Source organism: Verrucomicrobiota bacterium, assembly GCA_027622555.1.
GTDB lineage: Bacteria > Verrucomicrobiota > Verrucomicrobiia > Opitutales > UBA2995 > UBA2995.
In genome coordinates this window covers 1-41,087 of sequence record JAQBYJ010000048.1, presented here as the reverse complement: position 1 = coordinate 41,087, position 41,087 = coordinate 1, and the positions used below count along the sequence as shown (strand labels likewise).

The following is a 41,087-nucleotide window of genomic DNA, read 5'->3' as shown; positions in this document are numbered from 1 at the left end:
TTCGATTCCTACTGGGACCAGAAAAACGCCGCATGAGGCATCTAAGGAAAAAATTTGTCCTGCACCCAGCGATATTGATGCATAGTTTAATATATCGACATCAGGATTATTCAGATAATTATCCGCGAAAACAGACAAACAGGCCAGTGTTTTCGAAATCGATAAAACTTAATTGAGCACATTCATTGTTTCTTAGTAAGAGGCTAAATCGATCACCGGTTTTTTATAAACGAAAGCTCCGCTATTCGTAAAACTTTGTTTCTCCGGAAAGGACCTCCGCCCACCGGATCGGTTTCGTTTTGACGAACGCTTTTCTTTCACTCGGGATATGCGGTTTCAATTCCTGTATGACTACGGCGTATTCAGATTCACCTGCCAGATTTTTCCATTCTTCAGGATCGTTCTTCAAGTCGTATAGTTCCTCTTCCTCCTCGCTGTATGCGATATAATGCCAATCGTCTTTCCTGACAGAAAAGTAGCTATCCGAGTGCATAGAAATAATGGGATGGTTCCATGCTTCGCTGTTCGGGTTTTCCAATAAGGGAATAAGACTTCGTCCCGTAACACCTTTTTTGGCTGGAAGATTACAGAGTTCCGTTAGTGTGGGAAAAATATCGACCAACGAAACATTTTGGTAGGAGTTGGAGCCCTTTTGCTTTTTGCCTGATTCACCCAGCAATCGATCAGGAACTTTAACCATCAAGACGCTTTTAATCAGGTTCTCCCATAGCGCAAACTTTTGCCAATGTTCCTTTTCACCTAACTGCCATCCGTGGTCGGAGAATACGATGACAATGGTATTATCCGCGTAGTCGCTGGTCGCCAAAGCATCCAGCACTCGACCCGTCAAATCATCGGCGTAGTTTACGGAAGCCAGGTAACCCTGAACCGCTTCCTTCCACTGTCCCGCCTCGAGTACGTTTTGGTGGTCATTTCTTGCGCCGGCGAGTTTCCTACCGGTTACAGGAACGTCATCCAGATCACCGGCGAGCGTTTTTGGCAATTGGATATCCTCGATGGGAAACTTGTCGAAATACTCCTGGGGCACGTAAAGCGGAAGGTGTGGTCGATAAATTCCACAACCGAGAAAAAAGGGCTTATCATGCTTCCTGTTCAACTGATCAATCACCCACTTCGCTGAAGCATAATCGCCTGTTTCTTCTGTTTCATAAGGAAGCGGTGCCCAATCAAACGCAATGTAAGAACCTTTCCAATAGGGCATGTTGAATCGAATACCCTTATGATCATCTTCCAGAATCTCATTGTCTTGCTTGCGGAATATTTTCCTGCCCGTTACAGGATCGATATCCGGCAGGAAATAGTAGGGAAAGTGCTGTATCAACGAGGGGTAGTACTCGTTCCAGGATCGAGGATCGGGCATGTTGTTGTGAAACAGTTTTCCAGCCCCACCCGCCCAATAACCGGCTTGCTTGAAATATTCGGGCAGCGTCGTTTCATCGGGCAAGATGTGTCTCCAGATCTGGGGATTGGTATACAGACCTGTCAGTTAGTAAAAAGAAATGTGAGTTTTTCATACAAAAAAGAGCTAATTATGAGAATTATGGGTTCGGATCGGAGACATCTGCTTTCATACATAATTGCAGATTTTCAAATCCCTAAAGCCTTTCCGGCCAAACAAACTTGGGAGCATTGGACGGGTCATAATCGGACATGTGACCGGTTAAGCGAGTAGTCGGTTTGGTATAAACCAGCTGAGTTGCTCCAAAGACTTCTTCACAGATGGACGCAAGGCCGGGATCATAATCCTGGAGCTCCTTTCGGGTATCCACATGGTTGTGGTCATGATCCGGCTGACGGTTGTTATTAAACCAGGATTGCACACCTTCAGCAAAATATTCCGCGTGATTTACCGACGCATACTTTCCCTCCCACAATCCGGCCTCGATGGCCTTTTCATAACAAGCCTGAAGCCGGGCGTCGAAAGTCGGATCCAATCGATCCATACCGCGATAGTGAATGTTGTGAGCGAATTCATGAATCAAAATATTCTCGCTGAAATAAGGGTCACCCTCAAAAGCCAAAAGGTTTTCCTCCGCACAGGAACAAACCGGATCTTCACGAGAACCACCGAGCCCTCGAGCCCGGACATCCCAGAAATCCTTCGGCTCCAGTTTCGAGTGTTCCGGAATATCAGTCGTGTATTCATCGTGCGCCATGACAATCATACGCGAGCCACTCTTTACCATGGTTTCTTTGATGTCGGCGCGATTGGCGAGCATCAGGTTTATTAAGTAAGCAGCCTCCTTGAGCGCATAGTCATCTACCTTCCCTGAGCTCACTACCGGATAACCATTGGCGTCGATAAATTTCTCATAAAATGCCGGTAAACCCAATTCACTGGGCGGCTCGGTAACCAGCCATTCATTGCCGGGCAAGGAAGTAAGCGAAGGGACGAGTAACAAGAGGAAGATAAATCTTGGCAGATGCATGATTACTACTCGGGGATCAATACACGTGCGCTTCGATCATCGACGATGACATGACCCAGTGGTTTGCCAGACACATCGAAAATACGCCATACTTCTCCCGGCCGCGTTTGTTGTCGTAAGCTTTTGCCAGCCTCAACTTTGCCAAAGGGTTTGGGTGATTCTTTGGAATCCATCCGAAACAAACTCACTTCGGATTCGCGTTCATTGAAAAACACCACATCGAATGTTCCGCCATCGGGCTTGGATAAGGGAACGTCACCCCCGGCCGGATGCCACGCAAGCACTGGCAGGGAAGTTGCATTTTGCGGAACCAGGGCCGCAAACCTTTTGGGTGACCGAGAGCGTAGCTCTGAGAGTTTCGAGGCGTAAGCCGGGTTCTCCGCCAAGTTGGTCCACTCATGCGGATCGGCAGTGGTGTTATAAAGTTCTTCATCTCCGTTAGCGTAATGAATGTAACGCCAGCCCTCCGCGCTTAGGCCAAACGTTTCGGGTGTTGCATCGTAGGTTACGGAGACATGGGGCCAAGCGGCTTGGGGATTGCGAAGAAGCGGGACTAAACTAGGGCCGTCATTGTCAGGTTTCCCAGCGAAACCACAGAGCTCAACCAGAGTGGGAAACAAGCTGAGCAGGTTAACTGGCCGCGAACATACACTGCCAGCCGACGTGCCTTGAGGCAGACCAAACACTCCAGGTGGAACCTTTACAATAAACGGAATACGGGTCACCGCCCGCCACATGGTGTACTTTTGCCAGTGCTGTTTTTCGCCCAAGTGCCAGCCATGATCACTCCACAGAACAACGATAGTATTATCCCTATTGGGGCTTTTATCCAAAGCATCCAAAACTCGACCGAGCATCGCATCGGCATAGGCAATCGAAGCCAAGTACGCCTGTAGTCCCTGTCGCCACTGACCTTGCTCTTGTATGTGAGCAAAGTAACGATTTGGTCCCCTCTGTTGACCAGACAAGGGCAGGTCATCCAGATCGTCTTCCTTGTAGCCCGGAGGAAGCTGCACGTCCTCGAGCGGAAACAGATCAAAGTATTTTTTGGGCACGAACCACGGCTCGTGCGGACGATAAATGCCACAGGCCAGAAAGAAGGGTTCATCATGTTCTTCCATGAGTTTGGAACTCACGTAGTCGGCCACTTTTGCATCACCACCAAACTCGTCGTCCGAAACATCGAAGGCATGCCAGTCGGTTTCCATATACTGCCAAGGTCCTCCTCGGGGCAAGGACTTGGGACGTTCACCCCAAGGCATGTGTTCTGGAAAGGGATTTTCCGTTTCCTTAGCCGGGTAGTATTCGTCCCAGGAATCGGCATCGATGAAGTAATGCAGCATCTTTCCCGAACCGCCCGACCAGTAACCGTGCCTTGAAAAATATTTGGGCATTATCTCCGCTTCGGGCAGGACTTCACGCATTTTCTGACGATTGGAATACATACCGGAAACATGTGGGGAAATTCCGGTGAAAATTGCCGTCCGCGATGGGTTGCATGCGGGTGCCGGACAATGAGCGTTGTTAAAAAGAACTCCGGATTCGGCCAACCGTGTAAGGTTAGGGGTAATCGCTTGGGGATGTCCTCCTAGCGGCTCAATCCAGTCGTTGAGATCGTCGAGCGCGATGAAGAGAATGTTCGGCCTGTCCGCAGCTGCAGTAGCAGAGGCAAGGCTCAGAAGAAAAAGCGAGATAAGGCGAAAAAGATTCATGAGATGATGTCGGATTTTATTTCAGGACTCCCTTCGTTGGCCACTCAGCTTTCAATTGTCTGGCTAAGCTCCCAATCAAATTCCGATTTTGAGCATTGTTCGCGATATTAACATTTTCGCCAGGATCCATTTCCTGGTCGTAGAGTTCAATTGCCGCAAGGTCACCGGAAACTCCGGCTACATCATCCCAGTAACGCCATTCCACATAGTGGTATCGCTCAGTCACCATGGAATAACCCATATACCGTTTCTCATCGGGACTGACCCGAGGGTTGCGATGAAACTGGCTGAAGGCAGCGGGCTTCCAATTCATATCAGGATCAGTCAGGAGCGGCTTCAGGCTTGTGCCTTCCATCTCATCTGGAATCGTTATTCCAGCCAGGTCACAGAGGGTTGGGTACAAATCAACCAGTTCAACCAAACGCTCACAACTTTCTCCAGCTGCGCTCATACCTGCGACACGAATCAGCAGAGGAACATGTACATCTATGTCATAGTTCGTTTGCTTACACCAGCTACCATGTTCCCCGAGTTTCCATCCATGGTCTCCCCACACCACAACAATGGTGTCATCGGCAAGGCCCAGCTCGTCGAGTCCGTTCATAAGTTTTTCAAAGCAGGCATCGACATAACTGACTGAAGCATAATACCCGTGTTTCAAGCGCCGTGCGGTATCCTCATCCAACTGCCCAACGGCCGGGTGAGGAGTATCCTCCAAATCATAGCACCCTTTCAACTCGTAAGCTGAGTTCATGGCCATCACCGGCGAGTTGTGTGGCAAAAAAGGATTGTCGGCCATCGAGAGTTTATCCTGATCGTAAAGATCCCAATACTTTGTGGGAGCGACAAAAGGCAGATGAGGTCGATAGTATCCGAGGGCCAGGAAAAAAGGTTCTTCTCTCTCCTTCAAGCGTTTGAGGGTTTCAATAGCCAACTCCGTTTGAGCACCATCGTAAAAGGCATTATCCGGCGCATCCGAATTTTCAGTGGATCGACCATAGGCCCAACCGTCCGCGTAGGCATTCGGATTTTTCGCCAAACGGCGTTCACGCACCTCCGCAAGCTCTTGGTTAAGTTCCTCGTCGTAGTAAAAGGACTCGGCATCCCGATCGATCATTTCCGGCGTCATGTATTCCAACGGCTTCAGATCCGGTTCATCAAAGGATTCCAGGTCCGGCATATGATTATGGAAAATCTTCCCCATCGAAACGGTGTGGTAGCCGTGCTTTTTGAAATGCTGAGGAATAGTCACCACGTCGGGCATATTGATGCGAAACTTCCCGCGCAAATCCCAGACGTGATTCGTGTCAGGCCGAAGACCTGTCATCACACTTGCACGCGATGGTGCGCACACCGCAGCCTGACAATAGGCGCGCTTGAAGGTAACCGCCTGCTCGGAGAACGCATCGAAACCGGGCGTCTTAATCTCAGAATTCCCATAACAACCCAGCTCCGGCCGAAGATCATCCACAATAACGAAGAGAACATTTGGATTCGACGCACTCACCACAGGTGGAGAATTCGTTGCATGCGACCAGGTTGTGCTTTTAATGAATAGGAGAAAGCCTGACAACAGAAACAAATAAAATCTGTTTTTCTGAAATATCGTCTGCGTAATTTTATCCTCTCCTTATGTAGATTAAGTGGGCGAATAAAGACAGTCCCAACATCCATATAAAGCCTTGTTTTTGCACACAATGGCAAACCTTTAATTGACGTATCTTATTTCTTTCGAAAACGTTGAGAAGGAGGCAAGATTTCGGTAACAAAAATAATCTGATTCCGTTGGCCCATAGATTGATTTTCCATCCATGATCGAATCCCTACCAGTCCCTGACAACCAGCAAGGATGCTCTGTTATGTTGCGATACATCGGATTGATTCTCGCTTTAACCTGCGGCCAATCGCAAGCTGCGCAGGCCGACAACACGTCAGGCAACCGACACACGGATAAGCCCAACATTGTCATCATTCTGGCTGACGACCTCGGCTATGCTGATGTGGGCTACAACGGTGGCGTAGCAGCCACACCCAATATCGACCGACTGGCCAGCGAAGGTGTAAAGCTGCAACGCTTTTACGTCTGTCCCCTCTGTTCGCCGACCCGGGCCGGCTTGATGACCGGTCGTTGGCCCATTCGATACGGCATGGCCGAATCCGTCATCACGCCCTGGCGAAAATGGGGCCTACCCACTACCGAACTGACTCTCGCCGACATGCTCGCAAGCGCCGGCTACGAAAGGCGTGGCGCGTTCGGTAAATGGCACCTTGGTCATTTTCAAAAACAACTACTTCCGCTCAATCGCGGCTTCACTCACTTCACCGGTTGTTACAACGGCTCCTTCGATTATTTCACTCACAAACGTGAGAATCAACTCGATTGGCACCGCAACTGGGAAACCAACCACGACGAAGGTTACGTAACCGACCTGATCGGCCGCGAGGCGGTTCGCTTCATCGAAGAAAGTCCAACCGACAAACCGTTTTTCTGTTATGTGCCATTCACTGTGCCTCACTTGCCCTTACAGGCCAAAGAACAGGATATCGCCAAGTATAAACACATAGATAATGAACGGCAGCGTGTTTACTCAGCCATGCTCGAATCGATGGACCAGGTGACCGGCCAAATACTCAAGGCTATCGATGACAAGGGTATTACCGACAACACCGTGGTATTGTTCATGAGTGATAACGGCGGTGTGAGTTTCGCAAACAATGGACCCTATCGCGGCAGCAAAAGCTCAACCTACGAAGGTGGCATTCGCGTGCCGGCGGTGATTCGTTGGCCGAACGGCATCCAAGGTGGAGGCCGGACGATGGATGCATTAATGGGTTATATCGATGTGTATCCGACGCTCAAAGCTATTGCTGGCGTCACCTCGGTCGATCCCAATCCACTGGACGGCATCGACCTCATCCCCATCATCCGTGGAGAGAAGTCGGCCCCGAAACGGAAATGGTTCACCTACGTCGCTCAAGGAACTCCGAGCAACAAGTTTGCCTTGACCGAAGGGCCATGGAAACTGGTCCTCGTTAACGGTCTGCCAGATCAAGCCAACCTGAAAACACCTGACGGACCACTCACCATCGAACTCTTCCATCTCGATCGCGACCCGACCGAAAAGACCAACCTCATAGCGAGTGAGCCTGAGCGAACAGCCGCCATGCTCAAGGACCTTCAGGAACACTATCGTCTCAAGATCCCGGGCATCCCGGACTACCTCGAAGGGGCCGATGGCTTCGTGGCTCCTAAAGATTGGGTTATTACGAATTAGTGGCTGAATACGCAGGCAGGAGCTTTAGGAAGAACCAAATCGGCAGCAAGCTACCTCCTACAGTTGAGGTTTCGGTACGCCTGCTGTAGGAGGTAGCTTGCTGCCGATTGAAAGTTGAAACAAAGACACCCAAATAGATGGAATTTACCAAGATGTGAGGATAGTAAAAAGCCCAGGTTTCGAATTAAACGGATATAATAGTTGATATTGCACACAATGGTAAATTATAGTTTCAACAGCATTTTGTAGCAACAGACTGTGCATACAACTGGGCAAACCCATTCGATTTTATCATTCACGTGAATATTTCCCAATACATCGAAAATGACCTGACCGAAAAGATCAGAAACGGAAGTCCGTTACCTACCAGACTGACACTTAGCGCGCTGGCGACTGAGTATGAGGTCAGCTTAACTCCGATTCGAGTGGCTCTCGAAAACCTGATTGAATCGAAATTTATTCTCAAAGGTCAGAATGGTCGATTAAGCATCAATCCCAAACGGCGCGCAAAAAAGATTACCAAAAAACCAAGCACCGGTCAGGCCATCCACTTGCGTAATTGGGATGAGCTGATCACAGAAGATGTAATCCACCTCAGCGTTCAAGGGGAACCCGTCTATCTCAGGGAGGAGCCAGCTGCTCAACGCTACGGCGTGGGGCGAACTGTTATTCGACAGGTGTTCAACCGCCTGGCCGGAGCTGGACTCATCGATCGCGTTCCAAGACGGGGGTGGCGCGTACATCCATTCCGCGAACAAGACATGCTCGACTATATCGATGTTCGCGAAACGCTGGAACTGAAGGCACTTGAACTTGCGCGAAAACGACTGGATCCCTTACGCCTAAAGGAGTTTTTGGCAGTAAATTCACCCGATACGAAAGGAAAACATCAACTGGACAATGGTCTACACGCCTATTGGATCGAACAGTCCGAGAACCGCTATATTCAGTCCTTTTTTGCGCAATTCGGCATGTATTACTCTTACCTTTTTTCTTACTCGACAGTAGCCACTTCGGTAATCGAGGAGAAAGCAGCGGAACATCGAAAAATTCTCAGAGCGCTGCTCAAGAAAGACTGGGATGCCGCATCCAACGCTCTTCAAGAACACATTCGAAGCCAGCGTCCGAATGTAACTCACCTGTTCGAACGTATTTCAAAAAGGACGAAACAAGGATAATTTATAGAGCCCTACTTTCCAAACACAGAGCGGCAGAGCAGGATGCTCTTGCCCTGCCAACCAACCAAATAGGTAGGGCCGCTGCGTCCACGCAGTGCCGTTTCAGCTCCTTAAACTTAAAAACATTCCTATTTCCAATCGAGACCCTCGGGGAGCGTATTCAGATTCTCGCAACCTTCCTCGCGAACCACAACCATGTCTTCCAAGCGTATGGCCCCGATCGCTTTGCAATATAATCCCGGTTCGATTGTTAGCGCGTCGCCGACCAGAAGCTCAGGTCCCTTAAAATCCAGCAACGGTGGTTCGTGCACCTCCAAGCCAATGCCATGGCCGGTTCCGCAGGTCATCGCACAATAGGTGTCTGGATCATCCTCCGCTGGCAGTCCTGAACTATATCCATGAGCAGCCAAGGTGCCTAATGTGACCTGATGGACACTTTGACCGGTCACACCCGCCTTGGTCGCTGCGATGGCATTTCTCTTCGCCTCTGCCACTGCTGCATGCATAAGTAACACTTCATCCGGTACGTCCCCATGGACTACAGTTCTGGTACAATCACCGCAGTATCTTGTGGATAGGTTGCTCGGAAAAATATCCACAATAACAGGCGTGCTCGTTTTTATATCGCCCCACCCCAAGTTATGGCAATCTGCGGCAGGAGGGCCTCCTGCAATAATCGCAGGTCGACCATGGTAACCCTTCTCCATCAAAAACCGATCAACCACTAACCTGAGATATTCAGAAGACAATCGTTGCCCGTTGTTAATCAACACGCCGTCAGCATCCGCATCTGCACGTGCAATCATTCGACAAACCAGTTCAACAGCTTCTTCAGTAACTCCTTGGGCTTCTCGCAGGAAGGCAACTTCTTCATCCGTCTTCTGCCTTCGATCCAACACACCTAAGTCGGGGTCGTATTCAATTTCGATACCAGCACGCCGAATCATCTCCACATACACGAGTGGTAGCATTCGATCGCCACGAACGACAGTTACGCCGTTTCGGCGAAGGCATTCAGCTGCGGCTTGCGCGGTGGCTGTTTGCCTATCGCCCGATAGCCCTTCGACAGGAGTAAAGTCTGCCGGGCAATGAACATCGTTTACTCGTGCCCTCGCTTTCGCACGCTCCATTTCGATATCTCGTAGAATAAGAATACGCTTTGCATCCTCCTCCAACTCAATAAGCACGACTGGATCGTGAACGGAAAATTGAATGCGTCGAAATAGCGACGCATGCTCTTCGGGTGGGCCCGCCATAATCATGGCTGTTTTATTTTTTTGAGGCATTGCTTAAGGCAAAAATATTTAATTTTTGATAGCAAACTCCGAAGGTAGTTCTTCTCCTTCGTGAAACCAAATCCTACCTTTGACTTTTACCGTTTCACCGACCTTACAGGGATTTAGAATGGGATCGAAATGCAGGCAGGGACAGTTATCATTACCCCAAGTCCTACGGAGTTGATCCCATTGAGTCAGGATCCATCTATTTTTATTTTCAGACTGAACAGCGGCTACCGTGTCGGTGAGAACCTTGTTATCCTTGGTTTGGAGATCAAATTCAGTCGCTCCTTTCAGCATGATGCAGACCTGACCGTTAATAAACTCCATATCCACGTCCGAACCGTTGTGAACGGTGAGTTCCATTTCAACTGAATCTCGCAACGGAGTTACCACTACTCCAATGTCCATACCGTTGGGAAGTTCCCAACTATTTTCGAAAGCTCCGGCTTCCGTCATCGACCAATCCGAATTGGAAATGGTCACTTGATCCCTGTCCCAGATTGTTGGCACATGGGTATGACCCAGGAATGTCACTCCCAACTGGCAAAACAAGGCCTCCGGAACATCAAGGATCACGTACTGGGATTTATCCCAAGGCAGAAAGATACTCAGTTTAGTACCACGCATGGGATCAATCATCCCTTCCAGAAAACCGATTCTTGGATGACGACCTCCGGGGTAAGGGAGAATAGTCAGGACATCCTCAGATGGCTGGATAACTTTATCATAGCCTTTGGACATTCCCTTTATTTCCTCCACGGAATAACCGGTTACCTGAGCAACTTCTTCCCAACTGAACCCGTGGAACCGCCGCATGTTATCCACCCAGTATTCGAGGTCCTCACGCGTCGCCTCTTGTTCCGAGGTCAGGAGGTTGATTTCTTTTTTTCCAGAAAAGTGATAGCCGATCAAAGGATCATCTGGAGGCACATAATCGGTTGGTAAATACCTAGCGAGATCTCCCAGTGAAATGACCTTCAAGTTCTGCTCTTTCAAATACTGCATAAACTCCTTAAAATTTTCCTGGTCGGTGTGTACCCAAGGGTGAGCGATATCGGGAACACCATGAAACTGCAGAATAACAAATTTCCCCGCTTCCGCTGTATCGACCACCTGTTTAAAATATTCCAAGTCCCAATCGGGGTAGGCATCGGCTGTGGTTGGCACAAGCAAGGGATGATGTTTTGCAGGATCGTATAACGGACCTATTTGTCGTTTCCCGTATTCAATTTCAGGCTGCATACCGCGACGTGCAAATTGATAGCCACCATCTAGGAGTATTTTAAACGCTTCCGGGCCAAACTTGTTTCCAGGATATGCGAAGGTCACAGGATCGGGCAGCCCTTGTTTTTGAAGCATAAAATTGATGAGGCCCAACTCACCGGCAAGCCTATGGGCGTTATCCGGATTCCCCATATCACGATGGGTCCAGGTGTGGTTCCCAATCTCGAAACCCATTTCGTGGATTTCTTTTATCTCCTCCCAGGACATGAAGTTCTCACTATCATCCATCCATTTGTAGGACACAAAGAAAGTAGCTCCAAAACCAAGCTCTTTGAGATAAGGTGCAACGAAGGTTCGGTGCGATTTCACAGCGTCATCAAATGTGAGCACAACCACCTTTTTATCGCTAGCCCCGAAGAGCAACCCAGGCCAGATAAACAAAAGGAAGTAAGGAAAAAATAAACGTTTCATTGAGAAGAATCGGATTCGTATCAATCCTCAGTCCTGGCAGCAAGTCATTCCCATAAAGATCTGGAAATACTCTATTCCTTAAGCCCAACGCAAACTACCTCTACCGATTATCGGCAACGTATAACATATACGCGGGACGTTTGGCACGGTCATGCACCTTTGCCGGTACAGGAGTAACTTTAAAACCTGCTTTATTTAAAAGAATCTCGAACTTGGGATCAGGACCCGCTGACCAAAACACCGCGCGACCATTTGGTTTCAAAGCATCCTTAATGAAACGAACGCCCATATAAGAAAAAAGTGAGCTGTTCTTTTTAGTGACCATAGCAATGGGGCCATTATCGACGTCCAATAATATCACATCGTAGATATTCTCTTTGGTTTTCTTGATGATCTTTGTAACATCACCGTGACGGATGACAACACGCGGATCATCTACCACTCCGCCATTCAGTTTACCAAGGAACTCACGGTTCCAATCGACAAGGTCAGGTATGAGCTCTGCCACCGTTACTTCGGCATCCGGTCCTGCGTCAGCCAAAACGCTTTTCAATGTAAGGCCGAGGCCCAAGCCCCCGATCAGAATTCGCGTTGGTTCGCCTTTTGGCAGTCGGACAACGCCAACCGTTCCCAACTGCTTTTCCGAGGTGGACGCTTTGGAATGCATCAAATCCTGCCCATTGAAACTGATGGCAAAATCGCCATCGTGCTCCAAAAGACTCATTACGGATCCATCCTTGGTCGTTGTCTCAGCTAATTTGATACGTGGTTTCATCAGAAATTAAACGTCTACAATTTCATGGCGTTTTGCGATCAAAGAATTTTCCACCTACCCGCGTCTACGATTACGGCGATTGCTTGGACGAGCAGGGGCTGGAGCCGCTGAAGTCCCCCCAGGCCGGTAACCACCTGACTTACTGCCACTCGACTGACTTGAATTGGGGTTCTTTCTCCCCTGTTGGTTACCACCAGGTTTTCGGCTCGAACGTTGGGAAGATTTGGGACCTGGGTTTTTGCGCGGTCCACGGGCTTGACGGTTGGCTTCTTTGCGAACCGCCGCAGCTTTCTGAACTTCGCTCGCGCTCGGTCCTCTTTCTGGCCAATTTTCAGGACCATATCCCGTCACATCCGTTAATTCAATTTGCTGACCGATCAATTTCTCAATGGCTTGGAAATACGGACGTTCATCGTTACAAACCAGGGAGATGGCTTCGCCTTCCAATCCGGCACGACCTGTGCGGCCGATTCGATGGACATAATCCTCCGCCAGATTGGGCAGTTCAAAGTTTACGACATGAGGTAATTGAATAATGTCGATTCCGCGTGCCGCAATATCGGTTGCTACGAGGACACGAATATTCTTCTTCTTAAACCCCTCAAGCGCACGAGTCCTTGAAGTCTGCGTTTTATCTCCGTGAATGGCACTTGAGTGAATTCCATCCTGGTTCAATTTCTGCGTTAAGCGATTCGCCCCATGTTTGGTCCTGGTAAATATGAGCACCTGCTCCCAAAAGCCCGTTTTGATCAAATGAGAAAGCAATTGGGTTTTGCGATGCTGATCGCAGCGGTAAGCTCGTTGGGCAATCGTCTGTGCGGCTGGCTTCTCAGGGGTGATAGCAACGGTGATGGGATTTCGGAGGAACTCGTGAGCTAAACCGCGAATATCTTTTGAAAAAGTAGCTGAGAATAGCAGTGTCTGCCGCTTTTTGGGTAACAGGTTAATCGTCCTGCGAATGTCGGGAATAAATCCCATATCGAGCATGCGATCTGCCTCATCCAGCACAAAGAACTTCACGTTATCGAGTCGGCAAACACCTTGGTTACACAGGTCGAGCAAACGACCGGGAGTCGCCACCAGAATGTCTACCCCTTTGCGAAGCTCTTTGATTTGCGGCGTGATATTTACTCCGCCAAATACAACCAAACTTCTCAATCCCAGGTATTTCCCATAAGTAACAATACTTTCTTCAACTTGAGCTGCCAGCTCCCGGGTTGGCGTCAACACCAAAGCTCGAATCGGATAACCCTCACCCCTTTTTTCCTGAGTGAGCAAATGCATCATGGGAAGGGTGAAACCGGCCGTCTTTCCGGTGCCTGTTTGCGCAGTTGCGATCACATCTTGCCCGGTTAAAACGGCTGGTATTGCCTGTTCTTGTACGGGCGATGGCGTATCGTAGCCCTTGTCGCTAACCGCGCGTAAGATATCTTTTGATAAGCCGAGTTCGGCGAAATTTTTCATAAATGGTTAAAAGGTAAAAATAAAACGTCAGGCTCTTTTGGATGAATTATTAAAAGAGCGGGATGGTGCCAGTTCAGGATCAGCTCCAAAAAGTTGGGTTTTGGTTAATGACCAGGACCACTACATCACCTTGATTCGTACCGCTTGTTCTTACACGTTTGAACGATGAGGAGACTAAGTAATCCTTAAAACAGCTGCATGGGTGGAGGCTATCGTCAGGAATTGCAAGCTATTGATACCAGCAAGCAGAGCGCTGCCAACTCGCTGATTCAGGGATTTTTCAAATAGCCGGGCGCTTCGTCCCGCTTTTCAGGTGAACCATAAATGGTTCCCAAAGGGTAATACTCTACATGGAACTGAATAGCTTCCGCCGTTAGTTCTCCGAACTCCTCTTTCACAAAGGCAAGAGAAAGGTCGATTCCTGCCGAGACTCCCGCTGAGCTCCAAAACTTTCCATCTTTTACAAAGCGCTTTTCGACGACCTCGATATTTCCCACCGCTCGCAGACGATCCAGAGAGCCCCAATGGGTCGAAGCTTTTCTACCTTTCAACAAACCGGCTTCTGCGAGCAAAAATGCGCCCGTGCATACCGACAAGACTGCGCGACATGTTTCAGCCCGTTGAGAAATGAATTGAATGAGGTTTGGGTTTTCCGCCTCCCTCCTGGTTCCCCAACCTCCAGGTATCAACAGGTAATCAAAATCCGGACAGTTCTTGAAGCTGTAATGAGGAATAATTTCCAGTCCGTGATTGCAACGAAACGGCTCACCATCTTCGTTCACAATAAACGCCTCTTCGATGAGTTTTTCACGCTTCAATCCACCGGCTAGAATCTCCCAAGGGCCCACCAGATCAAGTTCTTCAAGGTCATTAAATCCAAGGAATGCAAAGTTCATAAATTTGTTGTAGGAAATTATAAAGAACTAAGGCAACCAAGCGGCACAGAATCAACGCATTTTAATTTACAGAATCGTCTACAAAAAATAGAAACCCAACATGAAATGGAATCCCGAAAAATTAGGTGCAGCTTTATTTATCCCTTTCCTATTTAGTTTAATCAGTTGCACCCATTCGCCGGTGGATTCCGAAGCTGCTATCCGCTCCATCCTGGACAAACAAGTCGCCGAGTGGAACCGCGGAGATATTCCAGCGTTCATGGATACCTATGTAAAAACAGATGAACTTCGTTTTTCATCCGGCGACACCGTGCAACGCGGGTATGAGGCAACTCTCAATCGTTATCTTAGGCGCTATCCAAACCCGGAGGCGATGGGTCATCTGCAATTCGAAGAGCTTGAAGTTAAATTGCTATCCAAGAAATGGGCTCAGGTCCATGGTCGATATCGACTAAAACGCGGAGGTGAATACGAAGATGCAACGGGACTTTTTACCCTGCTCCTTATACACACCTCCGACGGCTGGAAGATCTTGCACGACCATACTTCGGCTGCGGAATAAATTACATTTTCTGTAATTCAGCCCGGAACCATTGGCGCGGCTTGGTTGGTGTAACATCAATAAATCATTCAACATGGCCAGTCTGAGAATTGGCTTCAAAATCGAATCAATCCGGTCACGGGAAAATTCAGGAACCGTTGGTAATACTTCTTTGACGAATTCTAATGAAAGTCGGCGGATTTCCACTTACTATTTTTCTTTCCGTAATCAACCAGGACGAATCTGCATCCGAAGGTTCACTCACCTGAACAGAATCAATAGAATTGTTTCTAATAACAGTTACACCGCTCAACTGATATACTGCGGCATCACTCCAATTCTCCAAGTCCGATGAGTATTGAAATACCAACTCAACTCCATCGCTCGATTTAAAAAACAAATACTCCGCAATAACTTCAACCAAGTTCTCATCAGAATTATTATTGAATCCTACTACAAAGGCATGAGGCTCGTTGATCGTCTCCACCTCTTCCTCCACTTCGGAGTAGTGAAAAAAGTTATGCAAGTTGCCGTCGTTTGAGGTGAAGATGGGGCCACTCAATGAATTGTCGGCAATGGAGATAACAAAGAGATTATTTCCTGAAGCCACGAGAATGAAACTTCCATCGGTACTTGGCTCCAACCCAATGGCACCGGAAGTCGATATAGTAGTCGAAGGGGGAGTTATTCCGTTGAGGGGAAAGCCTGCCGAAAGATCGTAGCGAACGACGCTGCCATCCACAGCCACAAAAATATCACCTGATCTGTCATCAACCGCTAAACCGAATGTAGACCCGCTGTTATTCGATGTGCTGAAAGCTCCGACCCATTCTCCTGTGGTTGCATGATAAGCAACCACGTTAGCCGAGTGCCGACCTGCCACATAAAAGAGTGCACCATCCGGCGACCAATCGAAACCACTTGGTCCATCCATCGTGCCGCCACTTATCCAGGGACCACTATCAATCGAAACTCCTGTTTCTCCCAGGAAGTTAAAACGGAAAATCCGATCATTCAATTGACTGGAAACGTAAAGGTATCCGTCCGGACCCACTTCCAGGTAAACCGGATTACCAAGACCCGCATCACTTTCAATAAAGTTTCCCAGAAATGCTCCTGTATCCCGATCGTAACGCTTTATCTCATGGGTCCAGCTGGCGACAATTATATCCGTGCCCCGATCAATGATCCCATGTGGATTCACCAATCCTGACTGCGCCGGAATAAACGCACCCTCTCCGATTCGCACACCCGTCACCTCATCGTATTTATAGATATCGTGACTACTGAATCGACTGCTATAAATCTGAGCATCCGCGTGGAATGCCAGAAATAGGCTAACAAGTATGTAGAGTGAGTGCTTCACAACTATTGAATCCGCCACATTGGAGGGATTAATGAAATAATCAAAACCCGCCCCGATTGGTAACGCTATCCTACATGCTTTTTACAAAACCAGAGCAACCGGGTTACTTGTAGCAAGGGATCAAATGAATACCGCTTGTGTTTCTCCCACCTGAGCGTTTCTTTCTATGATTACCTATGAATAAACGATTACCTATCCTTTTGCTCCTTGCCTCTTTCCTTTTTTCCGCGTGCTCGGATAATCAAGACTCCAACGCCTCCACTAAGCGCAAGCCGAACATCATTCTTATCATGGCGGATGACCTTGGTTATGAAACTCTCGGCACCTATGGCGGGGCTTCTTACGACACTCCGGTTCTAGACCGCCTGGCCGCAAACGGCGTACGTTTTGACAATGCTCATGCGCAACCACTTTGTACACCCACCCGCGTTTCGTTGATGACCGGTAAGTACAACTGGCGCAACTGGCACTCGTTTGGCATCCTTCGACCCGAATCGAAAACCTTCGGTCACTGGATGACAGCCGCAGGCTACAAGACCTGCATCTCTGGCAAGTGGCAGCTACATAGTTACAACCCACCCGACTTCCTTCCGGAATATCGTGGAAAGGGTCAACGCGTCGAAGACGCGGGATTCAATGAATACTTTCTGTGGCACGATGCTCACACCGAAGACAAAGGAAGCCGATATCCGGATCCAACTATTAACAGTAACGGGACCTATCTCACGAATACAGAAGGAAAATACGGACCAGATCTCTACGTCGATTACATCAACGACTTCATGGAAAGAAACAAGGACGAGCCGTTTTTCGTATACTACCCCATGGCGCTCACTCATGGGCCCTTTAACCCCACCCCCGACAGCCCGGAATGGCCTGACCAACGTCACCAGAATAATCCACGCTTCTTCCACGACATGGTCGAGTACATGGATAAAATGGTGGGCCGCATTGAGGCCAAAGTAGCCGAGCTCGGTTTAAGCGAGGATACCCTTATCATTTTCTATGGCGACAACGGTACGCCGAGGGAAGTGAGTTCAAAAATGAAAGATGGTAGCATCGTTCCCGGAGGCAAAGGCGAAAATAATCTGCGTGGTACTCATGTCCCACTGATTGTTTCCTGGCCTGGATCTGCCGCAAGAGGACACGTAGTGGATGACCTTGTAGATTGCAACGACCTCACTCGAACCCTCTTTGATGTTGGCAGCATTCCTTTACCCGAAGGAGAGATCTTCGACGGCGAATCCATCCTTCCTCAGATCCAAGGCAAAAAAGGCGAACACCGCGACTGGCTCTTTATTCACCACGACCCGCTTCCAGGTCAAGGCAAGGAAGGCCGCGAGCTGGCGAGCTGGGCCTTTGACAAGCGGTGGAAGCTTTCAAAACAAACAGGCAAGCTTTACGATCTTGTCGCCGATCCAGAAGAAACGACGCCAATCGATGTTTCCAAAGCAGGTTCCGAAGCGAAAGCCGCCAAGGTGAAACTGCAAAAAGTTATCGATAGCATGGGGATGGATTACCAGCCTTGGGTTTGGCCGAAGAGTTAGTTAGCAGCACAAGAGAACCGTCTACCACAGCATAGATATGAGCTCCACTAAATGGAGTATTTAACAAAATCTTTGCTCTTTAAAAGGTAGGGTGGTTTTGCCAAAACCGCCGAATCTAAGACGGCTCGCTCGGCGATCGAGCCCTACCCGAAACAGACTAAAGGCATGTTCTATCTTAAGTCTTTCCAACTATTAATCCTCGAGAGCACTGGCCTACCATCACTCTTCCGCAGTCACACGTTTGAAAAACTCAAGCGCCCGTGATGAGTATTTTTCAAATTCAGCTTTAACCTCTTCTTTGTCTCTTCCGCCGTGTGCCGTCCGCGGCCACCCGGCCTCAACTTCAAAACCGGCGTCGATTAAACTGAGAGCAAAGGCTTTTGAAATTTCAAATCGTTCATCCAACGAACCACACATAACCAGAAACGGTATTTTCGAGGCAGCCGGCTTCGGAGGATTTCCGGCCACGTTGGCCACGCGAAGAGAAAACATGTTTTTGAAACTTTCAGGAGCCAAAGAAGCATTTCCGGTATGGGAAAGGAATACTTTCGGGTCCTTCACTTCACCATAGGTATGAATAAGTAATCTGCCGTCGGGAGTTGTCCAGGTGCCAGCAGAGAAAGAAGCGACTGCCTCGACAAGGTCAGGCTCAGCAAATGCAAAGCGATGAGAAAACTGTCCTCCGCGTGAATACCCTGTCAGCAAGATTTTGGAGCGCAACAAATAGTCCTCACGCAAGTGCTTCAGAACCTTTTTCAAAAACAGATCTTCGCCCAAAACAGGAAACCGACTCGCCTCAAAATCGGAATTAGAAAAACTGGGAGAAACAACGATGGCATCAAGGCCCAGTCGATCCGCTTTTTCCCGAATAGCGATGGAGAGGAAATGATTGCGACCGTTACCTCCACCGCCATGAACTGAAACCAGGGGCCAGTAGGTTTTGCGCGGATCGAATGTTCGTGGCAAGCGCACGAAGTATTCCCGCTCTACTCCACCCAACTTGAATGTCCGTCGTATTGGGTTATCCGTGTTGGTCTTCGCTAACATCTCAATCATCAAATCCGGCATATCCAGATTTACCATATCCGCGGCCGAATCGATAATTGCCTGGTAATTTTTCTCCGCTCCGTCTTCAAGGGCATGCGCAATTAACTTCAAATTATTTTGTTGAGCAAAATCGACAAACTCAGGCGTCAGGTTTTCAAGCCGGTATTCTATAATCTGCGGATTGTAGGCAAGAACCCGCTTTAAGCCATCCACGTCCACCGCATTCATCTTAAGAGGAATGTCTGGATCAAGTTTCCTCAGCTCAAGAGCCTGTTGATCATTGGAGAACCAGAAAAAACAGTCTCGCTCAAACCCGGTTTCGCGAACCAGTTCAACCAGCTTTGCCAAGTCGGCATCCTTAACATCGAAGTAGATTTTAATCTTTCCTTTAAACGCTTCCAGGAACGGTTCCAGTCGCGGAACTTTTTCACCTTTGAACTCCGTACTAAACCAACTACCCGCATCGAGAGAATCAATATAAGAAGAGCTACGAGCACTCACTTCACCAGTTCCATTGGTCGTACGATCGAGCGTTTTATCATGAATAATATACATCACCCCATCCGAACTTGTGCGAACATCCACTTCCACATAGTCGACACCAAGCTGGACACATTTCTGGGCTGCCGCATAGGTATTTTCCGGCGCGAGGTGGTTGGCTCCTCGATGGGCAACAATCTCAAGATCGCGAGCCAGCGTCGACCAGGAACCTGCAAAGGCCCAAAGAGAATAAAGAACAAGTAGCGGGGGCATTAATCGAAATTTCTTCTGCATAGTTTGTTAGTCTATCGACACTATTTCAAAACCTACAAGATCTTCCCAAATTTTTGTCCACTCCGCGAATAACGATTTATCACCTGTTTCCATGAGCTGACCGCAAATGCACCGTTCTTTATTCACCCACGAATCAATATAGACCAGCCCATCCGGAAGCATGCAGCCCTTTTCAGCGAAACGTTCATATACAGAGTCGATACATCCCGCTTTAAACCGTTCGACTACCATAAATTTTTTCAAATTCGTTCTTCTTCTATCTTTCTCGAAATCTTGATTCTCAAATCGGGGATATCATTGATTACCGTATCCCGTACCAACGGATAATCTAGGCCAAAGTAATGATGAATAAGTTTATCTCTCATCCTGCGATAGGTTTCCAATCAATTTCCTTGTGTTGCGCCTTAAGTCCAGAGGGTAATTTCTTCGAGGCTTCGCCTATAATTTCAATACTACGGGTGAACGCTCTTTTGCTTTTTTCGTCACGCGAAAAGGACTGTTGATCGAGTGAGGCGGACTCTGAAATTAGAAATTCTACTTCCTCCAAAATATGAAGCAACAAATCAAGAGGCGAGTGGGACATAGACAACTTCTTCTAACACCTTTCCTCCGAAATATGGACTGAGACCTTCTTCAGTAACGAGGTCATATCGTTCTCCAAACGTATCATCCAGAAGGTCACAAAGTTGATTAAAATTTTGATATCTGTGGCATTCTGGAGTAAACTTTACCAAAATATCGATGTCGCTGTTTTTATTATCTTCTCCCTTAGCGACTGAACCAAATATCCCGATTTTTAACACGCCAATCTCGTGAAGCGTCTGTTCCTTGAGCTCCAAAGCTTTGATTGCAGAAACCATACGAGAATTCATAAATGTAACTGTTAGGAAAATCGAAAAGACCGCAACAAATTATATGATACGCTCAAACCTAGCGGTACCGGAAATAGCGAAAGGTGCATTTTTCAAAATCTGGGGCCCATGTTAACATCACTTTTCCTCGGCTTCGCTTCGATATCGATTTGAAGATGAAAGCGTATAATTACGAGCAGGCGCGTTAAAGGTCCGTTCTCCAACAACAGCCAAAGCGTCGGCCATAAGAAGTTTGGCCTTTCGGTCATCTGGCCTGAGGCGAATGACATGCTGCACCAATTGGGCAGCTCCGAGTGAATCATCGTTTTCCATCGCAGCTATTGCTTTAGACATAAGAGCATCCACTCCTCCAACTAGATCGGCCATACGTTGCGATTGTTTGAGAGGTGATTCACGATGCAGGCTCAATGCATCTCCATCAAACCAACCGAGGTCCTGGGCATAAATGTCCCGTATGGTGCCTTCAACACTGCCGTAATAGTCACCAAGGTAGTCGAGATTGGAGTACTTTTCCGGAATCGCGGCGTATTCAACCAACTCGTCGGGCGTCATGTAATTAGAAGCACCCTCAATGGTCTTGTCATAAACATACTGAATCGCATCACGGTAATTGGTGAGCACTTCAACCGCATCGTTCAAGATGGGGGGTGTATGTCCACCAACCACATGGAGCGGGTTTTCTTTTACCATACTATGAATACTTGCGATCCAGTCCCGCGTGGAGCGTCTCGCCGAGCCGCGCAAGGGATAAACATTTGGCCACGATTGATAAAAGTTATCACCCGCAAACAAGGTACGCTGTTCGGGATACCAGACATAGAGTTGATCATCCGTCTCACCTGGGGCTTTTACCAGTTGGAGTTTTATGCCCGCGATTTCCAAATCAACACGTTCTTCAGAAAAGGTATGAGTAGGCAAAACCTGGGCTCTTCCACCGCTAACACCACTACTCCGTTGACCACCTTGAGCGCTTGGTTGTGGTTCCGCTCTTTGACCTCCACCGAAGCTGCTACCACGCAACAGTGCATAGGGAGGAATAGCGATACCAACGCTGATTTGCTGCTCAGCTTGGAGGTCAAATCCTTGGGAGTTTGAGCGACGGATACCTCCAGAAAAGCCCACTTCCTCTTCTCTATCCTGCTCCGAACCAAGATTATCACGCGCCCAAACCTGCATACTGCTCCCCTCTTCATAAAAAGCAGGTGCTCCACCGGTGTGGTCAAAGTGACCATGCGTATAGATCATCGCCACTACCGGCTTGTCGGTAATCTTCTCGAATTCCACACGCACTTTGCGTGCCAGCGGAACTTGCTGACCTGGATCGATAATAATAACACCCGTTTCCCCAACGATCATTGAGTTGGTCGATGCTGAATAACCGATGGCTGTATAAACATTCTCTGCAACCTGAATGATACGCGGGCCGAGTTCCTTGTTCCGCTCAAGTAACCGTTTGGTTGCCGCACTTTCGGCGGCGAAAGACGCAGCAAAAGAAAATAGCAGGATAAGCAGGGAAATTGAAGGAAGTCGTTTTTTGAAGATCATGATCCGATTAATAATCAAACCGCTTTAGCCAAAGCAACGTCCGATTACGGAAGTCCAGGAAAATGGAAGATCGAGCGAATACCTCTGCTCTTAGAAATGCTGTCAGGCCTCAGATTTGTGAGAACGAAGCGCATCCCTCGAAGCTCGATCCACCAAGGTAAAGAGCTCATCGATTTCATCCTTATCCTTGGAAACTTTGTGGCCTTTTACTTTAATAAACTCACAGTTCAATTGATCGATTAGCTTATAGAACTCTTTGTACAATTCGGAGTTGTTGAGCGGCCTACCTGCGCTGGAAAGAAATGCATTCTTTTCAAGGCGATCCCGTCTTCGTAATAAACCCAGGATATTCTGAGAGTCGGTATGCACCAAAATCTTTTTCCCGAGCTCTCGCACTTCGGACAACGCCCACAACAAAGTCTGCAATTCCAGCTTTGTTGAAGAGGTTGGGTGAAATTGTTTCATTCTGACATTCCGCCGGTGGGAATCCAAAGAAAGCCCTCGATCCATCACGACCAGATAAGCGCCGAAACCGACCCCGGCTTGCACATTCACACTTCCATCCGTAAATAGTAACAACTCACTCATTCAGCATCATAATATTTAGCAGTTCCATACCGGATGGATCTGACTCAAAGTCTCAAACAAAGGAAACAGAAAGAGACTCTTCCGTGTTATTTGAGAAGGCGACAGGATAAATTCGCCAAAACGATTTTACGAGTTGAACCGCTGGCCTGACAGTGCCAGAGTCAGGAAAACACACCCTGAGTATTGAATCATTTACCCTGATAAAAACCACCATGTTCGCAACAAATCGTAGACAATTTTTAAAACAAACCGCTATTGGGTCCTCGCTTCTTATCTGTGGGACACGAGCATCCCAGGCCGTCCTGGGCGCAAATGACAGACTCCGCATTGCTGTGGTCGGTCTACATGGACGGGGGAAAAGCCATGTATCCGGCTGGTTGGAGCAAGACAATGTTGAGATTGCTTACCTGGTTGATCCGGATGCCGATGTGCTGGCCGAAAAAATGGCTGATCTGAAAAAGCGGGTAACCGGTACCTTCAATTGCAAAGGCCTATCGGATGTGCGGAAGGCATTGGAGGATCCCAACCTGGACGCAGTTTCGGTCGCTACTCCCAACCATTGGCATACACTTATCACCATTTGGGCGGCGCAAGCCGGCAAACATGTATACGTGGAAAAGCCTATGAGTCACGATGTTGCCGAGGGCCGAGTGGCCGTTGCAGCCCAGGAAAAATACGGTGTCGTAATCCAGCACGGAACTCAGCGTCGGAGTGAGGCATCCATCGCGGGCCTTCACGAAGCGATTCAAGCCGACAAGTTTGGGAAATTGAAAATTTCATACGGTTATTGCTGCAAACCACGCGATGGCATCGGATTCCAAACGACAGGTGCCGCTCCCAAGAACCTGGACTGGAACCTCTGGCGTGGTCCCGCACAGCTGGACGACTACCATGCCAACTATGTGCATTATAATTGGCACTGGTTTTGGCCAACGGGGAATGGTGACATGAACAACCAGGGAACCCACCAATTGGATGTGGCTCGTTGGGCACTGGATAAAGATCAAACGCATCCGGTTAGAGTGATGGCATTGGGTGGACGATTCCAATGGCAAGATCAGGGTGAAACACCGAATACGATGTTTGCCATTGCCGAATATCCCAATGGACAGCAGGTGTTTTTCAATGTGCGCAATGTGAACTACGAAGGCTACGAACGGCAGGTTGAAAATGAATATTACTTTGAAGACGGTGGCCGGATTATTCGCGACCTGTACTATGCCAAAGGAAGCACAGAAGGCGAGCCTTTGGACTTGCCCGACGGACATGTGACACCTGGCGGCAACTGGGGAGCTTTTATCGCGGCGTGCCGTGCCGGCAAACCCGAGATGGCCAATGGCAACGTGGTGGAAGCACACAACGCCTGCGTAATGGGTCACCTCATGAACAATTCTTACCGCCTCGGCAAAAGCGTACCCTTTAACAAAAAGGCCGGACGCTTTGGTGACAATTCCGACGCCTACGACCATTTTTCGACCCTCCACGCGGTCATGGAAACAGGTGTAGGATTGCCTCAGGATGGAACCGAATATATCGTGGGTCCATGGCTCACGTTCGATCCAAAGAAGGAACGTCACACCGGTGCGTTTGCAAGAAAAGCCAATGCATTGCTGCAAGACGAGAACCGGAAGGGCTTCGAAGTTCCTTCAGCGAAAAAGGTGTAGCCGATCACGCTAGACGGTAATTGTCATGAGAATCTCCTAAGGCTAGGAGAGCCACCGCAATTCATAAGCGCTTCAAATTCTCGATCGCAACGTTTGCTTGCTCATACGCCCGGTTACGCTCCCTCAGAAAATGTTTTTTATAGTCGCCGCTTCCATAAGCGGTCGCTTGACGAAAGTAGAAGACATGCTTTGTCCATGGATCATTATCGCTTGTGAATCCAACGATCGCGTTTTCGAGAACACCCGCATGTTCGAGCGTCTGAACGATTTGCACCACCGACCATTCCAGTTCTGGTTTCGAAGTCCAGGAATCCTGTAGATGACAAGCTTGCATGAAAAGAATGGCCAATAGGACTCAATTGACAGGAAGCCTATCAACCGGCTGGATTTAATCATGAGATCTTTTCGGATTATCAGCCTTACACTTGCAATGCTCTGGCCCGCTGGATCCGTTTTCGCTGAACAAAAACCAAACGTGGTCCTTATCATGACGGATGATCAGGGATACGGAGATCTGTCCTGTCATGGCAATCCCGTCCTGCGAACTCCGAATATTGATCAGCTCCATGGGGAGAGTGTCCGTTTCACCGATTTTCATGTCAATTCAGGCTGTGCTCCCACGCGAGCGGCCCTAATGACAGGCAGGACTGCCCAGCGAACAGGGCTCTGGCACGTAGTGATGGGACGTTGCCTACTGCATCCGGATGAGGTAACCCTCGGGGAAGTTTTTAAAGCCGGAGGGTATCGTACCGCACTGTTCGGGAAATGGCATGGCGGTGACAATTTTCCCTATCGTCCCCAGGATCAGGGATTCGATGAGGTTCTGACTCACGGGGGTGGCGTGGTCGGCCATGTTCCCGATTGGTGGTTAAACGATTACTTCGACGACCACTACCTGCATAACGGAACCTGGGAAAAACAGAATGGTTACTGCACCGATGTCTGGATAGACCACGCTATCGAATTTCTGGCTGAAAAACAGGATGAACCCAAGTTCGTCTATTTGCCATTGAACGCTCCACACAGTCCTTTCCAGGTGCCAGAAAAATATACAGAGCCATACCGCAATCGACCGACCGAAGTGCCGGAGGAAAATTTCTATGGCATGATTGCTGCAATAGACGAAGCGATTGGCCGACTCGACCAAGCACTGACCGACCTGGGTATTCGCGAGAACACCATCCTGATTTTCATGACGGACAACGGAACCTCCCGCGGCATCATGTACCCAGAAAGTGGGGTCGTTGGATTCAATGCAGGCATGCGCGGGAAAAAAGGTTCGCCCTACGAGGGTGGTCATCGGGTTCCCTGTTTCATACGATGGCCTGACGGAGGAATCGGAGGTGGACGCGATGTCGACACCCTAACCACTCATTACGACCTAATGCCAACTCTTACTGAACTTTGTAACATCGCTAATCCTGCCGGTGTGAAACTGGATGGTCGAAGCCTTGTCCCCTTGCTCAATCAATCAGGGAATGAATGGCCGGAGCGAACCATTGTTAGCGACCTACAACTTACAAACGAAACACCGACCAAATGGTCACGCACGGCGGTAATGACCGAACGCTGGCGACTCGTCAATGAAATGGAACTCTACGATATTATTTCCGATCCGGGACAGGAGAACAACCTCGCAGAAAATCAACCGGATATCGTTCGCACACTTACCCAGGACTACAATCGCTGGTGGGAAGATGCATCAGAGAATCACAGCCGTGATTGTGAATTGCTTCTTGGATCCAAAAGCGAAAATCCAACGCTCCTTACATCCTATTACTGGAACAACGAAAGCGGTGAGCAGCGAGACATGCCCTGGGCGCATACGCATGTGGTATCGGGACCTTTGCAGAACGGATGGTGGCGGGTAAGCGTGGAACAAGCAGGCCGTTATGCGTTTCGCTTGCGACGCTGGCCGGAGGAAAGCGGATTGGCCATCAACGAACATGCCGATTACCTGGAGCCTCCAGAAACATCCTGGCATCCGGTTGAGGCAGCAAAACTGTTGGCCACTCGGGCGAAGATCCAAGTCGGCAATATTGAAAAAGAAATCGTCATTCCACCCGATGCGAAAGTGGTGGAAATGGTTATCAAATTACCCAAAGGAAGCGCCCGCATGCAGACCTGGTTTTATGACGACAATGGGCGTTCGCGCGGAGCTTACTATGTCGAAGTGGAGCGATTGCCCTGAAGACGGATCACCCTCCTCAAAGATGTTTCTGGAAAAATCGGACCATTTCAGCCTTTGGTTTTTCACCCAAGTCTTTGTATCCATGGCCACCCGTTTCATAATATACAGTTGAAGATTCGATTCCGGCGGCCTTCATCTTTTCGTGCATTTCCTGAGATTGTAACCAAGGGACCGTCGAATCGTCCTTACAATGAAGAAAAAGCATAGCTGGATCATTTTTGTCGATGTGATTAATTGCAGAGGCTCTTTGCCAATGCCGATTCTTTGACTTAAACGAAGGACCAATCCATTCCCCGTTTTGGTATCTGCTATGGTATCCATATAATGGTGATCCGGACTCCCTCGGTAAGAAATCAAAGCCGCGGCATAACCGTGTTCAGCCAGGTAGATAGCAGACGGCTTAAACCTCTGTCCATTTTGTGGCCTGAATCCACCGCCCTGAATGACTATCACACAGGGAACCGGTTTCTCTGATCCTTGAGGTACCAACAGGTCCAACGTCAGCTCTCGATCTGTTTTCGAATAAACCAAATCTTTGTGGACGGAATATTCACCTCCGCTCTGCGCAGACACGCCAAGTCCGGAGCTTAGAAGACTCACGACCAGAATAAGAATTGGGCTAATTGTGAAAGAAGGAAGGAGATACTTCATATCGCACCAAGGCTGAATAAACTATTGAACAAGGTCAATAGGATGAGTGGAAATTTAAGGAGTAGCACTGAATCCATTTATTTCGCATAAATAACTTCGACTCTCCATAATCCTTAGGAAAACTTTAAGCACTTATGAAAAGCCTTACGCTGATTCTCACCTTTTCGTTCCTTTCGTTATCCCAGCTCCAGGCCGCACAATTCAAAGCACTCGTCTTTGCCGACGCACACGACACTTGGCACTACCCATGCGTGCCGGTTGCTAGGGAGTCGTTTGAAGCATTGGCGGATAAACACTTCTTCTCTCTCACCTTTGTAGATACCGAAAAACAATTCGCTCAGCAAACATTCGCGGACTTTGATGTCATCGTATTTATAAGTGCGAATGCCTGTGAACTGAATGAGAAAAAGCGCGAAGAATTTCAGGCGTATATTCACAACGGCGGTGCGATTGTCGGTGTTCATGGGGCATCCGCCACGCGCAATGAACCCAAACATTGGTTGTGGTGGAACGAGCTGATGGGTCGATTGTTCGTCAAACATCCGGTGAAGCAAACGGGAGTCATGTCTGTAGTAGACAAAGATTTCCCAGGCTGCATGCACCTGCCAGACAAGTGGCTCTGGACAGACGAATGGTATGAGTTCGAAGCACCACTGCCAGCTAGTTTGAACGTAGTCCTCACGGTGGATGAGAAAACCTACACACCCAGCAAAGAAAATGCGATGGGCGACTACCACCCGATCGCCTGGTATCATGAGTTTGAAGGGGCGCGCGTATTTTACACGGCGATCGGGCACATCGCCGAATCCTATAAGGATGAAGCTTTCCTCCAGCATATTTACGGCGGAATGGTCTGGGCGGTCGGGCAGCAGAAGTAGGAACTTTTCCGTTTCGATTTATCCGCCAGCAATGGCTCCAAGAATAATTAACGGTTGGGTTCCATTGATAACCGGCTTAGGTAAAATTGCATCCTCCGGCACATGAGTGAGATCCTGATCACAGGCAAAAAACCGCAGAAGAGGTCTGCGCTGTTTGCTAATAGAATCCCGAATGGTTCCTTTCAAAACAGGATACTGCGATTCCAGCTCATCTAGAACCGACGTTTGAGTAATCGGGTCTTCAACATCGAGCTCCACCTCCCATCCAACAGAAGCCAAAGCCTGAAGGTGAAATGGAATAATAACTCGGATCATGGGAGCGTTTGAACTTCCACCGAATACACGGCAGGCAAATCTCTAACGATGGGAATCCAGTTGTCCCCGGAATCAGATGAGCAGTAGACTTGTCCACCAGTAGTTCCGAAATAGATGCCGCAGGAATCGAAAGAATCGACGGCGGTCGCATCGCGAAGGACATTCACATAACAGCTATCCTGAGGAAGACCATTGATCAAAGGCTCCCATTCATTGCCACCCATACGACTTCGGTAGACGCGTAATTTTCCTTCGGGCGGGAAATGCTCCGAGTCGCTCTTGATAGGAATGACGTAAACCGTATCTGGCTCGTGAGCGTGGACCTCAATGGGAAACCCAAAATCACTCGGCAAGTTTCCACTGATCTCATGCCAGTTCTCTCCGGCATCATCACTGCGCATGACATCCCAATGTTTCTGCATAAAGATCACATCAGGACGAGCAGGATGTTGCGCGATCCGATGCACACAATGGCCTACTTCTGCTGTCGGGTTTGGAATGTATTCGGAATGCAAACCTTGATTGATCGGCTTCCAGCTCACCCCAGCGTCGTCGGACCTGAACGCTCCAGCTGCGGAGATGGCAATGAAAATGCGATCCGGGTTTAAAGGATCCTGAATGATGGTGTGAAGACACATACCACCCGCTCCCGGCTGCCAGAGAGGACCTGTCCCATGCTGGCGCAATCCCGGGAGTTCCAGCCAGCTGTTTCCTCCATCGGTGGTTTTAAAGATAGCTGCATCTTCGACACCGGCTAACACCGTATCCGGATCTGTCAGCGAGGGTTCGAGATGCCAGACCTTCTTGAACTGCCAAGTCTTAAGTGAGCCATCGTACCATTGATGAGTTCCCAGTTCTCCTACGTAGTCGAAGGCCTTGCCAACCGGTTCCCAGGTTTCGCCACCATCATTGGAGCGCTGAATCATTTGACCAAACCAATCGGAACACTGGGACGCGTAGATGCGGTTCGGGTCCACAGGCGATCCTTTGACGTGAAAGATTTCCCAACCACCGAAAAAGGGCCCAGCCACCTTCCAGTCCTTCCGTGCTTCATCAGAGCTTAAAACAAAGGCACCTTTTTTTGTACCGACTAAAACTCTGACTGAACTCATACTATTCTCCTATATAAGATTGATGGGGAGATTAATCCGATTTCGAAACGGAAAACAAAGCTTAGTACGACTCGCCAGGGAAGCAATTTATTTTTCCAGGCAACCTGAGTTTTGTGAACGCAATTCTTGATTCGCGGACCTTGAGTATTTGTCATTACGATTACTGCCTTCAATATCCATAAATGGTAGGGCAATCGCGTCCTCGCGATGCCGCCAAGATCCTGATTCGTGAATCAGAAAAGTTTCGTTATCGGGAGCAAGCTCCTCTCCAACATATTTGGTTTGTGCCACGCCCGTTTTCACGGCTCAAAAGAGTAGCGAGACCGTAAAGCGAACATCAGTCCGGCCACTCCTTCAAAGGGTTCTAAACAAATATGATTCTGTACCCATTATTCTGTTAAGAAAAAAGACAGAATTATGAAGAACAAAATCATAGTATTGCATTTATGGACCATGATAAAATCGTGTATAAGGCCAGGGGATAAACTCCCTTCTGCGAAAGGCGTTGTCGACGACATCGACCAAGCCGATTAATGCGGCGCGGAGATGGATTGGTGGAATTCGCCCAGTAGTTCGTGATACTCGCGATAACCGGGAAAGAAGGGCGGTATGTTTTTGGCATTCCAGTCTTCGTAGAGTTTTATCAGACGGCCAAGTACTTCGGGATTGGAGGAAGCGAGGTTGTTGGTTTCGCCGATATCTTGGGCAACATTGTAAAGTTGTATTCCGGCCTGGTCTCGCGCCTTGGTAAGTTTCCACGGGCCACTGCGAACCGCGTAATCGATTCCATTTTCCATACGCCAGAAAAGCGCTTCGTTGGGTGGTCCCGATTTCTTGCCCGTGACATAAGGAAGTAAATTTACACCTTCCAGTTTCTCTTCAATAGCTGCGCCACCCAGTACCAGAGCCGTTCGCATAAGATCGATGGACATAACGGAGTGATCGTTTGTCTGACCCGCCTCTATCTTGCCTGGCCAGGAAACCATGAAAGGGACTCGAATTCCGCCTTCATAGACTTCGCCTTTTCCCCCACGCAACGGACCATTGTCCGAGGAGTTGGCCTGCTCAGGGCCACCGTTGTCACTCATGAAACATACGATGGTGTTTTTTCGCAAATTTAAATCCTCGAGCGTCTTGATCACTCGACCCACTTCATCGTCCAGTGCATGAACCATGGCAGCGTAGGTGCGGCGTTTGGTGTCTTTGATGTGTGAGTACTTTTGTTTGTAAACCTCCGGGGCTTGCAAAGGACCGTGTGGCGCATTGTAAGCCAGATAGAGAAAAAATGGTTTATCCTTGTTTTCTTTTATAAAACCAATCGCTCCATCGGTGAGTGTCGTGGTTAAATAACCATCCAGACCTTTCGGCTGACCATTGAGCTCAAGTGGAGCGAAATAATTTTCGTGAAGTTTGATATTCAAATCCACGGCAAAGTATTGATGACCACCACCTCGGAATCCGAACCAGAAATCAAAGCCCCGGTTATTCGGCTGAAATGGCTCCGCGGCCCCTAGATGCCATTTCCCAACGGCACCCGTTGCATAACCCGCATCCTGCATTCTGGCAGCAACCGTCTTCTCGGTTATCGGTAAACCCATAACCATATTGTGCTGATCATAGGCGATGTTCCGTTCGTAACCAAACCGATGTTGATAACGTCCTGCCATCAAGGCGGCCCGCATCGGGCTACAATAAGGATGGGATGAATATCCACTGGTGAAACGAACACCGGATGCGGCTAATCGATCGAGGTTGGCCGTTTCAATATCTCTGCAACCGTAGGCAGCGACATCGCCATAGCCCATATCGTCTGCGAGAATGAATACGACGTTTGGCTTGTCCTGAGCATTTAACAAGTAAGCGACGATGAAGAACAGAGGTGAAAGAAGGAAATTTTTCATAGAGTATTTTTTCTTATTAGATCCGAAGAAAAAGCAGTCTCGCAAGCGCAACTGCAGGAGTAGCATTACGCCGCGATCCGAGTCTTTAAATGCAAGCTGGGGATTGGCGTTCCCAGGAAAATAGCAGTTTCCGTCCGGCGCTGTCGGCGACATCGCCCTACCCAAATGAGGCATTGCGAGGACGCAATGTTATTCGGCGCTTTGCTGGTAGATGTGTCACGTTGTTTGGGAGCCCTACCTTTTCCTCAAGCAATAATCTCCTGGATCACCTTGCCCGCCACATCGGTGAGCCGGAACCGACGGCCGTTGTATTTGTAGGTCAGCTTCTCGTGATCCATTCCAAGTAGGTGGAGAATAGTGGCGTGAAGATCGTTAATATGGACCGGATCCTTGGCTACTTTGTGACCGAGTTCGTCGGACTCGCCGTAGGAGACACCTCCTTTAATTCCTCCACCAGCCATCCAAACGGTCATGGCATGTGGATTGTGATCGCGGCCCGGTTTTAGGGTGCCGATTTGCGCAACTGGCAAACGACCAAACTCACCGCCCCAGATTACCAAGGTATCGTCCAACAAACCTCGCTGCTCAAGATCGGTTAATAGGCCTGCAATGGGTTTATCCGTCTCTCCTGCGAATTGGCTGTGATTGCCCTGGATATCAATGTGCCCGTCCCAGGCCCGCTGGTTTGCCGTGCCGCCGGAGTAGATTTGCACAAAACGCGTGCCTCGTTCAAGCAAGCGACGGCCCATCAAACACTGGCGACCGAAATGCGAGCACTGAGCATCATCGAGACCATACAACTCTTTGGTATGCGAAGCTTCCTGGTCTACATCAAACGCTTCCGGCGCCGCCGTTTGCATCCGGTAGGCCAGCTCGAAGGTTTCGATGCGTGCGGCTAGCTCGGCATCTGAAGATTGCTGCTCCAAGTCATAGCGATTGAGTTGGTTAATCAGGTCCAACTGTGCCCGTTGCTGATTGTCCGAGAGAGCATCCAGTCGTTTCAAATTTAAAATGGGATCTCCTTTTTGGCGCAGTAAGGTGCCTTGATAAACACTCGGCAAAAAACCGGAACTCCAATTCGTCCTACCTCCCTTGGGAACTCCACGCTCTTGGGGGTCTGACATTACCACAAAACCTGGGAGATCGTTGCTTTCGCTCCCCAGTCCATAGGTAACCCAGCTTCCAAGGCAGGGAAATCCTGTCCGAGGCAATCCGCTATTCATCATGAACAAAGCCGGAGAATGATTATTCGACTCCGAGTAGAGCGAGTGGATAAAAGCCATTTTATCCACATGCTCGCCCAGGTAAGGAAATATCTCCGAAACCATTTTTCCGGATTGGCCTCTTGGAGAGAACTTGAAGGGTGACTGTAAAATGGAACCAACTTCTTTGGAAAAGAAACCGGTAAACTTATCGAAACCGTCCAGGTCTTTTCCGTGATACTTTTCCAATGTAGGTTTATACTCCCAGGTATCCATTTGACTGGGACCACCATTAATAAACAACCAGATAACCCGTTTCGCCCGTGGAGCAAAATGCGGAACTTTCGGAGCCAACGGGCTCAACGCATTTCCGCCAAGTGGATTTGCGGCAGCGAGTAATCCCTGTTGCTGAAGCAAGCTCGTAAGCCCAATCATGCCCAAGCCCATACCACACCGCTTCAACATCTCCCGCCGTGTCATCGACATCGGATCGTCGTGATGCTCGGGGCCGCAGTGGCCGTATGGATTGTTTGGGTTCATTTAAATTATGGTCCTCTTACTCTTCATCTTACTTTATTGCGTTCTTCGAAGAATTCGCGAGCAAGCTAGCTCCTACATTGCGCATCGATACTAAAAAGGCAGGAGTAAATTTATTCGCGATTCGCAGGAATAGTGCCAAGCTGGGGCTTGGCGTTCCCAGGTGAGTCGCGAATATACCGAGCCACCAGGCGACAGCGAAGCGAACAACATTTGCTCCTGCAAAATGTCCAGAAACGGCACTCATCGTATATACAAAAATTCATTGAGGCTGAGCAAGGATTGGCAGTAATCAATCAGAGCCTTGTTTTCGTCGAACCCTTGATCTCGGTACACAGCTTGTTGTGTTTGCAAAAACTCAATGCCCATCGTGATCTCTTCCTGCTTTGGAAATCGATTCAGGACGATTTGATAGGCCAGTTTAATTTGAGCCTCCACACCTTCGTCTTTGGATAAACGCTTGGCCAGTCCTTCGGCAAATCTGCGCGTTTGAGTGCCGTTTAAAAATTCTAGCGCTTGAGGTGCGATGGTTGTGCTGGCTCGTTGTCCAATCCCCACCAAATGCTCCGGCCAATCGAATAGCGTCATTTCCGGAATGAGCGCAGCTCGTTTAATAAAAAAATAGATGCTGCGTCGGAGCATATCAGGATCTCGCGTACCGGGACCAAATTGAGTTCTATCGAGCAATCCTGACACCTGAAGCAAAGAATCCCGAATGACCTCCGCTTCAACGCGCCTTCCGGGAAATCTCCACAGTAAGGTATTCTCAACATCGGCCTGTGCTTTGGAAGGATCGACAGCGGACGTTTGCCGATAAACAGCACTGGTCATAATCTGTTTCTGCAAACGTTTCACATCCCAACCATGTTCAACAAAATCGTGAGCCAACCACTCAAGAAGCTCTGGATGCGATGGATCTCCACCTTGTTTGCCAAAATCGCTGGGCGTTGCCACCAGACCTCGTCCAAAGTGATAATGCCAAATCCGATTAACGAATACACGCGCCAGTAAACTTCCGGCTCCACTTTCTGTATTAGTCAACCATGCCGCCAACTCGCTACGAGGATTCGAAGTTTTAATTTCGCTTTCAAAATGCTTCTGATCTCGAACGAGCACCTGAGGAAACCCCGGAGTAGCGATTTCGACTTTTTGTGTCACATCACCACGCTCAAGGTAGTGAGTATTTTCATAGAAAGAGGGATAACCTCGGCCAACACTGGCATGCCAAATGGGAGGAAGAGAATCTGATGCTGCAAGAATCCGCGTCCCATTCAATTTTGGTTGATCCAGAATATGTTGCATTAACTTTTCCTTCCGAGCCACCCATTCGGGATGAGTGCGCCCATACCAACTCCGCAAGGCTTCGGTTTCATTGTTCCTGAGCAGATCCGGATTTATTCCGACGAGTAATTTTAATAAACTTTCGTAGGCAAGAACAGGTATACCTTCCGAATTCTCAACAGCCGCCTTGTGATCCTGCGTAATCGAAAAACGGGGTCGTCCAACCATTTGTTGAATATTGAATCCAGAAGTAACGGTTATCTTGATCCTTGTTCCGCCTGTGTATCCCACTGGCTTGGCAAACCGAATGACCAATGCCTGGTCCTTGCCAAATCCCTCGAAGTCAATCGACCAGCCTTGGGTAACTTGGTTGATGGCTGCAGCAGCACCCAAGGAATCGTCATTCTCTTGAGAAGTGGCTTCGGCCGATTTAAGATCGACCCTCTTCCACTGGGCATTTGACGACCCCAGATCCTTAATTTGGACAGCCAGTTCTCGTATGGTAAATCCTCCTTCGTGATCGCGTCCCGGACCCCCTTTTGGCAGGATTGGGTGGGTTAAGGTTTCCATCCGGAGTCCAACCATGTCCTGCACCATGGTTTCAGATTCGACCGTAAGAACTTCGAAATCCATTTCCGGATTTTCTTCACTCAAAAGCAGGGAGTCGTCCCACAATTTTTCAACCGTTGAACCTTCCCTGGAATCAAAGGTGTCCGGATTCAACACCAACCACCGTTCCAATGGAATTTGAAACGCGCCAGAACGCATCCATGATTGAAAAGGCTTCTCCAAAACGGCCTCTTCAAAAAGCATTAATTGGGCAGCATAATTTTGACCTTCAAGTGTCCACTGGGATTTACTTAATTTATTGGCTCTGACATCAGGGTTATGATCTACGTAAGCCCGAACCGTTCGCGTAAAATTCGAAGCCAGCTGATAGTAATCTTTCGAAGAAATTGGATCGTATTTGTGATCGTGGCAGCGTGCGCAACCTACTGTGGTACCCAACATTGCGGTACCTATCGTGTTTACGATATCTTCCAGCTCATCGTAGCGGGAGGATTCGAATTCTTTCTCGGTCACTACGGTGGAAACGACACCTCCATTTAAAAAACCCGTCGCCATGAGTGCCAGTGGATCTTCTGATGCCAACTCATCACCAGCCACCTGCCAGCGAATGAATTGATAGTAGCTCATATTTTGATTGAAAGCTTTGATAAGAAAATCCCGGTAATGATAGGCGTAAGGCCGGTCATAATCGATTTCAAAACCGGAGCTTTCGGCAAAACGGGCAATATCCATCCAGTGCCGCGCCCACCGTTCTCCGTAATGTGGTGATTCCAATAAGCGATCAATCATTCGCTCGTAGGCCATCGGCTGAATATCGTTTACAAATTCATCCACTTGTTCGGGCGTTGGTGGAAGTCCAATTGCATTCAAATAAGCTCGTCGAATAAGATTTCGATCAGGACTCATGGGGTTGGGTGACAATCCGTTTGCTTCAAGTTTCCGGAAAATAAAACGATCGATTTCGTTGCGCGACCACTCATCATTTTCTGAAGCGGGAACATCCGGATTAGAAAGCGTTCGATAAGCCCAATAATTGCGATCCTCATCCGTAATAACCAAAGATTCACTATCCGCTAAGATAGAACTATCGGACAAAGGTTTGTCGTAAGGCGCTCCTAGATCTATCCAACGTGTGATCGCCGCAATGGATTCCTCATCAAGCTTATCTCGTTCATGTGGCATGAACGGTTCGTAGTGATGAGTGATAGCGCCGATCAGATCACTCTCGACAGACGAATCAGTGACCAGGCCACTTGCAAACAACAACTCACGAGTGGACATATCAAAGTCACTTTCAATCTTTTCGCCGCCGTGACATTCCAAACAATTTTCCGTAAGAATGCCTAGCACCTGGTCTTTAAACAAAACCAGCCCTTCGGCCATTGCCTCAGCGTGAGATACCTTGCCCTCAGACGTGGACAATTCGGCAAAGCCGGTTCCGGGCGCTGTCAACAGCCCGAGAATAAACAAAGGAATTTGTCTAACCCAGCGATCCATAGTTTACAGCGGCGGAAGCTCTACTCCAATCTGTTCAAAAATACCACGCGGCGCTCCCCCCGGAATCGGGTCAGGGCGAATCTCGACGAGCAGGTTGTTTTTAATTTTATAGAAAAAGTTGTGCTCCGGAATCGCAACCGTTTTACCTGTGGGAGCGACACCAGCGAAACCCGGGAATTCCAAAGAAGCGGTATGAGTCCCGCCTTGCCTCCATCTCACGGCAAAACCTCCGTCCGTCAACTGCTTCAGTCCATCATGATCATAGCTCCAATCAGGAAATCCGCGGTACAGCGCTGTCAGGAACTCGAGAATCTCCGCCTTGCCCATCGTCTTGGCAGGAGTTACAAATCGAACGTCCTCTGCCAGCGTGCTCGCAATCAAGTCGACATCGTGGGTCCTGAGACCTTCCATATAGTCGAGCAGTACTTGAGGAATAACTGATTCTACTGGTAACATTTTAATTCTAACTACAAGGTGATTCAAAAGACCTCAATCAAAACCATGACACTCCACAAAAAGATCAGGTTCACTTTATTCCTGTTTGTCGCTTTTCTTCCCGTATTGAAAGCCGTTGAAATTGATCGGAAGAATTTCGACTCATCGGACGGCTTTGAGCTGGAGACACAAAAGAATGGTTTGAGTCTGGCCTGGGACACTTCAGATGGGACTGCCTTTATCGACCTACAGATCACTCCCACCCCGGGAAAAGCCAACGGGCCCTTGATCAAAGCTATAGGCGTGGATGGGAAACCTATTTTGAGTAATATTGACCCCAACTACCTCTTCTGGGTCGGAGACCGAGATCTGGAAAAGCGACCGGATGGCTGGATGATCTTTTTTGACCGCGTGCCCACACGCCCTTACTCCGTTGAGAAAGGATTCCTATCGCCAGAAACTATTTCAGTATCGTCCAATGAAAGCCGGGCCGTCATAGAATTGGATGGGCTAGCAAGCACTCACTTTTCGGGAAGTTTGGCATTTATTTTTTATAAAGGCAGTCCATTCGTTCAGATGGAAGCACGCGTGTCCACACAGAGACCAGCGACCGCGTTCCTCTATCATGTCGGGCTAAGCGTACCCGAGACAGACGGACTCCGCCTCAATTGGATAGACTCGCTCGGCAATCCACAATCAGCGGATGTGAAACAGGAAACCGCCCGCGTCTATCAAACTCGGTATCGATCGATCGCGCTGTCATCTCCAAGCGGTTCCGTAGCGATTTCACCATTTCCGCATCAATTTCTCTACCCTTTGGATTTTGTGGAAAACTATGGTTACAACTGGGCAGGCGACGAATACCTCGACATGATCGACGGGTTTTCCTTCGGAGTGCGACAACCGCCTATTGGTGATCGACGATACGTTCCCTGGGTAAACGCCCCTCCCGGAACGAAGCAGAAATTAGGAGTGCTGCTATTTTTGTCAGAAGGCTCAGGTCATCAGAACCTGGATACGGTTCGCAGCTACACAAGAAACGACACCTTCAAACCGCTGGACGGCTACAAGACTTTTTCCAGTCACTATCATGTTGAACACTCCTTGGATTACATCGAGAAGCAGGGGGAACAAAAAACCGAGGGAATCCCGAACGGATTGCTGAATCCGGAATTTGTCGATGTCTTCAAACGCATGGGTGTGGATATCGTTCACCTCGCGGAATTTCACAGAGGAGCGACCCCCCGACTGGGAACTATGGAGCGCCTGGAGCAGTTAAAGGTCATGCACGAGGAATGTGCCCGACTATCCGGCGACGGCTTTTTGCTGCTCCCCGGCGAAGAGCCCAATGTTCACTTTGGTGGTCATTGGCTTAGCTTTTTCCCCAAGCAGGTGAATTGGGTTCTCAATCGGAATGAAGGTCAACCGTTCGTGCAGGAGCTGGATGGCTATGGTACGGTCTACCATGTGGGTAGCTCGGAGGATGTATTAAAACTCCTGGAAATCGAAAACGGTCTCGCCTGGACAGCACATGCACGCGTCAAGGGTTCCACCGGATTTCCCGATGCGTACAAAGATACCTCTTTCTTTAAAAGTGATCGTTTCTTCGGCGCCGCGTGGAAGGGCATGCCAGCAGACTATTCCAGAGACACCCTTGGCTGGCGCGTGCTGGATTTACTGGACGATATGGCAAATTGGGGAACTCCCAAATACGTGATGGGCGAAGTCGACATCTTCAAGATTTTCAAAGATTACGAGTTATTCGGGGCCATGAACATCAACTACATGAAACTAGATTCCGTGCCTACTTATGATGACGGTTGGCAACCCGTGCTGGATGTTCTTCGGTCAGGAAGCTTTTTTGTGACTACCGGTGAAGTCCTGATTCCAGATTGCTCCTTCGACGGAAAGGAAAGTGGTGAAACGCTCCCAGCAGGAAATCTTTCAAATGTTCGTTTTCAGGCTAGCCTGGAATGGACCTACCCGCTTTCTCACTTGGAGATTGTTTCAGGGGATGGCAGCAGGATTATGCGAGAACGCATAGACTTATCTGAAACAGCAGAATTTGGTAAATTGAATATGGATGAACGGATAAACCTAAGCGGCCGAAAATGGGTGCGGATAGAAGTTTGGGATATTGCCAAGAATGGGGCTTTTACCCAACCGGTTTGGATAGACTGAAGGAGCTTTGAATAAAACACCGGGTGAAGGGTTTAAGACGATAGAACCAATAAATATTCGACCTAATCCAAGCTTGCACTTGTCAAACTCGGCAATACAGAAACATAATCCCGACAATTCGCGATTCTCGCATCCCTCCAGAAACTCCAACCCCGTTTTCAATGATTGATTGGTGAAACAGTCTTTTGCTCGTTCAGCAGGTATTTTATGGCATCGGAATTATCGCACTGTTGGTGACGGTAGTTCAGCTACTTTTGACCTTATTGGGCATTGGCGGCGACGCACTGGGAGTCGACTTTGACGTGACCTCAACCGATGCCGACCACTCCTCGGGACTCGGTATTTTTTCGGTGCAGACCATATCCGCATTTTTCCTGGCATTCGGATGGGCGGGCGCAGTGGCACTGGACTCGGGACTGCCACTGATGCTGACGGTATCAATAGCCTTTGTCGCAGGCGTCATTCTTATGTTTGGCATTTATAAGCTCATACTGACGATACTCCGGCTTCAATCTAAAGGGAATCTGGATTACTCAAACGCGATAGGCCAGACAGCTACGGTTTACGTTACAATCCCCGGTAACAATGAAGACGGAGGCGGACAGATACAGGTAAATATCCAGGACCGCTTCACCACCGCCAGCGCCCGCAAGCAATCAACCGGTGCAATCAAACCCGGGCAGAAAGTGAAAATCACGGGAATGCTCGATCAAACCTCATTTATTGTAGAAGAACTTTAATTCAAACCACCTAACGATCATGCCTGTAGAATTAGTCGGCGCAGCTGCCGTAGTATTTTTAATCCTGGGAATCCTAATAACTCTGGCCACCCGCTATAAGCGGTGCCCTTCAGACAGATTACTTGTCGTTTACGGGAAAGTGGCCGGAGGGAAATCAGCCAATTGTTACCATGGAGGTGCGGCCTTTATCTGGCCGGTCATTCAGGGTTACCAATACCTGGACCTGACTCCCTTGCCCATTGACATCCGCCTTGAAGGTGCCCTTTCGAAACAAAATATTCGGGTCAATACACCCTCTACTTTTACAGTAGGTATTTCAACCGAACCAGGCATTATGGAAAACGCGGCTGAGCGCTTGCTTGGTCTCGGTCTAGGCGAGATCAAGGAGTTGGCCAAAGATATCATTTTCGGTCAAATGCGCGTGGTCATCGCCACCATGGATATCGAGGAAATCAATACCGACCGCGATAAGTTGATCGCCAACATTTCGACGGGTGTGGAAGTCGAGCTAAAGAAAGTGGGGCTTCGCCTGATCAATGTAAATGTACAGGACATCACTGATGCATCGGGTTACATCGATGCATTGGGACAAGAAGCTGCATCCAAAGCGATAGCCGAGGCGAAAATTAAAGTAGCCGAAGCGGAGCGAGATGGCGACATCGGTGCCGCCGAAGCGCAACGAGACCAACGCATACGAGTATCTCAGGCGAATGCAACAGCCACCGAAGGAGAAAACTTGGCGACCGTAGAAATCGCCAAATCAAACGCGGAAAGACGGATGAAAGAAGCGGAAGCTGAACGCGCCGCATCAGCCGCGGAGAAAGTAAAGGCCGCCCAGGCACTGCAGGAAGCCTATAATGTGAGCCTGCCCCGAAAAATGGGAGACATGTTGTGCTAAACAATGCATAAAATGAGAACAATGAGTCA

At 48.7% G+C, this 41,087-nt stretch carries 34 protein-coding genes and 2 pseudogenes; 10 read left to right on the top strand and 26 right to left on the bottom strand.

Going from position 1 to position 41,087, the window contains the following annotated elements; all coding sequences use genetic code 11:
• Window positions 1-241: 241 nt before the first annotated feature.
• From O3C43_13560 to O3C43_13545, 4 genes are all read right to left on the bottom strand, one after another.
• Window positions 242-1,498 carry a sulfatase gene (locus O3C43_13560; GenBank protein MDA1067519.1) on the bottom strand — a complete coding sequence of 419 codons (1,257 nt, stop codon included), beginning with the start codon at window positions 1,496-1,498 and terminating at the stop codon, window positions 242-244.
• A 118-nt stretch (window positions 1,499-1,616) separates the two neighbouring features.
• Window positions 1,617-2,450, bottom strand: a complete 834-nt coding sequence (locus O3C43_13555) for a hypothetical protein (protein MDA1067518.1) — start codon at window positions 2,448-2,450, stop codon at window positions 1,617-1,619.
• Between the two features lie 5 nt (window positions 2,451-2,455).
• On the bottom strand, window positions 2,456-4,162 hold the full coding sequence (locus O3C43_13550) for a sulfatase (protein MDA1067517.1): 1,707 nt from the start codon (window positions 4,160-4,162) through the stop codon (window positions 2,456-2,458).
• A 16-nt stretch (window positions 4,163-4,178) separates the two neighbouring features.
• Complete coding sequence (locus O3C43_13545) at window positions 4,179-5,669, bottom strand: sulfatase (protein ID MDA1067516.1); 1,491 nt, start codon at window positions 5,667-5,669, stop codon at window positions 4,179-4,181.
• 304 nt (window positions 5,670-5,973) lie between these two features.
• Here O3C43_13545 and O3C43_13540 point away from each other — a divergent pair, with 304 nt between their 5' ends.
• Window positions 5,974-7,437, top strand: coding sequence for an arylsulfatase (locus O3C43_13540; protein ID MDA1067515.1), 1,464 nt, complete (start codon window positions 5,974-5,976; stop codon window positions 7,435-7,437).
• 299 nt (window positions 7,438-7,736) lie between these two features.
• Complete coding sequence (locus O3C43_13535; protein ID MDA1067514.1) at window positions 7,737-8,615, top strand: GntR family transcriptional regulator; 879 nt, start codon at window positions 7,737-7,739, stop codon at window positions 8,613-8,615.
• Window positions 8,616-8,743: 128 nt separating this feature from the next.
• Here O3C43_13535 and O3C43_13530 read toward each other — a convergent pair whose 3' ends face one another.
• From O3C43_13530 to O3C43_13510, 5 genes are all read right to left on the bottom strand, one after another.
• A complete protein-coding gene (locus O3C43_13530; GenBank protein MDA1067513.1) occupies window positions 8,744-9,901 on the bottom strand; it encodes a M24 family metallopeptidase in 1,158 nt (385 codons plus the stop codon).
• Window positions 9,902-9,919: 18 nt separating this feature from the next.
• Complete coding sequence (locus tag O3C43_13525; protein ID MDA1067512.1) at window positions 9,920-11,590, bottom strand: polysaccharide deacetylase family protein; 1,671 nt, start codon at window positions 11,588-11,590, stop codon at window positions 9,920-9,922.
• Between the two features lie 100 nt (window positions 11,591-11,690).
• On the bottom strand, window positions 11,691-12,365 hold the full coding sequence (locus O3C43_13520) for a spermine synthase (protein MDA1067511.1): 675 nt from the start codon (window positions 12,363-12,365) through the stop codon (window positions 11,691-11,693).
• 54 nt (window positions 12,366-12,419) lie between these two features.
• Window positions 12,420-13,829, bottom strand: coding sequence for a DEAD/DEAH box helicase (locus O3C43_13515; GenBank protein MDA1067510.1), 1,410 nt, complete (start codon window positions 13,827-13,829; stop codon window positions 12,420-12,422).
• Between the two features lie 269 nt (window positions 13,830-14,098).
• Window positions 14,099-14,725, bottom strand: a complete 627-nt coding sequence (locus O3C43_13510; protein ID MDA1067509.1) for a DJ-1/PfpI family protein — start codon at window positions 14,723-14,725, stop codon at window positions 14,099-14,101.
• 100 nt (window positions 14,726-14,825) lie between these two features.
• Between O3C43_13510 and O3C43_13505 the strand changes: the two genes are divergently transcribed.
• Window positions 14,826-15,287: a DUF4440 domain-containing protein gene (locus tag O3C43_13505; GenBank protein MDA1067508.1), complete on the top strand. Its 462-nt coding sequence runs from the start codon at window positions 14,826-14,828 to the stop codon at window positions 15,285-15,287.
• A 127-nt stretch (window positions 15,288-15,414) separates the two neighbouring features.
• Here O3C43_13505 and O3C43_13500 read toward each other — a convergent pair whose 3' ends face one another.
• Window positions 15,415-16,632: a beta-propeller fold lactonase family protein gene (locus tag O3C43_13500; protein ID MDA1067507.1), complete on the bottom strand. Its 1,218-nt coding sequence runs from the start codon at window positions 16,630-16,632 to the stop codon at window positions 15,415-15,417.
• A gap of 176 nt (window positions 16,633-16,808) precedes the next feature.
• On the opposite strand from O3C43_13500, the gene O3C43_13495 reads away from it, so the two are divergent.
• The gene (locus O3C43_13495; GenBank protein MDA1067506.1) at window positions 16,809-18,179 is read left to right on the top strand and encodes a sulfatase-like hydrolase/transferase; all 1,371 of its coding nucleotides are present in this window, start codon (window positions 16,809-16,811) and stop codon (window positions 18,177-18,179) included.
• A 219-nt stretch (window positions 18,180-18,398) separates the two neighbouring features.
• Here O3C43_13495 and O3C43_13490 read toward each other — a convergent pair whose 3' ends face one another.
• From O3C43_13490 to O3C43_13465, 6 genes and pseudogenes are all read right to left on the bottom strand, one after another.
• Window positions 18,399-19,979 carry a glycerophosphodiester phosphodiesterase family protein gene (locus O3C43_13490; GenBank protein ID MDA1067505.1) on the bottom strand — a complete coding sequence of 527 codons (1,581 nt, stop codon included), beginning with the start codon at window positions 19,977-19,979 and terminating at the stop codon, window positions 18,399-18,401.
• A 27-nt stretch (window positions 19,980-20,006) separates the two neighbouring features.
• Window positions 20,007-20,243, bottom strand: coding sequence for a DUF3303 family protein (locus O3C43_13485; GenBank protein MDA1067504.1), 237 nt, complete (start codon window positions 20,241-20,243; stop codon window positions 20,007-20,009).
• Window positions 20,240-20,583, bottom strand: a pseudogene (locus O3C43_13480) (DUF86 domain-containing protein). The gene O3C43_13485 and the pseudogene O3C43_13480 overlap by 4 nt, the downstream one beginning before the upstream one ends.
• Window positions 20,564-20,872, bottom strand: a complete 309-nt coding sequence (locus tag O3C43_13475) for a nucleotidyltransferase domain-containing protein (GenBank protein MDA1067503.1) — start codon at window positions 20,870-20,872, stop codon at window positions 20,564-20,566. Before O3C43_13475 ends, O3C43_13480 begins: the two are co-directional and overlap by 20 nt.
• 117 nt (window positions 20,873-20,989) lie before the next feature.
• Window positions 20,990-22,417, bottom strand: coding sequence for an alkyl/aryl-sulfatase (locus O3C43_13470; GenBank protein MDA1067502.1), 1,428 nt, complete (start codon window positions 22,415-22,417; stop codon window positions 20,990-20,992).
• A gap of 102 nt (window positions 22,418-22,519) precedes the next feature.
• Window positions 22,520-23,005 (bottom strand): ribonuclease H, encoded by a 486-nt coding sequence (locus tag O3C43_13465; GenBank protein MDA1067501.1) that lies wholly within the window; start codon window positions 23,003-23,005, stop codon window positions 22,520-22,522.
• Between the two features lie 152 nt (window positions 23,006-23,157).
• Here O3C43_13465 and O3C43_13460 point away from each other — a divergent pair, with 152 nt between their 5' ends.
• A complete protein-coding gene (locus O3C43_13460; GenBank protein MDA1067500.1) occupies window positions 23,158-24,669 on the top strand; it encodes a Gfo/Idh/MocA family oxidoreductase in 1,512 nt (503 codons plus the stop codon).
• Between the two features lie 61 nt (window positions 24,670-24,730).
• Here O3C43_13460 and O3C43_13455 read toward each other — a convergent pair whose 3' ends face one another.
• Entirely contained in the window at window positions 24,731-25,003 is a 273-nt protein-coding gene (locus O3C43_13455; GenBank protein ID MDA1067499.1) for a hypothetical protein, read from the bottom strand.
• A gap of 60 nt (window positions 25,004-25,063) precedes the next feature.
• On the opposite strand from O3C43_13455, the gene O3C43_13450 reads away from it, so the two are divergent.
• Window positions 25,064-26,860: an arylsulfatase gene (locus tag O3C43_13450; GenBank protein MDA1067498.1), complete on the top strand. Its 1,797-nt coding sequence runs from the start codon at window positions 25,064-25,066 to the stop codon at window positions 26,858-26,860.
• Between the two features lie 132 nt (window positions 26,861-26,992).
• Here O3C43_13450 and O3C43_13445 read toward each other — a convergent pair whose 3' ends face one another.
• Window positions 26,993-27,511, bottom strand: a complete 519-nt coding sequence (locus tag O3C43_13445; GenBank protein MDA1067497.1) for a hypothetical protein — start codon at window positions 27,509-27,511, stop codon at window positions 26,993-26,995.
• A 134-nt stretch (window positions 27,512-27,645) separates the two neighbouring features.
• Between O3C43_13445 and O3C43_13440 the strand changes: the two genes are divergently transcribed.
• Complete coding sequence (locus O3C43_13440; GenBank protein MDA1067496.1) at window positions 27,646-28,389, top strand: ThuA domain-containing protein; 744 nt, start codon at window positions 27,646-27,648, stop codon at window positions 28,387-28,389.
• An 18-nt stretch (window positions 28,390-28,407) separates the two neighbouring features.
• Here O3C43_13440 and O3C43_13435 read toward each other — a convergent pair whose 3' ends face one another.
• The 8 genes from O3C43_13435 to O3C43_13400 form a co-directional block, all read right to left on the bottom strand.
• Window positions 28,408-28,704, bottom strand: a complete 297-nt coding sequence (locus tag O3C43_13435; protein MDA1067495.1) for a hypothetical protein — start codon at window positions 28,702-28,704, stop codon at window positions 28,408-28,410.
• Complete coding sequence (locus O3C43_13430) at window positions 28,701-29,816, bottom strand: exo-alpha-sialidase (GenBank protein MDA1067494.1); 1,116 nt, start codon at window positions 29,814-29,816, stop codon at window positions 28,701-28,703. The genes O3C43_13435 and O3C43_13430 overlap by 4 nt, the downstream gene beginning before the upstream one ends.
• An 87-nt stretch (window positions 29,817-29,903) precedes the next feature.
• On the bottom strand, window positions 29,904-30,119 hold the full coding sequence (locus tag O3C43_13425; protein ID MDA1067493.1) for a hypothetical protein: 216 nt from the start codon (window positions 30,117-30,119) through the stop codon (window positions 29,904-29,906).
• Between the two features lie 227 nt (window positions 30,120-30,346).
• Window positions 30,347-31,717, bottom strand: a complete 1,371-nt coding sequence (locus O3C43_13420; GenBank protein MDA1067492.1) for a sulfatase — start codon at window positions 31,715-31,717, stop codon at window positions 30,347-30,349.
• A gap of 245 nt (window positions 31,718-31,962) precedes the next feature.
• Complete coding sequence (locus O3C43_13415; protein ID MDA1067491.1) at window positions 31,963-33,459, bottom strand: DUF1501 domain-containing protein; 1,497 nt, start codon at window positions 33,457-33,459, stop codon at window positions 31,963-31,965.
• A 28-nt stretch (window positions 33,460-33,487) separates the two neighbouring features.
• The gene (locus tag O3C43_13410; protein ID MDA1067490.1) at window positions 33,488-33,703 is read right to left on the bottom strand and encodes a hypothetical protein; all 216 of its coding nucleotides are present in this window, start codon (window positions 33,701-33,703) and stop codon (window positions 33,488-33,490) included.
• Window positions 33,700-36,804: a DUF1549 domain-containing protein gene (locus tag O3C43_13405; GenBank protein MDA1067489.1), complete on the bottom strand. Its 3,105-nt coding sequence runs from the start codon at window positions 36,802-36,804 to the stop codon at window positions 33,700-33,702. Before O3C43_13405 ends, O3C43_13410 begins: the two co-directional genes overlap by 4 nt.
• Window positions 36,805-36,807: 3 nt before the next feature.
• Entirely contained in the window at window positions 36,808-37,260 is a 453-nt protein-coding gene (locus tag O3C43_13400) for an ester cyclase (GenBank protein MDA1067488.1), read from the bottom strand.
• A gap of 45 nt (window positions 37,261-37,305) precedes the next feature.
• On the opposite strand from O3C43_13400, the gene O3C43_13395 reads away from it, so the two are divergent.
• The 3 genes and pseudogenes from O3C43_13395 (at window position 37,306) to O3C43_13385 (ending at window position 41,016) form a co-directional block, all read left to right on the top strand.
• Window positions 37,306-39,420 carry a hypothetical protein gene (locus O3C43_13395; GenBank protein MDA1067487.1) on the top strand — a complete coding sequence of 705 codons (2,115 nt, stop codon included), beginning with the start codon at window positions 37,306-37,308 and terminating at the stop codon, window positions 39,418-39,420.
• Between the two features lie 185 nt (window positions 39,421-39,605).
• Window positions 39,606-40,160, top strand: a complete 555-nt coding sequence (locus O3C43_13390; GenBank protein MDA1067486.1) for an NfeD family protein — start codon at window positions 39,606-39,608, stop codon at window positions 40,158-40,160.
• A 19-nt stretch (window positions 40,161-40,179) separates the two neighbouring features.
• Window positions 40,180-41,016 (top strand): annotated as a pseudogene (locus O3C43_13385) (flotillin family protein).
• The last annotated feature ends 71 nt before the right edge of the window (window positions 41,017-41,087 follow it).

What these genes read in the sequence shown, in the direction of transcription:
- O3C43_13435 (MDA1067495.1), bottom strand. Translation starts at nt 28,704, where the DNA reads ATGATCCGAGTTATTATTCCATTTCACCTTCAGGCTTTGGCTTCTGTT.
- O3C43_13405 (MDA1067489.1), bottom strand. Translation starts at nt 36,804, where the DNA reads ATGGATCGCTGGGTTAGACAAATTCCTTTGTTTATTCTCGGGCTGTTG.
- O3C43_13400 (MDA1067488.1), bottom strand. Translation starts at nt 37,260, where the DNA reads ATGTTACCAGTAGAATCAGTTATTCCTCAAGTACTGCTCGACTATATG.
- O3C43_13530 (MDA1067513.1), bottom strand. Translation starts at nt 9,901, where the DNA reads ATGCCTCAAAAAAATAAAACAGCCATGATTATGGCGGGCCCACCCGAA.
- O3C43_13505 (MDA1067508.1), top strand. Translation starts at nt 14,826, where the DNA reads ATGAAATGGAATCCCGAAAAATTAGGTGCAGCTTTATTTATCCCTTTC.
- O3C43_13465 (MDA1067501.1), bottom strand. Translation starts at nt 23,005, where the DNA reads ATGAGTGAGTTGTTACTATTTACGGATGGAAGTGTGAATGTGCAAGCC.
- O3C43_13495 (MDA1067506.1), top strand. Translation starts at nt 16,809, where the DNA reads ATGAATAAACGATTACCTATCCTTTTGCTCCTTGCCTCTTTCCTTTTT.
- O3C43_13510 (MDA1067509.1), bottom strand. Translation starts at nt 14,725, where the DNA reads ATGAACTTTGCATTCCTTGGATTTAATGACCTTGAAGAACTTGATCTG.
- O3C43_13490 (MDA1067505.1), bottom strand. Translation starts at nt 19,979, where the DNA reads ATGCCCCCGCTACTTGTTCTTTATTCTCTTTGGGCCTTTGCAGGTTCC.
- O3C43_13420 (MDA1067492.1), bottom strand. Translation starts at nt 31,717, where the DNA reads ATGAAAAATTTCCTTCTTTCACCTCTGTTCTTCATCGTCGCTTACTTG.
- O3C43_13520 (MDA1067511.1), bottom strand. Translation starts at nt 12,365, where the DNA reads ATGAAACCACGTATCAAATTAGCTGAGACAACGACCAAGGATGGATCC.
- O3C43_13455 (MDA1067499.1), bottom strand. Translation starts at nt 25,003, where the DNA reads ATGCAAGCTTGTCATCTACAGGATTCCTGGACTTCGAAACCAGAACTG.
- O3C43_13470 (MDA1067502.1), bottom strand. Translation starts at nt 22,417, where the DNA reads ATGATCTTCAAAAAACGACTTCCTTCAATTTCCCTGCTTATCCTGCTA.
- O3C43_13450 (MDA1067498.1), top strand. Translation starts at nt 25,064, where the DNA reads ATGAGATCTTTTCGGATTATCAGCCTTACACTTGCAATGCTCTGGCCC.
- O3C43_13550 (MDA1067517.1), bottom strand. Translation starts at nt 4,162, where the DNA reads ATGAATCTTTTTCGCCTTATCTCGCTTTTTCTTCTGAGCCTTGCCTCT.
- O3C43_13540 (MDA1067515.1), top strand. Translation starts at nt 5,974, where the DNA reads ATGATCGAATCCCTACCAGTCCCTGACAACCAGCAAGGATGCTCTGTT.
- O3C43_13475 (MDA1067503.1), bottom strand. Translation starts at nt 20,872, where the DNA reads ATGAATTCTCGTATGGTTTCTGCAATCAAAGCTTTGGAGCTCAAGGAA.
- O3C43_13515 (MDA1067510.1), bottom strand. Translation starts at nt 13,829, where the DNA reads ATGAAAAATTTCGCCGAACTCGGCTTATCAAAAGATATCTTACGCGCG.
- O3C43_13440 (MDA1067496.1), top strand. Translation starts at nt 27,646, where the DNA reads ATGAAAAGCCTTACGCTGATTCTCACCTTTTCGTTCCTTTCGTTATCC.
- O3C43_13410 (MDA1067490.1), bottom strand. Translation starts at nt 33,703, where the DNA reads ATGAGTGCCGTTTCTGGACATTTTGCAGGAGCAAATGTTGTTCGCTTC.
- O3C43_13415 (MDA1067491.1), bottom strand. Translation starts at nt 33,459, where the DNA reads ATGAACCCAAACAATCCATACGGCCACTGCGGCCCCGAGCATCACGAC.
- O3C43_13430 (MDA1067494.1), bottom strand. Translation starts at nt 29,816, where the DNA reads ATGAGTTCAGTCAGAGTTTTAGTCGGTACAAAAAAAGGTGCCTTTGTT.
- O3C43_13525 (MDA1067512.1), bottom strand. Translation starts at nt 11,590, where the DNA reads ATGAAACGTTTATTTTTTCCTTACTTCCTTTTGTTTATCTGGCCTGGG.
- O3C43_13555 (MDA1067518.1), bottom strand. Translation starts at nt 2,450, where the DNA reads ATGCATCTGCCAAGATTTATCTTCCTCTTGTTACTCGTCCCTTCGCTT.
- O3C43_13445 (MDA1067497.1), bottom strand. Translation starts at nt 27,511, where the DNA reads ATGAAGTATCTCCTTCCTTCTTTCACAATTAGCCCAATTCTTATTCTG.
- O3C43_13395 (MDA1067487.1), top strand. Translation starts at nt 37,306, where the DNA reads ATGACACTCCACAAAAAGATCAGGTTCACTTTATTCCTGTTTGTCGCT.